Below are 56684 nucleotides of genomic sequence, written 5' to 3'. Positions count from 1 at the left end.
CGACCTGCTGCGCGGTCCCCGCGTCGCCGTGGTCCGCGGCCGACATGACCACGTCGACCGTCTCGGGCGAGTCGTTGGTCAGCGTGCCGACGAGCTTGACCGAGCCGTCCTGCCAGCGCGCGTCGACCGTCGCGGACCGGGCCCACTCGGGGCTGTACTCGAGGGCGCGGTACCGGGCCTCGACCGTCTCCCGGTCCGGACCCGACGGCGCCGCGCGCTCGACCGTGAACGTCGCCGTGCCGGCGGGGACGGACAGCGCCCTCGCGTCCACGGTGAAGGTCGCCACGGCTCCCGGCGCGACCTCGACCGGCGGGGCGTCGCCGTGCGGCGTCGACATCCCGACACGGAGCGCGGTCGCGGCGTACGGGTTGTGGAACGTGCCGGTCACGACGGACGTGCCGACGCCCGTCCCGGGAGCCACCACCCAGGACGTCTCCGCATCGGCCGCGCGATCGACACTCTTCCAGTCGAAGCAGTCGACGGGATCGACACCATGGCTCGCGAGCGGCGAGCCGTCGGCGAGCACCGCGAGCGGCAGCGGCTCCCGGCCCACGCCTCCGGGCACGTCGACGGTCACGGCCGCGCCGCCGTCGACGGTCCGGGTCAGGTCCTTGCGCCCCTCGACCGAGAAGACGACCGGGACGGTCGAGCGCGTGTTGTCGTACCGCAGCGAGACGGTCGCGGAGGACAGCTCGGTCCTCGGGTCGAGCACGCACTTCCCGACGACCGGCGAGCCGACGGCGGGCGCGTGCCGGACCGCGTCGTACGAGGCGGTCACGGAGTGCGACCGCCCGGAACCGTCGAGCCGCGTCGCGTGGAAGACGACCTCACCGGCCGCGACGTCGCGCGATCCCGTGTCGAGCGAGACCGCCACGCTCTCGCCCGGGGCGACGTCCACGGCCTTGGTCGCACCGAGCTCGTCGCCGTCCATGGTCACGCGAAGCGCCGTCGTCGCGTGGCCGTTGCGGAACTCACCCTGCACGACGACCGACCGGGTCTCCGCGGACCAGCGCGTCGTCGCGCTGCCCGTCACCGACCACCGGAAGCAGTCGACGGCGCCCACCGCACGTGCGCCCAGATCGCGGCCGTCGGCGCGGACCGTGTAGGCGGCGGCCTGCGCCCCGGCGCGCGGCAGGTCCACGACCTGCGTGGCCCCGCCCGCGACCGTCGCCGTCAGGTCCGGGCGGCCGTCGACGGAGAACGCGACCGGAAGGGTCGACGCCGAGTTGTCGTAGGTCAGGCTCACGGGCGCGGACGACGTGTCCGTCGCGGGGTCGAACACGCACTGCCCGACCGACGGCGCCGGAACGGCGGGCGCGATCGCTTGCGGCGCGAGCGTGAGAGCGAGGTCGCTCGCGGGCCGGGCGGGAACCGGGTCGCCGGCGAGGAGCCGTTCCTGGGTGAGGACGATCATGCTCTCGGGGACGGCGGCCGCGTTCACGTCGACCGTCAGCCCGGCCTTCTCGTCCACGCTCGTGCGCCCCGGCACCTCGGCGTCCGACCAGGCAGGGGTGCCCGGGACGACGACGCCGACCGTGACCGGGGCCCCGGTCGTGTTCACGACGTCCGCGACGTACCGCACCTCCCCGCCGACGTTCTCCGCACGGACGCGGACGTCCTCGGCGCCGAGCCACGCGAGCGGCACGGCAGCGCTCATCGTCCGCTCCGCGGTGACGCCCGCGCTCGCGCTGCCGGCGCGCACCTGCACGGGGAACGAGGCGGCCTCCACACGGATCGACCCGTCCGCCTCCTGCCGCGCGGACGGCACGTAGCTCCCGTCCGCCCTGAGCTCGAGGTCGAGGCTCACCTCGGGGCCCGCTCCCGCACCGCGCGTGGGTTCCGGCAGGGGGACGTCGCGCTCGCACGTCAGCGAGCGGGACCAGTCCTGGGTGGTGCACGTCCACGCGTCGCTCGCCGGGCGGACGGACAAGCCCTCCGGCAACCGCGGAACCGTGAAGCTCACGCCCCGGGCAGCCCGGTCGCCCGTGTTGGTCGCCGTCAGCGTGAGCGGCGTGACCCCCGGGTTCGCCGGTACCGAGACACGCTCCTCGTCCAGCCGGACCTCCGTGCCGACGTACTCGAGCGGCGGCGGCTTCAGGCTGGTCCTGACCGTCGGTAGCCCGTCCGCCGTCACGCGCGCGGGGAACTCGTAGGCGCCACCGCCCCGGGCCGTGACCGTGACGACCAGGTCCCGGACCTCTCCGGGCGCGAGCGCGCCGATGGCGCACGTGAGCGTGCCGTCGACGGCCGTCGACCCGCAGGGCAGCGCCGCCGTCCGGAGCGCCGGCACGACCGAGGTACCCCGGGGGACGAGGGCCGAGCTGACGGTCTCGACGCCCGGTGGTAGGTCGACCTCGACGGCGACGTTCTGCGCCGCGCGTCCTCCGGAGTTCGAGACCGTCATGCGGACGTCGGCGGGCTGTCGGGCGACGAGGACGACGTCCGCCCCGAGCGCGAGGTCCAGGGCCGCCGGGGCGGGCTCGGGGGTTCCCGGGTCCGTCGGCCCGGGCGTCCCGGTCCCCGGGTCGGTGGGCGTCGGCGTGCCGGTGCCCGGGTCGGTGGGACCGCCCGGCGTCGACCCGACGGGCGTGGTGCCGTCCGTGGGCGACCCGCCGCCGGTCCCGGTCGTGTCTCCCGTCCCGGCGGCGGTCTCGTCGGTCGGGGCGGGCGGGATGTTCGTGGGCGACGTCGGGTCGGTGGTCGGGTCCGGCGTCGTCGTGGTCCCCGTGGACGGCGTCGGGGACTCGGACGGCGACGGTGAGGTCTGCGCGGTCGGGGTGGGCGCGGGGTCCGGCGAGAACGCCCCGAGGGCACCCGCGACGCCGAGCCCGGCGACCGCCAGCACGCCGACCGTGACGGCTGCCGCCGCGAGCGGCGCCGACGTGACGAGGGCGACGAGGCCGCCGGCACCGGCCGCGGCGAGCGCGCCGCCGCCGGCCGCCGCACCGCCGGCCGCGGCCGCTGCGCCGCCGACGGACGCCGCGCCGGCCCCGACAGCACCGCCGGAACCACCCGCCGCGCCCGCGGCAGCTCCCGCGCCGCCCACGGCACCGGTCCCGGCCGTGCTCGTCCCGGCAGCACCGGCGCCCGCACCCCCGCCGGCCCCGGCACCGCCGGAGCCACCCGCCGCACCGGACCCGCCCGCCGATCCTCCTCCGCTCGACGAACCCTGGAGGGCGGCGCCGACACCGCCGGCGACGGCCGCGCCGCCGAACGTCGGGAGGGCCGTCCCGACGAGGCCGAGCGCGGCGACACCGAGGACCAGCGGGGCGATGACGGCGCGCATGCCGTGCGACACGTCGCCCAGCTCGAGCACGAGCGCGCGACACTCGCCGCAGCCCTCGAGGTGGGACTCCACGCGCGCCGTCTCGCGCTTGGCGAGCCCGCCGCGCACGTACGAGCCGAGGAGCGCGTTGACCGTGCGGCACTCCTCGGCGGGGACGGACGTCAGGTGCTGCTGGAGGTACGCCTGGCGCAGCCCCTCGCGCGCCCGGTAGGCGAGCGCGGAGACGCCGTTCGCGGTGAGACCGAGGATGGGCGCGATGTCCGCCGGCGAGAGGTTCTCGACCTCCGTGTACCAGAGCACGGCGCGCCACCGCTCGGGGAGGTCCTGGTAGGCGCGCGTCACCGTCGAGCGCTCGAACCCTTCGAGCGTCGGGTCCTCCGTGGACGCCATGGGTCCGAACGCGGACTCGAACGTGCGCTCGTCGTCGGTCGGCTGGGTGCGTCGGGCGCCGTTGACGAGGTCGTAGGAGAGGCGCCGGACGACCGTGAAGAGATAGGCGCGGAAGGTGACGTCGGGCCCGCCTCCGCCCTGGAGCACGGACAGCGTGCGGGCGAACGCGTCGGAGACGACGTCGTCGGCGTCGGCCGTGGACCGGACGTACTGCCGCGCGACCGTGCGGGCCGCGGCGGCGTGGCGCTCGTACAGCGCGCCGTAGGCGCTCGTGTCGCCCTCGCGCACGGCCGTGATGAGCTCGGCGTCGCTGAACGCCTCGCTCCACACCCGTTCCTGCGCCTGCGTCATGTCACCCGCCCCGGAGACCGCCCCGCTCCGAGGCGTACAGCGGCCATAGTAGACGTCCGTCCAACTTCAGGGCAGAGGGCTTCCGACGACGGAACGGTAACGGCCGGAGTCGTCCCCGTTCGCCCGATTTCACCCCGGACTCTGCGTCCCGGAAACTTCCTCGTCGATCCGCGTCATGGATCGCCCGCTCGCCCGTCTCATCTACATGGACCACCTCCACGGGTACACCGTGCCCGCTCGCGACGCCGTGCGCGAGCGCTGGCGTCGCGCGAGCGCCGAGAGCGTCTGGCTGCGACCGGGCGACTGGTACCACCCTGCCGTCGACGCCATCGTCGAGGCGCTGTGCGAGGAGCGGGACGGGACACCGGCCGCCGAGCGGCTCGGCCGCGTGCGGGCCGAGGCGGGCGTCGGGATCGGCGAGGCCATCGACGACGTGGTGTGCCTGTACCGGGCGCACGACCGCGAGCCCGGGACCGAGCTGCTCCGCGCGGTCGCGGTCGGGTGGTCCGACGGCTACGAGGCGACTCCCGTGACGCCCGAGGTCATGGACCCCGAGTCCGGTCTCGCGACCTCCCAGTACCTGGTCCATCGGCTCCGGGAGACGTACGGCGTCGCACAGCGCGCGGGGGTCGACGCCGCGGCGTCGCACGGTCTGCTCGTCGTGGACGTCGCGCTCGACCACCTGACCGGGTGGCAGCGCTTCGCCCGGTCGGCGGCGATGGGCCGCGCGCTCACGCACACCTTCGGTGACGGCCATCCCATGGCCTCCCTCGGCAACGGGCTCTTCGTCGTGCTCGGGGAACGCGGCGCCGACGACGACACGCTGCGCACCGTGCTCCGCCACAACATCGAGCGCACGGGCCTCGCGCTGGGGGTCACGGCGATCCTGCGCCGACCGCCGCGCGTCTGGCTCGAACCGCTCCCCCGCACCCACTCGGCCGCCGTCCAGCTCCTCGACGCGCTCCAGCGCTGACCGCCCACGACGACGCCCCGGCCACGCGGGCGAGCGCGTGGTCCGGGGCGTGTCGTGTCGTGGGCGCCTGCGGTCGGTGTCAGCGCGGGGTGAAGGTGAGGCAGTCGGCCTTGTCCTCGCCGGACGCACCGGCGCCCACGCGGATCGACGGGGCCGAGCACTCGAGCGAGGAGTTGTGGATGCACTCGGTGCGCTGGCAGGCCCCGACGTGCGCGAGCACCTTCTCGAGGCCGCCCTTGGTCCCGAGCGGGATGAAGGTCGCGCACTCGGCGTCTCCCGTGTGACCGGCGATCGTCACGGCGCCGGCGTGGCACCCGTGGTCGTGGTTGTACCCGCAGCCGTCGATGGAACACTCGACGACCTGGGGCATCTCCGTGAGGCTGCTCATCGCGATCTCCTGTTCTCCGAGGACCCTTGGGGGCCGGGCTTCCGTGTCCACGGTATTCCCGGAATTCCGCGATGTATAGCAAGGAAGGCCTTGCTAAGAAATGCAGGAATGGCACGGTATTAGCGCACGACATTCTTGCGGAAATGCGTGACCAGGAACGATGCCCGGCCCGGGCGGAGCTGCCCGGGTCAGGACCCGGCGTCGTCGGCCCGGGGTCGCCAGATGACGAGCGCGCGCGCCTCGCCGTGCTCGACGAGCGTCTCGCGCAGCGCCTCCTCGACCCCGCGGCGCACGCTGCGCCCGCGCGGCACGACGACGACGTCCCCGCTCGCCGCGGCCGCGAACACCCGGCCGCCCGGCTCGACGCGCGCGGAGAGCGCCTCGATGCGGCGCTCCAGCCGCTCCACCTGCGACTCGAGCGCGAGGATGCGCTGGATGCCCGCGAGGTTGATGCCCTCGTCGTGGCTGAGCCGCTGCACCTCGAGCAGCTTCGCGACGTCGCGCAGCGAGTAGCGCCGCCCCCGGCCCGCGGTGCGGCGCGGCACCACGAGACCGAGGCGGTCGTACTGACGCAGCGTCTGCGGGTGCATGCCCGCGAGCGCCGCCGCCTGGGAGATGACGAGGACGGGCGCGTCCTGGTCGACGTCGCTCCCCCGGCCCGGGCCGGCACCCTCCGCGGTCATCGTCGAGGACCTCCTCACGCCGCTGCTCAGACGGCCGCGTCGCGCACGAGGTCGGCGCGCACGTCCTGGCCGTCCGTCTCGGCGGCGAACGTCTCGACCGCCTCGCGCGCGGCCTTCGAGAGCTTCTGCGGCACCGCGACCTGGACCGTGACGAGCAGGTCGCCGGTCGCCTTCGCGGTCTTCACGCCCCGGCCCTTGACCCGCAGCGTGCGCCCCGAGGGGGTCCCGGCCGGCACCTTGACCTTGACGGTCGAGCCGTCGAGCGTCGGCACGCTGATGGTCGCCCCGAGCGCGGCCTCGGCGAACGTCACGGGGACGGTCGCGCGGAGGTTCGTGCCGTCGAGGGAGAACACGGGGTGCGGGGTGACGTGCACGGTGACGACGAGGTCGCCGTCGGGACCGCCGGCCATGCCCGGGCGGCCCTTGCCGCGGAGCCGGATCTTCTGGCCGTCGCGCACGCCCGGGGGGATGCGGGTGGTGACGTTGCGGCCGTCGACCGTGAACGTCACGGTCGAGCCCTCGACCGCCTGACGGAACGGGAGGGTCGTGGCCGCGGCGACGTCCGCACCGGCCCGCGGGCGGGGGCCGCCGCCGAACTGCTGCGCGCCCGCCCCGCCGAACATCGAGCCGAGGATGTCCTCGAAACCGCCGCCCTGGCCACCGGTCGAGTACCGGACCCGGGTGCCGCCCGGGCCGCCGCCGCCGAACATGCCGCCGAACACGTCCTCGAAGCCCGCGCCCCCGGCGCCGCCGGGACCCGCGGAGAAGCGGGCGCCGCCGCCGGCCATCGCCCGGATCGCGTCGTACTGCTCGCGCTCCTTGGCGTCCGACAGCACGGCGTACGCCTCGCCGATCTCCTTGAACTTGGCCTCGGCGCCCGCGTCACCCTGGTTCTGGTCGGGGTGGTACTTGCGCGCGAGCTTGCGGTAGGCCTTCTTGATCGTGGCGTCGTCGGCGTCCTTGGGGACGCCGAGCGCGGCGTAGAAGTCCTTCTCCATCCAGTCCTGTCCGGTCACGGCGCCTCCCTCCTGTCGGTGGTCGTGGTCCTGGTCCTTCGCGTCATGGCTGCTGTCGATCTGCTGCTGCTGGTGATCCTCGCGTGCCCGACGGCGGAGCGCACCTCCGCGCGGGAGGTGGGCCCGCGCCGTCGGGCACGAGGGCGAGGTGGCTACTGGGGGCCGACGACCGAGACGCGCGCGGCGCGCACGACCCTGTCCCCGATCCGGTAGCCCGGCTCGATGACGAGGTTCACCGTGGTGGCGGCGGCCTCGGGGTCGGGCTGGTGCATGAGCGCCTCGTGGACGGTGGGGTCGAACTCGTCCCCGACCGCGCCGTAGCGCTCGATCCCGAACTTCTCGAGCGATCCGTCGAGCTTGTCGGAGATGGCCGCGAACGGCCCCGTCAGCTCGCCGTGCTGCCGCGCGCGGTCGATGTCGTCGAGCACCGGGAGGAGCGCGGTGAGCACGTCCTCGATCCCCTTCGTGCGCGCGGCCTCCTGGTCGCGCAGCGACCGGTTGCGGTAGTTCGTGAAGCTCGCCCGCTCACGCTGGAGCGCGTCGAGGTGCTCGGCGGCCTCGGCCTTCGCGGCCAGGACCGCCGCGTCGACCTCGGCCTCGTCGGACGGCTCGAAGTCGAGGCCGGCGAGCGGGTCCGACTCCGTGCTCTCACCCGCCGGGCCACCGGCCGAGCCGGCGTCCGCGCCCTCGCGCGGGCGGCCGGTCTCCGGGTCGACCTTGCGCTTGTCGGTGAAGTGGAACGGCTTGTCCTCGGGGCCCTGGCCGGGCTCGCGCCCGGCCTGCTCCTCGGGGCCCCGGTCCTCGGGGGACGTCACTTCTTGTCGTCCTCGTCGTCCACGATCTCGGCGTCGACGACGTCCTCGTCCGGAGCGGACGTCGCACCCGCAGCGGCGGTGGCGTCGTCCTGCGCGGCGCCGGGGTTGCCGGCGGCCTGCTCCTGCTCGGCCGAGGCGTAGAGCGCCTGGCCGATCTTCTGCGAGGACGCGACGAGCTTCTCGTGCGCGGTCTTCACGGCGTCGGCGTCCTCGCCCTCGAGCGCGGACTTGACCGACGCGATGTCGGCCTCGACCTCGGTGACGACGTCGGCGGGGAGCTTCTCCTTGTTCTCGGAGACGAGCTTCTCGGTCGAGTACACGAACGCCTCGGCCTGGTTGCGGGTCTCCGCCTCCTCGCGACGCTTCTTGTCCTCGGCCGCGTGCTCCTCGGCCTCCTTGACCATGCGGTCGATGTCCTCCTTGGGCAGCGCCGAGCCGCCCGTGATGGTCATCTTCTGCTCCTTGCCGGTGCCGCGGTCCTTGGCGCCGACGTGGACGATGCCGTTCGCGTCGATGTCGAACGTGACCTCGATCTGCGGCACGCCGCGCGGGGCCGGCGCGATGCCGGTGAGCTCGAACGTGCCGAGCGGCTTGTTGTCGCGCGCGAACTCGCGCTCGCCCTGGAACACCTGGATGAGCACCGACGGCTGGTTGTCCTCGGCCGTCGAGAAGATCTCGCTGCGCTTGGTCGGGATGGCCGTGTTGCGCTCGATGAGCTTGGTCATCACGCCACCCTTGGTCTCGATGCCGAGGGACAGCGGGGTCACGTCGATGAGCAGGACGTCCTTGCGGTCACCGGAGATGACGCCGGCCTGCAGGGCCGCGCCGACGGCGACGACCTCGTCCGGGTTGACGCCCTTGTTGGGCTCCTTGCCGCCCGTGAGCTCCTTGACGACGTCGGTCACGGCCGGCATGCGGGTGGAGCCACCCACGAGCACGACGTGGTCGATGTCGGAGACGGAGACGCCCGCGTCGGAGATGACCTTGTGGAACGGGGCCTTCGTCCGGTCGAGCAGGTCCTGCGTCATCTGCTGGAACTGGGCGCGCGTGAGCTTCTCGTCCAGGTGGATGGGGCCGTTCTCGCTCATCGAGAGGTACTGCATCGAGATGGTGGTGCTCGTCGCGGACGAGAGCTCCTTCTTCGCCTGCTCGGCGGCCTCGCGCAGACGCTGGAGCGCGATCTTGTCCTTCGACAGGTCGACGCCCGAGCTGTTCTTCACCTGCTTGATGAGGTGCTCGACGATGCGCTGGTCCCAGTCGTCGCCGCCGAGTCGGTTGTCGCCCGAGGTCGCGCGGACCTGGATCGTGGAGAAGTCGTCCTCGTCCTTGCCGACCTCGAGGAGCGAGACGTCGAACGTGCCGCCACCCAGGTCGAAGACGAGGATGAGCTCGTCCTCCTTGCCCTTCTCCAGGCCGTACGCGAGCGCGGCCGCGGTGGGCTCGTTGACGATGCGCGTCACGTTGAGGCCCGCGATCTGCCCGGCGTCCTTGGTCGCCTGGCGCTCGGCGTCGTTGAAGTACGCCGGGACGGTGACGACCGCGTCCGTGACGGGCTCGCCCAGGTACTCCTCGGCGTCGCGCTTGAGCTTGCCCAGGATGCGCGCGGAGATCTCCTGCGCGGTGTACTTCTTGTCGTCGATCTCCACCGACCAGTCGGTGCCCATGTGGCGCTTCACCGAGCTGATGGTGCGGTCGACGTTCGTGACCGCCTGACGCTTGGCGACCTCGCCGACGAGGACCTCGCCGGTCTTGGAGAAGGCGACCACCGACGGCGTCGTGCGCGACCCCTCGGCGTTCGCGATGACGGTGGGCTCTCCGCCCTCGAGGACGGCGACCACCGAGTTGGTGGTGCCGAGGTCGATCCCGACTGCTCGTGCCATGTGTGCTGCCTCCGTTGTGGATGGGGTGCCCGACGGCGCACGCGCGCCCGGCACACCGGGTTGAGTCTGCTTCACTCAAGGTAGGCACGCGGTGCGCTCGCGCGCAAGCCCGCTCGCCAGAACTTGAGTCCATATGGCTCAACCTTCACCCTGGGCGAGCTATTCCCGGCCGGAGGCGGCTGCCCGTGACCGGGCCCGCTGGCGCTCGCGGTGGAGCGTGTACCCCTCCCGCCAGTCCGCGGCCAGAGCCATCTCGCGGCGGCGGACCTCGTCGACCGACAGCTCGACGGGGAAGCCCCAGGTGTCCGCGAGCACGAACAGGTCGTCCCCCGTGACGGTCGCGCCCCGGAGCTTCTCGAGCTCCCGGAGACCGCGGTGCACCGTGCGACGAAAACGCGACTCCTCCTCACGGAGGACCGTGCTCAGCTCCTCGCGCTGCTCGACCAGGCCCGGGTACGTGTCGCCGTACGCCTCGGCCACGACGGCGACGAGGTCGTCGACGAACCGCTCCTCCAGCCCGAGCCGGAGGGCGTGCACCACGGCCCGGCGGACGAGCCGCCTCAGGACGTACCCGTGCGCCTTGTTGCCCGGGCGCACCCCGTCGGCGGCGAGGAACGTCGCGGCCCGGACGTGGTCGGCGACCACGCGGAACGGGCGCGGGTCGTCCTCGTACGGACGACCGCTGAGCGTCTCGAGCCGGTCTACCAGGGGGCGCAGGAGGCTCACGTCGAACACGTCGGGGGTCGCCAGGGCGGCCGCGGCGATGCGCTCGAGCCCGCCCCCGAAGTCGATGCTCGGCTCGTCGAGGGGGACGAACCCCTCGCTCGTGCGGCGGTAGCGCATGAACACCTGGTTGCCGATCTCGACGAACCGTCCGCCCTCGCTCGCGGGATGGGGCTCACCGGTCGACGGGTCATGGTGCTCGGGGCCGAGGTCGTAGAAGACCTCCGAGTCCGGCCCGCAGGGGTCGCCGACGGGCGTGCCGTCCAGGCCGCCTCCCCGGCTCCACCAGTTCTCCTCGGCGTCGTAGAGGAACACGCGACCGCCGCGCATCCCGTCACGGTCGCCGTCGGCACGGGACCCCACGTCCACGAGCGGTGCCGCGATCCCGTGCTCCGCGAGCACCGCGACCCAGGCTCGTGCCGCCTCGTCGTCACGAGGGATCCCGTGCTCGGGCGACCCACGGAAGCACGTGACGTACAGTCGCTCGAGGTCGACGCCGACGTGCGCGAGGAACTCGACGAACCACCGGACCTGCTGCTCCACGTCGGCGGACCCCAGGCTCCAGTTGCCCAGCATCTCGAAGAAGGTCGTGTGCCGCCGGTCCCCGACCTCGTCGATGTCCTGGGCTCGCACGCACGGCTGCGAGTCGACCAGGAGGGGCCCGGCGTCGTGCCCCCGGACGCCCAGCAGGTAGGGCATCAGCGGCTGCATCCCGGCACCCGTGAACAGCGTCGTCGGATCCTCGCGCAGCACCAGGGGCGCTCGCTCGATCACGGCGTGCCCTCGTGCGGCGAAGAACTCGAGGTAGGCCGAGCGGATCTCCTGGGCGTTCATCTCATCGACCCTAGGGACGGCGCCCGCCACCTTCCAGGGCAATACACCGCCCCGGAGGGCCCCGTTCCTACAGCAGCTCGACGTCGTCGGCCTGCGGCCCGCGGTCGCTCTGGCGGATCCTGAACCGGACCCGGTCGCCCTCCTCCAGGAACGACTCGTCCCGCAGGACGGAGACGTGCACGAACAGGTCCTCGCCCCCGGCGTCGGGGGTGATGAAGCCGAAGCCACGGTCCTCGTCGTAGCGCGCGACGGTCCCCTCCCCTGCGCGGGCGGGCCTGCCCGACGCGGGACGACCGGCGCTCGCCGGGCGGCCCGGACGACCGCGGTCCGCTCCGGCCCGTGCACCCCCCGAGCCGCGCACGAGCTGCACGTTGCGGGCGTTCGGCCCCTTGTCGCCCGCGACGACGTCGTAGGTCACGCGGGCCCCCTCGGAGAGCTCGGTCAGCCCACGGCCGAGCGCGCTGACGTGGACGAAGACGTCGTCGCCGCCGCCGTCGGGGACGACGAAGCCGAAGCCCTTGACGTCGTCGTACCAGGACACGGTCCCGTCGGCGCCGTCGGCCGCGGGCTGCGCGGCCTGCGCCCCGAGCGGGAGGAGGTGGTCCGCCTGCGGCCCCTTCTCGCCCTCGACGACGAGGAACGCGACCCGCTGCCCCTCGGAGACCACGCCGCCCCCGACGATCGCGGAGCTGTGCAGGAAGATCTGGTCGCCGCCGCCGTCGGGCGTGACGAAGCCGTACCCCTTGGTCGGCTCGTACCAGGCGACGGTGCCGAGCACGCCCAGCGGTGCGTCAGCGGCCCGGTCGCCCGTGACGCGGACGCGGCGCGCCTGCGGGCCGCGGTCACCCTCGCCCACCTCGAACTCGACGACCTGCCCCTCACGGAGCTGCTTCGGCCCGTCGTCGCCGACGATCTCGGACGCGTGGACGAACAGGTCCTCCGCCTCGTTCCCGAGGTCGATGAAGCCGAACCCTCGGTCGGCGTCGAACCATCGGACAGTTCCCTGGGGCACCTAGGACTCCTCGTCTCGGCAGACAGTGCTGTCGTCCATTGTCCCCCGTCCCGAGCCGTCGGCCCTCCCGGCGGCATCCCGCCGAGCCGAACCCGCTGCTCACGGCCGGTGCCGCCGACGGGTCAGGGCGACGCCTCGACGGGCTCCGGCTCCTCGTCCGCGGCGGACTCGGTGTCCGAGGTCGGCTCCTCGTCCGCGGCCGGCTCGGTGTCCGTGGTCGGCTCCTCGTCCGCGGCCGGCTCGGTGCCCGTGGCCGCCTCCGCCTGACGACCCGTCGCGCCGTCCGGCCCGTCGTCCGCTCCGGCGGCCGCGCCCTCGGAGGCCGGAGGGCGTGCGCGGCGCCGGACGAGCAGCACGACCACACCGGCGAGCGCCACGACGACGAGGAGGACGCTGCCGGTCCCGAGCCAGGGCGCCGCGGCCGCACGGGACGACGTGTCGCCGGCCGCGGCCGCGGCGTCGTCCAGCCGACCGTCGTCGAGCGCGGCGCGGGCGTCCGCCGCGGAGCCGTCGACGTCCAGGAGCAGCTGGCCGAGGTCCGCGAGCGGGCCGCCGGACGAGGCGGCGGCGACCGCGTCGCCCACCGACCCGACGACCTCGACCGCGCGCGGCAGCGCGGTCGCGAGCGCCGCGTACTCCTCGGCGCTCTGGGCGCCTTCGTACTGCTCGCGCACGGCGGCCGGGTCGGGCAGCCCCGCGGCGCGGGCGGCCTCCTGCACCTGCCCGGCGGCCGCGGCGGCGTCGGGACCGATCGCGGTGCGGGCCGCCTCGGCGTCCTCGAACGCCCAGTCCGTCATCGCGGCGCGCAGGCCGGCGGGCGGCGACCACGCGCCGTCCGCCGCGTCGAGCACGGCGTACGCCTCGCGGGCCGGGGCCCGCGCGTCGAGCAGGGCGGTCTCGTCCGCGTCGGCGACCCACGTCCGGTAGCTCGCCTCGGCTCCGGCCACGCCGCCGCGCACCTCGACGAGGTCGAGGAGACGACGGCCGTCCGTCAGGCCCGGGTGGTCGAGAGTGCCGGGCGCGTCGTAGGCGCTCTCGCCCGCGTACGCCGCCGCGACCAACGGTCCGAGGGCGTCGTCGTCCAGGCCCCCGACGAGCTCCGACATCGCGGTCCACGCGGCGGCGTAGGCGTACTCCTCGGCGGCGTCCGCGCCGCCGTCGAGGTCGAGGTCCTCCCAGGCGACGAGCGGCAGGGCGTCCTTCGCGTCGCGCGCGGGCGCGGGCCGCTGCTCCGCCGGGCCGCCGGTCTCGGCCGCGACGCGCTGCCCGACCACCTCGGCCAGCCCCTCGTACACCCACCGGTCCGCGAACCGGTCCCCGGCGAGCCACGCGTGCGAGAGCTCGTGGAACAGGAGCCCGGCGTCGAGGTCCTCGGGGATGACGATCTCCCAGGAGGCCGAGTCGAACCACGCGTACCCGAGCACCCCGGGCGACACGTCCTCACGGATCCGCTCCAGGCTGCCCGGCCACGGCATCCCGACCGCGCGCTCCAGCACGGGCATGCCGGCCACCACCTGCTCCTCGACGAAGCCGCTCCACTCGGTGTCGCCCGGGAAGCTCTCCAGCACGAGCTCGTTGCCGCCGACGTCGACGCTCGTCTCGTCGGCCTGCGCGGGGTCGCGCAGCGAGACGAAGGCCCAGGTCCCGTAGTCGTCCGTGCTCTCGGTCGCGCGGTGGGTGCGGGTCTCCCCCTCGAGGATCGGCTCGAAGCCGTCCCACGTGCTGTCGAAGTCCATCGACGTCGGGGTGGCGATCTCGACGGTGACCTGCCCCGGGTCGCCCGCCGCGTGCACGGCGAACGTCGCGTAGCCGGGCCCGACGCGCGTGTACCCCTCCGAGCGGATCGGCTCGCCCGGGATCGTGTAGGCCCACTCGACGGTCCGCTCGCGACCGTAGTTCAGCGGGGCGAACGACACCCCGGCGATCCGGGTCGACGGGTCCTCGGTCGTCTCGAACGTGACCGGGAGCGACGCCCCGCCGCTCGTGGCGGTGACGTCGGTCGCGCCCGCCGGCACGGGGATCCCGTACGCGTCCCAGTAGTAGACGTACATCCCGCTGGAGGGCTGCTCGTTGCGGATCGTCGTCGTGACCGACACGCGGACGGGGCCCGACCCGTCGACCTCGTACCGCGTCCGAGAGGTCTCCGACAGCCCGTCGCCCGTGTCCGCGGACGCGGCCGTCGGCGCGCCGAGGAGGACGGCGCACACGAGCGCGACCCCCGACCCGGCACGCAGCGTCCGTCCTGCGTGACGCACCCGTCCTGCGACCACCCTGCACCGCCGTCCTCGCCGTAGCGGACAGCCCGTCTCCCCGTGCGGCGGGTCCGGTCGACGACGACCGGGAACGGGACACCGGCGGGAACTGTACCCGCTCCCGGAGGGCGCGCCGACCACTCCCCGGGACGGGCGTCGACACCTTCCGGACACCTTGTCCTGGCACGCTGTCCGGGTGACCACCACCCCGGGCCGGCCCTCGCTCGTGCGACGCCTCGGCACGACGGACGCCGTCGTCGTCGGGCTCGCGTCGATGATCGGCGCGGGCGTCTTCTCCGCGTTCGCCCCGGCGGCGGCCGCCGCGGGCACGGGACTGCTCGTCGGGCTCGGCCTGGCGGCGGTCGTCGCGTACGCGAACGCGACGTCGTCGGCCCAGCTCGCGGCGCAGCACCCCACGTCGGGCGGCACGTACGTGTACGGGCGCGAGCACCTCGGCCCCTGGTGGGGGTACGTCGCCGGGTGGGGGTTCGTCGTCGGGAAGACGGCGAGCTGCGCGGCCATGGCGCTCGTGCTCGCGGCCTACGCCGCCCCGCCCGGGTGGGAGCGCCCCGTCGCCGCCGGGGCGGTCGTGCTGCTCACGGCCGTGGGCTACCGGGGCATGACGCGCACGGCGCGGCTCGCGCGCGCGATCGTCGCGGTGGCGCTCCTCGCGATCGCGACGGCCGTCGTCGCGAGCCTCGCGGGCACGGCACCCGCGTGGTCCGGGGTGCTCGACCCCGACGGCGCGCACGGCGAGTGGTACGGCGTCCTCCAGTCCGCCGGGCTGCTGTTCTTCGCGTTCGCGGGGTACGCGCGCGTCGCGACGCTGGGCGAGGAGGTGCGCGACCCGCGCCGCACGATCCCGCGCGCGGTCCTCGTGTCGCTCGGGGCCGTCGTCGTGCTCTACGCGGTCGTCGCGGTGGCCCTGCTCGCGGTGCTGGGACCGGACGGGCTCGCGGCGTCCGGGGCGCCGCTCGCCGACGCGGTCGCGGCAGGGTCGTGGGCGTGGGCCGGCCCGGTCGTGACCGTCGGTGCCGTCGCCGCGAGCGCCGGCGCCCTCCTCGCCCTGCTCGCGGGCGTGAGCAGGACGGGCCTCGCGATGGCGCGCACGGGCGACCTGCCCGGGTGGTTCGCGGCCGTGCACCCCGTGCACCGGGTGCCGCACCGGGCCGAGCTCGCGGTCGGAGCCGTCGTCGTGGTGCTCGTGCTCACGACGGACCTGCGGGGGGCGATCGGGTTCTCCTCGTTCGGGGTGCTCGTCTACTACCTCGTGGCGAACCTGTCGGCGCTGCGCCAGTCCGCCCCGCACCGGCTGTACCCGCGTGCGCTGCCGGTGCTCGGCGTGGTCGGCTGCGCCGCGCTCGTCGTCACGCTCCCGCTCGCGAGCGTCGCCGCGGGGACGGCGGTGCTGGCGGTAGGCGTCGTCCTCCGGGCCGTCCGCGTCCGGTCCTGAGCGTGCACCGGGGAGCCCCCCACGCCGCGCGGTCGAACCAGTCGAGCGCGAGCGCTGCGACGGCCTCGGGCGCGTCGTCGGTGATGAAGTGCGCGGCGCCCTCCACCCACGCGAACTCGATGCGGTCGGCGTAGCGCTCCGGACGGCGGCAGATGCGCCCCATGAGGTCCTCGGTGGTGGGGTGGTCGAGCCTGCCGTAGACGACGAGGGTCGGCACCGTGAGCCGCCGACGCCGGTAGGCGCCCCGCATGATCCGCAGCGCCTCGGGCAGGATCATCCGGCGCGTGAGCGGCCGCACCGCGGCGTCGACCTCGGGCCGGCGCAACGGGGCGAGGTGCGCGTCGACCGTCGCCGCGGACATCGGCCGGGCGGCGTACCGCGCGGAGAACGTCCCGTGCAGCGAGGCGCCCGGCCGGTGCCAGATGAACGGCGGCAGGTGCTGGAAGGCGGGCAGCAGCCGCGGGCTGAAGGTGAAGAAGCCCGGTGGGACGGACAGCTGCACGGCGGTGCGGACGCGCTCGGGGTGGTCGTAGCAGAGCTGCATCGCGGTGATGACGCCCATGTCGTGGGAGACGAGGTCGGCGCGCTCGACGCCGAGGGCGTCGAGCAGGGCGAGCAGGTCGTGGAGCCGGGTCTCGCGCTCGATCCGCGGGTCGTCCGCGGCGGTCCACCCGGCGCCGCGCAGGTCCGGGCACAGGACGCGGTGTCCGGCGGCGGCGAGGACGGGGGCGACGTCGTGCCACTGCCACCAGTGCTCGGGGAAGCCGTGCAGCAGCACGACCGGGTCGCCCGTGCCGATGGTCGCGACGTGCGTGCGCAGGCCGGGTGTCTCGACCATGAGGTGGTCGAATCCCGGCGCGTCCGGGAGAGGGGGCGACCAGGCCCGGGCGTCGGCGGGGCGGGTGGTACGGGGCTGGGGCGTAGCCATGGCGACTCCTTCGTGCGGCCGGACTACTATGTTCATAGTAGACCCGTCGAGAGAGGGAGTCCATGACCGCAGCGACCCGAGAACGCGCGCTGGACGCGGCCGTGGAGGTGCTCGGAGCGGACGGCGTGCGTGCCCTGAGCCACGCACGGGTCGACCAGCGCGCAGGCCTCCCCCCGGGGTCGACGTCGAACTGGTTCCGCACGCGCCGAGCCCTCCTCGCCGGCGTCGTCGACTGGATCGCCGAGCGCGAGCGCGCCGACTTCGACCCCGGATCGATGCCGGAGATCACCGGCGTCGACGCGCTGGTCGACGGCCTGTGCGCCATGACCGAGGTGCAGGCGGGCCCGTTCGCCACGCGCACCCGGGCGCGCTACGCGCTCTTCCTCGAGCTCGCGGGCGACGCCGAGCTCGGCGAGCCTCTGCGGCAGCAGCGTCGCGCGTTCGAGCGGTGGACCGAGCGGATCGTGACCGCCGTCGGCATCGTCGACCCGGTGCCCGCGACCCGGGCGCTCATGGGGCTCTGCGACGGGCTGCTCCTGCACCGGCTCACCGTCGACCCCGGCCTCGACCTGCGCCCCGCCGTCGAGCGCGCGGTGCGTGCCTTCGCGGCGTCGTGAGCCGACGGACCGGTCTCGCGGTCAGGCGTTCTCCGGCTCGGGCTCGGGCGGCGCGCCCGTGGCGTCGTCGGACTCCACGACGCGTGACGAGTCGCCCTCGTCCCCACCGTCGGGGAGGCCGCGCTCGTCGACGTCGTAGTAGCGGCCCGTGTAGCGCGGGCGCAGGAAGTTCTCGGTCGTCAGCACCGCGTCCACCTGCTCGGGCGTGAGCAGGCCGTGCGCCACGACGATGTCGCGCACCGAGGCTCCGGTGCGCGCGGCCTCGGCGCCCACGAGGTCGCCGTTGCGGTGCCCGATGATCTCGTTGAGGTACGTGACGATGCCGATCGAGTCGAGCACGTGACGGCGGCACACCTCGACGTTCGCCGTGATGCCCATGACGCACTTGGTGCGCAGCGCGACGCACGCGTTGGTGAGCAGGCGCAGCGACTCGAACATGGCCTGAGCGAGCCCCGGCTCCATGACGTTGAGCTGGAGCTGGCCGGCCTCGGCCGCGTGGGTGATGGTCACGTCGTTGCCCATGACCTTGAAGCACACCTGGTTGACGACCTCGGGGATCACCGGGTTCACCTTGGCGGGCATGATCGACGACCCGGCCTGGAGCTCGGGCAGGTTGATCTCCCCCAGCCCCGCGCGCGGCCCGGACGCGAGCAGGCGCAGGTCGTTGCAGATCTTCGAGAGCTTCGCCGCGAGCCGCTTGAGGGCGGAGTGCACCGCGAGGTAGGCGCCGTTGTCGTACGTCGCCTCCACGAGGTTCTCGGCCGGGACCGTCGGGAGCCCGCTCACCTCGGCGAGGCGTCGCGTCGCGACCTTCGGGTACCCCGGCGGCGTGTTCAGCCCGGTGCCGATCGCCGTCGCGCCGAGGTTGACCTCGAGCAGCAGCTCGCCCGCGACCTCGAGCCGGCGGATCTCCTCCCCGACGTTCACGGCGAACCCCGCGAACTCCTGGCCGAGGCTCATGGGGACCGCGTCCTGGAGCTGGGTGCGCCCCATCTTCAGGACGTCGGCGAACTCCGACGCCTTCTCGTCGAACGCGCGCTCGAGCCGCCGCACCTCGTGCTGGAGCCGCACGACGAGCTCGTGGACCGCGAGCCGGAAGCCCGTGGGGTAGGCGTCGTTGGTCGACTGCGAGCGGTTGACGTGGTCGTTGGGGTTGATGACGTCGTAGCGTCCCTTCTCGAACCCGGCGAGCTCGAGCGCCAGGTTCGCCACGACCTCGTTGGTGTTCATGTTGACGCTCGTGCCCGCGCCGCCCTGGAACACGTCCACGGGGAACTGGTCCAGGCACCGCCCGTGGTCGAGGATCTGGTCGCACGCGGTGACGATCGCGTCGGCGATGTCGCGCTGGATCGTCCGCAGCTCGCGGTTCGCGAGCGCCGACGCCTTCTTGACCATGACCATGCCCCGGACCATCTCGGGGACGTCGCTCACCGTCGTCCCCGAGATCCGGAAGTTCTCCATCGCCCGCACCGTGTGGACGCCGTAGTACGCGTCCGCCGGGACCTCCTTCGGCCCCAGCAGGTCCACCTCGGTGCGCGTCCGTTCGCTCGACATGCCCCGACCGTAGCCCCGCCGGACCGTCCCGCACGCGGGAGCGTCGAGTCAGACCACGGGCTCGTAGGCGAACCGCTCCACGCGCACGACGGACGCCGTCGGCCGACCCTCGCTCGTCGCGTGCACCCCGAGCCAGAGCCCGAGGAACCCGCCCGCCGCTGCGCTGTCGAGCGTGCGGCCGTCCACCGTCGCGACGAGCTCGAGCGAGCCCCGGGACTCGTCCCCCGCCGGACCGGCGACGAGCCCGTACTCCTGCCCGCGCACGCGCAGCCCGACGACGACCGGCTCCCCGGGCGCGGCGCTCACCGCGGCCTCCCCGACCACCTCGTCCGTGCCGCCACGTCGGTGCACGGCCACGACGCGCCGCGAGTCCCCAGGCCCGCCGTCGACGAGCAGGCGCACGTGGTCCCGCTCCGACTGGCGCACGACGACGCCCGCCCGCTCCCCCGCGACCTCCGGCACGCGCAGCGTGACCGTCACGTCGACGTCGCGGTGCTGCTGGCGCACCCCGAGGAACGCGGGCGCGCCTCGCTCGGCGAGCGTCGTCGGGCGCACGGGCAGGTCCCAGCCCTCGCCTGCCGGTGTCGCGACGTCCCGCGGGAGGGCGCGCACCGCCGTCCAGCGCGGGTCGTCGGGGCGGACGACGCCGCTCGCCCCGCCCTGGACCTCCGTCCGGGGCGCCGCGCTCGCGAACGGGACCTCGACGGCGTCGGGCACGCGGCCCTCACCGGGCGCGAGGACGGGCCAGCCGTCCTCCCACACGACGGGGACGAGGAACGTCTCGCGCCCGAGCGGGTAGTGGTAGCCGCCGTAGACGCGCATGGCGAGCAGCACGGCCCACCACGAGCCGTCGGGCGCCTCGACCAGGTCGGCGTGGCCCACGCCGACGACGTCCACGCCGCGCCCGAGGTGGCGGTGCGTCAGCACGGGGTTGGCCTTGTCGCCCTCGTACGGCCCGGTGACCGAGGAGGCGCGCGCGACGGACACGGCGTGGTGGAAGTCCGTGCCGCCCTCGGCGGCGAGCAGGTAGTACGTGCCGTCGACCTTGTACAGGTGCGGCCCCTCGGCCCACACCGCGCCGCGCACGGCGCCCGTCCACACCACGTGCTCCGGGCCGACCAGCGTGAGCGTCGCGAGGTCGAGCTCGCGCACCCACACCTCGGTCTGGTGGAACCACTCCGGCTCGGCCGCGAGCCGGGTCCCGTGCAGCCACGCGCGGCCGTCGTCGTCGAAGAAGACCGACGGGTCGATCCCGGCCACCCGCTCGCCGTCCTCGTCGCGCAGCCACACCGGGTCGGACCACGGCCCGGCCGGGTCGGTCGCGGTCATGACGAAGTTGCCGCCGCGGGAGTCGTCCTCCGGGTCCACGAGCGTGCACACGAGCCAGAACGTGCCGTCGTGGTGGCGCAGCGTCGGCGCGTACAGGCCGCCCGACGACCGGATGCCGTCGTAGTCGAGCTGGCCGGACCGGTCCACGACGTCCCCGACGTGCTCCCACGTCGCGAGGTCGCGGCTGCGCAGCACCGGTAGGCCGGGCAGGTACTCGAACGTCGAGGTGACGAGGTAGAAGTCGTCGCCGACGCGGCAGACCGACGGGTCGGGGAAGCAGCCGGGCAGGATCGGGTTCGGGACGAGGGTCATGCGCGCTCCCCCGCCTCGACCCGCTCGGAGACCTCGACCGCGACGAGCCGCTCGTCCGCGGCCGTGACCCGGTGCACCGACCCGGTGACGGCGAGCGTCGCGCGCGCCGTCGCAGCACCGGGCACGACCCGGCGCTCGGCCGGCACCGACTCGTTGACGATCGCGCCGCCGGTCGTCGACCCGAGGTCGCCGGTGCCGGGCGCGGCGTCGACCGCGCCGGCGTGCGCCCCGACCCACACCTCGACGTCGCCCGGCTCGACCACGCGCACGAGGCGACGGTCGGAGAACGCGAGGCGCGTCGTCGGGACGCGGAAGGTCACGCGGCGCGACGCGCCCGCAGCCAGGTCGACGCGCGCGTACCCGAGGAGCTGGGCGACGGGGCGCGGCACGGATCCCACGACGTCGCGCGCGTAGAGCTGCACGACGTCCGTCCCCGCGACGTCACCCGTGTTGGTCACGGTCACCGAGGCAGCGAACGTGCCGCCCGCGGCGACGCTCGTGTCGACCGCCAGGTCCGCGTACGCGAACCGCGTGTAGGAGAGCCCGAACCCGAACGGCCGCACCGGCGTCGGGTCGGTGGACGTCACGTCGGACGGCCCGCCGAGCACCGGGTGGAGGTACGTGTAGGGCTGCGCGCCGCCCGCGCGGGGCAGCGAGACGGGCAGGCGGCCCGAGGGGTTCACCGCGCCGACGAGCACGTCGGCCACCGCGCGGCCGCCCTCCTCGCCGGGGAAGAAGCCCTGCACGACGGCGGCCGGGCGACCGGGCGCCGCACCGTCCGTCCCCGCGTGGTCCTCGAACGCCCAGCCGATCGCGTACGGGCGGCCCGTGAGCAGCACGAGCACGACGGGCGTCCCGGAGGCGACGACCTCCTCGACGAGCCGCCGCTGCACGCCCGGGAGCTCGAGCGACTCCACGTCGTTGCCCTCGCCGACCGTGCCGCGCCCGAACAGGCCCGCCTCGTCGCCGACGACGACCACGGCGACGTCCGCGGCGCGCGCGGCGTCCACGGCCCCGGGGATCCCCGACACGTCGTCGCCGTCGACCGCGCAGCCGACGACGTGCGTCACCTCGGCGCCGGTCGGGGCGAGCGCGTCGCGCAGCGACTCCAGGACGGTCGGCAGCGCGATGCCCGCCGGGGTGCCGGGGTGGTGCGCGAGCACGTGGTTGACGAACGAGTAGCAGCCCATGAGCGCCTCGGACGAGTCCGCGTTGGGCCCGACGACGGCGACGCGCCGCGGGGCGGACGCCGCACCGTCAGCGCTGTCGCGCCGTCCGCGCAGGAGCGGCAGCACGCCGTCGTTCGCGAGGAGCACGAGCGACTCCTGCGCGAGGCGGCGCGCGGTCGCGCGCTGCCGCGGGGTGTCGAGGTCGACCGCGGTCGGCGGCTCGTCGGCGTAGGCCGCCGGGTCGAGCAGGCCGAGCTCCTCCTTCTGGTTGAGGAGTCGCAGGACGGCGCGGTCGACCCACGCCTCGTCCAGCGCGCCGGAGCGGACGCGCTCCGCGAGCGGCGCGAGGTAGGCGTCGCCCGTGGGCAGCTCGACGTCGAGGCCGGCCTCGAGCGCCTGCGCCGCGGCCTCCCCGCGGTCGGCCGCGACACGGTGCATGACCTCGAGGAACGCGACGCCGAAGTAGTCGGCGACCACGACGCCGTCGAACCCCCAGCGCTCGCGCAGGATCTCGGTGAGGTACTCCGTGCTGCCGTGCAGCGGCACGCCGTCGATGTCGACGTACGACGCCATGACCGACCGGGCGCCGCCGTCGCGCACGGCCATCTCGAACGGCGGGAGGTAGACGTCCGCGAGCTCGCGCGGCCCCGCGCTCACGGGCGCGTGGTTGCGGCCGGCGCGCGAGCCCGAGTACCCGACGAAGTGCTTGAGCGTCGCGTGCACGCCCGCGTCCTGGAGGCCGCGCACGTACGCCGTGCCGATCGTGCCCACGAGGTACGGGTCCTCGCCCACGCACTCGTCGACGCGGCCCCAGCGCGGGTCGCGCACGACGTCGAGCACGGGCGCGAGGCCCTGGTGCACGCCGAGCGCGCGCATCGACTCCCCGACCTCGCGCGCCATCTCCTCGACCAGCGCCGGGTCGAACGACGCGCCCCACGCGAGCGGCGTCGGGTACGTCGCTGCCTGCCACGCGGCGAGGCCCGTGAGGCACTCCTCGTGCACGATCGCGGGGATCCCGAGGCGCGTCTCCGCCTTCAGGCGGCGCTGCTCCGCCCACAGCCACGCGGCGCGCTCCGCGGGCTCGACGGGCCGCGTGCCGTACACGCGCGTGTAGTGCCCCATGCCGTGCCGCGTGATCTCGGCGAGCCGGCCGCCGTCCTGCTGGCCCGCCGTCATCTCCGACTGCATCGGGGCGACGGTGCCGTTCTGGTCGAGCCAGTAGCCCACGAGCTGGGCGAGCTTCTCGTCGAGCGTCATGCGGGCGTGCAGCGCGCGCACGCGCTCCGAGACCGTGGGCGGCTGCGGGGGTGCCGGGCGCGCGCTGCGCGGTGCCTGGGCCGCGGGCTTCGAGGTGGCCGGCTCCGGGGAGCCGGTGGGTGCCGTCGGGACGGCAGGGACGACGTCGGTCACGGGACCGTTCTCCTTCGATGGGTGGCCCTGCCCCGCGCGCGGCGCGGGGCAGGGACGGGGTGCGCGGACGGGCGGGCGGTCAGCCCTTCACGGCTCCGGAGAGACCGCCGACGATGCGCCGCTCGAACAGCGAGAAGAAGACGAGCGCGGGGATCATCGACAAGGAGGTGAAGGCGAGCACGCGGGCGGTGTCCACGGAGTACTGCGACGCGAACGCCTGCACGCCCAGCGGGAGCGTGTACGACGTCTCGTCGTTGAGGATGAAGAGCGGGAGCATGTAGCTGTTCCAGCTCGCGACGAACGCGAGGATCCCCACGGTGATGACGCCCGGCAGGGACAGCGGCACGACCATGCGGAAGAAGAACCCGAGCCGGCTCGCCCCGTCGATCGACGCCGCCTCCTCGATCTCGCGCGGGATGGCGCGCAGGAACGGGACGAGGATGATGACGGTCGTCGGGAGGGCGAACGCGATCTGGGGCAGCACCAGGCCGCCCACCGAGTTCATCAGCCCGAGCGAGCGGATCATGATGTACAGCGGGGTGATCGCGACGGTCATGGGGAACATGAGGCCCGCGGCGAACAGCGCGTACAGCGCCCCGCGCCCGGCGAACGAGTAGCGCGCGATGACGTAGCTCGCCATGAGGCCGAGGACGACGACCCCGAGGGTCGTGAGGAGCCCGGCCACGAGCGAGTTCCCGAGCTGCTGCCAGAACAGGGAGCTCGTCAGGACGCTGACGTAGTTCTCGATCTGCCACGGGTCGGGCAGGCCCGACGGGTCGGCCGTGATCTGCGCGTTCGTGCGGAACCCGCCGACCACGATGTACGCGATCGGGGCGAGGCACACGCCCACGAGCAGCCACGCGACGACGTACGTCAGCGGGCCGCCCCGGCCGATGCCGGACCCGCGGGGCTCCTTCGGGGTCTGGACGCCGGCGGCACGCTCGGACGCGGGTGCGGCGGTGACGGTGGCCATCACTTCTTCCCTTCCGTGATCGCGCCCTCGGTGTCACGGCGCAGGACGTACCGCTGGTAGACGAGCGCCACCGCGAGCGAGATGAGGAACAGCACCACGGCGACCGCGCTGCCGTACCCGTAGTTCCCCGCGTTGCGGCCGTTCGCCACCATGTAGGTCGCCATGGTCGACGTCCCCGCCGTCGAGGCCACGTACTGGCCCCAGATGATGTAGACGAGGTCGAAGAGCTGGAGCGAGCCGATGATCGACAGGAACGCCCAGATGCGGACGGTCGGGCCGAGCAGCGGGAGCGTCACGTAGCGCTGCGTCTTCCAGTACGACGCGCCGTCGATCGCGGCCGCCTCGCCCAGCTCGTCGGGGATGCCCTGGAGGCCCGCGAGGAAGAGGATCACGGCGAAGCCGATGTACTTCCACGTGATGATGAGCAGCAGGGTCCAGATCGCGACGTCCGGGTCGGCGAGCCAGTCGACCGTGAGGAACCCGAGACCGATGCGCTCCAGCAGGTCGTTCACGGCACCCGTCGTCGCGAGCATGAGGCTGAAGCCCGTCCCGACGATCACCTCGGACACCACGTACGGCACGAACACGAGCACCCGGATCACCGAGCGGCCGCGGATGCGCCGGTTGAGCATGAGCGCCACGACCACGGCGACCGGGCCCTGGAGCACCAGCGACATGATGACGATGAACGCGTTGTGCCCCAGCGCCGCGAGGAACTCGGGGTCGCGGAAGATGATGAGGTAGTTGTCGAACCCGACGAACTCCGTCGGCGGCCCGAAGCCCTTCCACTTGAAGAACCCGTAGTACGCCGCCATCACCACGGGGACGATGACGAAGGTCAGGAAGACGACGAGCGCGGGCCCGGCGAGCACCGCGATCTCGGCTCGCTGCGCCCACCGGCCGCCGCGCGGGGGGCGCCGCGCGGCGACCGGGGCGACCGGGGGCGGCGTGACGCCGCCCCCGGCCCTGTCCTCGGGCGTCGTCGTGCTCGGCGAGATCTCGCCCTGGGACACGTTCATGGAAGGGGTTACTCCTTGGCGGCCGCGTCGTTGACAGCGGTGACGATGTCCTCGGGCGTGCCCTGGCCGGCGAGCAGGTTGACGACGGCCGTGTTCAGGGCGTTGCCGATGTTCTGGCCGTAGAGCGTGTCGAGCCAGACGGAGACGTACGGCGCCTCGTTGTACGCCTCGAGGATCGAGACGAGGGCCGGGTCGACGACCGCGCCCTGCGCCTCCTTGCTCGCGGGCAGCGTCTGGAACGCGGTGGCGTAGGCCTCCTGCGACTCCTTCGACATGGCGAAGTTGAGGAAGTCGGCGCACGCGTCCGGGGCGTCCACGTAGCACGAGTAGCCGTCGACGCCGCCCATCATCGCGCCGGGCTCGCCGTCACCGTCCTCGACCTCGGGGAACGGGAACCACTGGAGGTCGGGCAGGGGCTGCTCGTCCGGCGTGAGGGACGCGATGACGCCCGGGTCCCACGCGCCCATGAGCTCCATCGACGCCTGGTGGTTCGCCAGCAGACCGGCCGACGAGCCGGCCCCCTGCTGCGCGGACGTGGTGAGGAAGCCCTCGTTGAACGGCTCCGTCGCCGCGAAGTCCGCGAGCGCGTTGCCGGCGTCGAGCCAGCACGGGTCGTCGAACGTCCGCGTGTCGGCGGCCTCGTTCATCGCGTCCTGCGAGCAGTACCGGAGCGCGAAGAAGTAGTACCAGTGCGCGGCGGGCCACGCGTCCTTGGCACCGAGCGCGATGGGCGCGATGCCCGCGGCCTTGAGCTGCTCGGTCGTCGCCTCGAGGTCCGAGATCGTCCCCGGGGTCTCGGTGATGCCGGCCTGGTCGAACAGGTCGGTGCTGTAGAACATGCCACCGGGCAGGATCGACACCGGCATGCCGTAGACCTTGCCGTCGACCGAGAGTGCGCTCAGCGACCCGCCGACCGCCTCCTCGACCGCCGGGTCGATGAGGTCGGTCAGGTCCTTGACCTGACCGGCCTCGACGACGTCCGCGAGCTTGCCGCCACCGCGCGCCATGAAGATGTCGGGCGCGTCGCCCGAGTTCAGGGCGGTCTGGAGCTTGCCGTCCATGTCCTCGTTCTGGATGGACTGGATCGTGATCTTGACGCCGGGGTTCTCGTCCTCGAACGCCGCCGCCGTCTCCTTCCAGTAGTCCATGCCGGGGCCGGTCGTGGAGTTGTGCCAGAAGGTCATCGAGACCGAGCCGTCGTCCGAGCCGGAGTCGCCTCCGCCTCCGCAGGCCGAGAGCACGAGCGTGCCCGCCATCGCGACGGCGGTCGCCGCCAGGAGCTTCCGAGACTTCATCGTTCCGTCCTCTTCGTCGAGTCGCACAGGGCGCACGCTGCCTCGAGCGCGCCGGGCTGCCGCCGCGTCGGGGCCGCCACGGCGACTCTCGCAAACGGACGGGCCGCGTGTCAATCGTTATCGATAACGTTTTACACACGATGCGTCGCGGTGGGCCGACCGGCACGGGCGCGAGAGCCCGCACCCGAGCCCGAGACGCGGCCACAGCCCAGCACGAGCGTTCCGGGTGCGCCGCCGAGGGACCGCGGCACGGGCTACTGTCTCCCCATGCGCTCCACCGGAAGAGTCACGATCGGCGACGTCGCGCGCACCGCCGGCGTCTCGGTCGCGACGGTCTCCAAGGTGATCAACGGCCGCTACGGCGTCGCCCTCGAGACCTCCCGGCACGTCCAGGAGGTCATCGACCAGCTCGGGTACGAGTCGTCGATCGTCGCGCGCAGCCTGCGCAGCAGCCGCACCAACGTCATCGGCATCCTCGTCGCCGAGTTCGAGCCGTTCTCGACCGAGCTGCTCAAGGGCATCTCCGAGGCCGTCGACGGCACCGGCTACGAGCTGCTCGCCTACTCCGGCGGGCTGCGCCGCGACGACCGCGTCGGCTGGGAGCAGCGCTACCTCTCGCGGCTCGGCGGCACCCTGATCGACGGCGCCATCCTCGTCACGCCGACCGTCGTCGCGCCGGGCAACTCGATCCCCGTCGTCGCGGTCGACCCGCACCGCGGCCCCTCCGGCCCTCCGACGGTCGACTCCGACAACCTCGCCGGCGCGCGCGCCGCGACCGAGCACCTGCTCTCCCTCGGGCACCGCCGCATCGGGTTCCTCGCCGGCCGCCCCGACCTCGAGTCCGCGCGCCTGCGCGAGCAGGGCTACCGCGAGGCGCTCGCCGACGCGGGCGTCCCGTTCGACCCCGACCTCGTCCGCGTCGGCGGCTACCGCCCCGACCTCGCCGACTCCCCCGCGCACGAGCTGCTCTCGCTCCCCGAGCGCCCCACCGCGATCTTCGCCGCGAACGACCTGTCGGCGATCCGCACCATGGAGGTCGCCGCGGAGCTCGGCCTGCGCGTGCCCGACGACGTCTCCGTCGTCGGGTTCGACAACGTCCCCGAGTCCGCGCTCACCACCCCGCCCCTCACGACCGTCGACCAGCCGATCCACCGCATGGGCGCCGAGGCCCTGCGCCTCATCGTCGACCTCGTCGAGGGCAACACCCGAGAACCCCACGTCCGCCTCCCCACGACCCTCGTCGTCCGCGGCAGCACCCGCCCCCTCTGACGCCCCGGCCTCCGGGTCGCCGGCCACCTCGACACGCGAGGCCGCCGGGGAAGGACACCGTTCCCGCGAGGTAGGCACTGCTGGAATCCTGGGCACCGCTCCGACGTTATGTCAGCAGTACCACTGCCGACAGACCTTGAGGAGGTCGCATGGCCCGCCTCGCACGCCGCGTCCAGGTCGAGAACGACTACGGCGAGATCCTGCACTACGAGCGCCACACCGGTGGCGGCCTCGTGTCGCCGCACGCCCGTGTCCCCGAGTCCGTCCCCGTCGGGTCGGGCACGTACGTCGAGAAGGGGGCCGTCGTCGGGCACGGCTGCCAGCTCGGCGACGGGAGCTGGATCGACCGGGACGTCGTCCTCGGCCGCGACGTCCGCATCGGCGACAACGTGCGCCTCGCCCCCGAGACCCGGGTCGGCGACCGTGCCCGCGTGGGCAGCGGCGCGCGCGTCGGGCGTCGCGTGCTCGTGGAGCCGGGTGCCGTCGTCTCGCCGGACGAGATCGTGCCCGACGACGCCACGGTGCGCCGTCGGGGCGGGATCCGGTCCGGGTACGACGTCGCCGCCTAGCAGCGAGCACGGCCCTCCGCCGCGCCCACGACCGGCCGAACCCGGGGACCGCGGTTCCCGTGAGCCCAGGTTCGGCTCCGTCGCCGGTGGACGCCTTTTCCCCGCGGCGGTCGGGTGCGTAGCCTTACCGCCCGTGACCTTCCCGCCGCACGGCCCCGCCGTCCCACCGCCGCACCCGCAGCCGACGTCGGTGCCCCCGCACCCGCAGGGCCCGGCGGGCGCCACGGTGCCTCTCGACCCGCGTGCGGTCCTGGAGGGTCGCCCGCCGGGCCGGGCGCGCGTCGGCGTCATCGTGACGATCGCGATCGCGAGCCTGTGCCTGCTCGTCGGTCTCGTGCTCGCGGCGCTGTCCGGGGTCGGGACGTTCACGGTCGGCCTCCTGCTGGCTCTCGTGCCGCTCGGCATCTGGCTGCCGGTCGTGCTCGCGCTCGACCGCCTCGAGCCGGAGCCGCCGAGCGCGCTCGTGGTGGCGTTCCTGTGGGGCGCGGGCATCGCGACCCTCGTCGCGGGCATCCTCAACACGCTCGGGCTCGAGCTGCTCACCGCGCCGCTGTTCGGCGAGGAGGTCGGCTGGTACGTCGTGGCGTCGTTCGGGGCCCCGTTCGTCGAGGAGATCCTCAAGGGCGCCGTGCTGTTCGGGATGCTGTGGTTCCGCCGGCACGAGATCGACGGCTGGACCGACGGCGTCATCTACGCGGCGATGGTCGCGCTCGGCTTCGCGGCGGTCGAGAACGTCACGTACTTCATCATGGCCGCGCAGGACGGCACGCTCGGCCCGACGTTCGTGCTCCGCGCGCTGGTCACGCCCCTGCTGCACCCGCTGTGCACGGCGCTCACGGGCCTCGGCGTCGCGAGCGCGGCCACGAGCCCGCCGGGTCCGCGACGCGTCCTCGCGCCCATCGGCGGCCTCGCGGCGGCGATCGCGCTCCACATGCTCTGGAACGCCTCGACCGGTTTCGGGACGCTCGCGCTCGGGGTCGCGTACCTCGCGGGGCTCGGTGTCCTGATCACGCTGATCGTGCTGCTCGTCCGGGACCGGCGCCGCACGGTCGCGACGATCCAGCGCCAGCTCGTCCCGTACGTCCCGACGGGCCTGGTCACGCCCGCGGACCTCACGATGCTCTCGACGCTCGCGACGCGCCGCCAGGCGCGCGACTGGGCCCGCCGCACGGGCGGCGCCGGCGCCGCCCACGCCATGCGCGACTACCAGCAGGCGGCGACGGAGCTCGCGCTGCTCCACGACCGCGTCGCGCGCGGTGCGGTCGAGGCGTGGCGCGTCGAGGGGCAGCGCCGCGCGCTGCTCCAGCTCATGCTCACGGCGCGCCAGGCGTTCCTCGTCCGGACGCCGCAGCCGCCGCCCGCGCCGTGGTCGCCGGGCACGCCGTCCGGCTTCACGTCCGACGCGTGGGTGCCCGGCCAGGGCGCGTACTAGCCCGGCACCCTCCGCCGACGCTCACCCGGCGCCGCCCCGGGGCGGCGTCCGGATCACGAGCACCGCGTCGACCGGAGCACCGTCGAGCGCCCGGTAGGAGTGGTCGACGTCGGAGACCCAGCGCAGCTCGTCGCCCTCCTCGACGACGGCCTCCGCGCCGTGACGACCGGCCCTCAGGCGGCCGCGGGTGAGGAGCAGGTGCTCGACGACGCCCGGCCCGTGGGGCGGCGACGTCCTGTCCGCGTGGGCCTCGAGGTGCAGGTGGTAGACCTCGACGGCGGTGCCCCCGGGCAGGTGGTGCGCGTCGAGCAGGCGTGCGGTGACGCCCTCGGACGAGACCTCCGTTCCGGCCCGCTCGGCGAGCAGCGTCGCGAGCGGGACGCCGAGCGCCCCGGCCAGGGCGTAGAGGGTCGCGAGCGTCGGGTTGCGCGCGCCGTGCTCGATCTCGGAGAGCGAGCCCTTGCCGATGCCCGCCGCGGCGGCGAGCGCAGACAACGAGAGTCCGCGCTCGGCACGCAGCGCACGGAGCTGAGCGGCGACCGCCGCCAGCGTCCCGTCCCCGGCCCGTTCCGGCGGGCGCCCGGGCGCTCCCCCGACGTCCCGGTCCGTCCGACCTTCCGCGCGCCCTGCCCCGTCGCTCACGAGCCGCAGCCTACCGGCGTGAGTTTCGCGAAGCCTCTGATAGCGTTCCGCGAACAGAACGCTCTCGCCTCTCGCCAGGAGCAGCATGGACACCGCCTCTGACCCCCTGCGCCCCGTCCTCGCCGGGCTCGTGACCGCCCTCGTCGGCTTCACGAGCTCGTTCGCCGTCGTGCTCGCCGGGCTGCGTGCCGTCGGCGCGACACCTGACCAGGCCGCGTCCGGGCTCCTGGCGCTCTGCGCCACGCAGGCTGTCGGCATCCTCTGGCTCACCACCCGGCACCACACCCCGCTCACGCTCGCGTGGTCCACGCCCGGCGCCGCGCTGCTCGTGAGCACCGGTGCCGTCGCGGGCGGGTGGCCCGCCGCGGTCGGGGCGTTCTGCGTCGTCGGTGGGCTCGTCCTGCTCACCGCCCTCTGGCCGCGCCTCGGCGACCTCGTCGCCGCCATCCCGACCCCGATCGCCCAGGCGATGCTCGCCGGCGTCCTCCTCACGCTGTGCCTCGCGCCCGTGCGGGCGGTCGTCGCGACGCCGCTGCTCGTCGCGCCGGTGATCCTCACGTGGCTCGTGCTGCTGCGGGTCGCGCCGCGCTGGGCGGCGCCCGCCGCGCTCGCTGCGACGCTCGCGATCGTCGGGTACGAGGCCGTGCAGGGCGGCACGCTCGCGTGGTCCGACGCCGTCCCGCGCCTCGACCTCACGGCGCCCACGCTCTCATGGCAGGCCGTCGTCGGGCTCGCCGTCCCGCTCTACGTCGTGACGATGGCGTCGCAGAACGTGCCGGGCGTCGCCGTCATGGCGTCGTTCGGCTATCGGGTGCCGTGGCGCGAGGCGATGACCGTCACCGGGCTCGCGACCCTCGCCGGAGCGACCGCGGGCGGCCACGCGATCAACCTCGCGGCGATCTCCGCCGCGCTCGCCGCGGGGCCCGAGGCGCACCCCGACCCCCGGCGCCGGTGGCTCGCCGCCCACACCGCCGGGTGGGCGTACCTCGTGCTCGCCGTCGGGTCCGCGGGTCTCGCCGCGCTCGTCGCCGCCGCGCCCGCGGGGCTCGTCGAGGCGGCGGCGGGGCTCGCGCTCGTCGGCACGCTCGGTGCCGCCGTCGCGGGCGCGGTCGCCGAGCCGCGCGGGCGCGAGGCCGCTGTCGTGACCTTCCTCGTCGCCGCGAGCGGCGTCGTCGTGGCGGGCATCGCCGCCGCGTTCTGGGCGATCCTCGCCGGGCTCGCCGTCCACGCGACGCTCACCGTCCGCCGTCGGGCACCGGGCCCCACGAGCGAGACCGAGACGAAGACCACGGCCGCGACCGCGGCCAAGACCGAGACCGAGACACCTGCCGGCACCCCGCCGCGCGAGGTAAAGGCCCGGTAGCGCGAGATAGAGGCGTGGTAGCGCGAGGTAGAGGCGTGGTCATGACCAGGGCTCTACCTCGCGCTACCAGGGCTCTACCTCGCGGGAGCCGGCTCCAGGTCGAGCGGGTCCGGGCCGAGGACGGGGAGGTTGTCGCGGAACACGTTCGTCGGGTCGACGCGGCGCTTGACCTCCCGCAGCCGCTCCAGCGTCGCGGGCGGGAACGCGTCCGTCACCCGCTCGGTGCGCTGGTCGGTGTCGAAGCTCAGGTACATGCCCTCGAACACGTCGGCGAGCGCGTCCCACCGCGCGTCGAGCCGGGAGCGGCTCGCCCCCATCGCCACGACCGAGAAGTTCGCCGACCGGTGCGCGTACGCCGTCGCGTCCGCCGGGACGTCGGACGCCGCGCCGCCCGTCGAGCGGATCTGGAAGAAATACGTGTCCCCGCTCGCGACGAGCCCCGCCAGCCGGGCGGACGCCTCGGGCGTGAGGTGCTCCAGCAGGCCGGACCGCGACACGGGCTCGCCCTGCCCGCCGTGCGGCCCGGGCGCGGGCGCGGAGACGACGGCGTCGTACGGCACGATCTGCGCCGTCGCCTGCGCGAGCAGCGGGGAGATCGCCGCGAACGGCTGCAGGCGCGCGAGGACCGTGTCGGGGTCGTCGGAGTCGACCATGGTCATGGACTGCGCGACGACCGGCTGCCCCGGTCGCGGGCGCCCGACGATGAGGAAGCTCGTCGTGTCCCGCGGCGAGGTCTCGACCGTCGCGCCCCAGCGCTCGAGAAAGCCTGCGACGTCGGACGCGTCGTGCACCATCTGCGCGAACCCGACCGCGGACACCTCGTCCGCGACGAGCTCGAACGACGTCACGATGCCGACCTGCGACCCCGCACCCCGCACGGCCCAGAACAGGTCCGGGTTCTCCTCGTCGCTCGCACGCACGACCGAGCCGTCCGCGAGCACGACCTCGACCGCCCGGATGTGGTCGATCGTCAGGCCGTGCGCGCGGCCGAGGAACCCGATGCCGCCCGCGGTCGCGAGTCCGCCCACGCCCACGCCGCCGTAGTCGCCCGACGTGATCGCCCACCCGCGCGGCGCGAGCGCCGCCGCGACCTCGCCCCAGCGCGCACCGGGCCCGACGCGCACGAGGCGCGCGGCGTCGTCGAGCACCTCGACGGCGTCGAGCGCGCCCAGGTCGAGGACGATCCCGCCGTCGTTCGTCGAGCGCCCGCTGATCCCGTGGCCGCCGGAGCGGACGGAGAGCGGCACCACCTGCGTGACCGGCTGGGCGCGCGCGAACGCGAGCGCCTCGACGACCTCGGCGGTGTCGCGCGGACGGAGCACGAGCCCTGGCGAGCCGCCGCGCAGGTAGTTCGAGCGCACGCCCGCGTACGCGGCGTCGCCCGGCTCGACCGCGCGCTCCGCGAGCGAGGCGGGGACGTCGTCGTAGGCGATGCCGTCGCGGCGCGCGGCGCGGACCGCGAGCGGCACGACGCGCGACGTGTCGGTGCCGTGCGCCGCGCGCCCGGCGGCGACGGCCTCGCGCAGCGCGGGCGCGACCTCCTCGGCGAACCGACGGGTCGTGCGCTCGTCGTCGGTCGCGAGGATCAGCGTCGAGACGCCCTCCTCCAGGACGAGCGGCAGGAGCCGCTCGACCCAGGCCTCGGGCGGTCCGGCGAGGTCGGGCGCGCCACCGAGACCCGACGCCGTGGCGGCCGCGTCGAACGTGCCCGACACGTTGAGCAGGCGCGTCACCTCGCGCGGGTCTCGCCCGACGGCGGTCGCGGCCTCGTCGATGCGCGCGTTGCCCGCGCGCAGCCCGTCGAGGCCGACGCGGCCCAGCGACGGGAGCCAGCCGTCGGCCTTCTCGCCGACGAGGCGCAGCATGCGCGGGCCGAGCGCGCCCAGCCACACGGGGATGCGCCGCGTGGTCCCCGGTCCGGCGGTCGCGCCGTCGAGCCGGTGGTGGCGCCCGGGGACGAATAGCTCGCCGTCGCCGTCCTCGCCCCAGATCGCCCGGATCACCTCGATCGCCTCGGCGAGCGCGTCGACCGACTCGCCCGGCGTCAGGCGCTCGACGCCCATCGACACCATGGCGTCCCAGAAGGCGCCCGCGCCCAGCGCGAGGTCGACGCGCCCGTCGGACAGCAGGTCGAGGCTCGCCGCGGAGCGTGCGAGCACGGCGGGCCGGCGCATCGGGACGTTGACGACGTCGGGTGCGACGTGGATGCGCTCCGTCGCGGACGCGACGTACGACAGCAGGGTCCACGTGTCGAGGAAGCGCGGCTGGTACGGGTGGTCCTGGAACGTCACGAGGTCGTAGCCGAGGTCCTCCGCGAGACGCGCGAGCCCGACCGTCGCCTCCGCGTCCTGCGCCGAGGGCGTGACGAACGTGCCGAACCGGAGCGGGTGGCCGTAGTCGGTCATGCGCGGGCCTCGCCGTCGGTCGTGGTGGTCGACACCGGGCCGTCAGGCGCGGTGCCGCGCGCGGCCGCGACGAGCTCGCGCGCCGCGGGGGCGACCTCCTGGCCGACGACGGCGAGCGTCGTCGGGTCGTCGCCCGCGACGATCCACGTGGACACGCCGTGCTCGAGCGTCACCTCGGCGACCTGCTCGGCCCACTGGCGCGGCGATCCCTGGAGGAAGCCCGCGCCGCCGTCGGCGGTGAAGCGTCCGCCGACGTTGAGCAGACGACGCACGGCGCGCGGGTCGCGACCCGCGCCCTCGGCGGCGGTGTCGATCGTCGCGTTGCCCTTCGCCAGCGCCTCGAAGCTCTGGAGGTACGCGAGCGACGGGAGCCAGCCGTCGGCCTGCGCGCCGACGAGGCGCAGCATCCTCGGCTTGAGCGCGCCGACCCAGATCTCCACGTCGTGCGCGGGAGCCGGCCCGCGCTTAGGGCCGTCGACGCGGTGGTGCGCCCCGCCCGCGACGAGGCGGTCGCGCGTGGACGTGTCCCACAGCCCGCGGATGACGTCGATGCCCTCGGAGAGCGCGTCGACCGACTCCCCCGGAGTCAGACGCTCGCCGCCCATGGCGACGATCGGGTCCCAGAACCCGCCCGCGCCGAGCCCCAGCTCGACGCGTCCGCCCGAGAGCCGGTCGAGGCTCGCGACGGCCCGAGCGAGCACGGCCGGCGGGCGCAGCGGCAGGTTGAGCACGTTGCCCGCGATCCGGACCCGCTCTGTGCGCGCGGCGACCCAGGACATCAGCGTCCACGTGTCGAGGAACGCCGCCTGGTACGGGTGGTCCTGGAACGTGACGAGGTCCAGACCCACCTCCTCGGAGAGCTGAGCCAACGCGACGGCCTGGTGCGGCGCCGCGGCGGTGGGTGTGACGAAGGACCCGAAGCGCAGGTCGTGGCCGTAGTCGGGCATGGCTCCTCGCGATCTGGAGATACGTTGCTGTGCAGAACATATCTGTAACAGATAGGTGGATCAACCGCATTCCCGGCGGTAGGGTGGGCGGATGAGCACGACCACGACGTCCGCCGCACCCACCGGCCCGGCCGAGCTCCCCGGCCGCCTCGAGGACCTCGGCTGGCACCTCGGCGTGCTCCTGCGCGCCTACCGCGCGACGGTCGAGCAGGCGCTCGACGACGTCCCCCACGGGACCCGCGGCTACCAGGTGCTCGTCACCGTGGCGCAAGGCGACCACCCCACCCAGCTCGCCCTCGCCGAGCACCACGGCATCGACCGGACCGTCATGACCTACCTCGTCGACGACCTCGTCGCCGCGGGCCTCGTCGAGCGGCAGCAGAACCCCGCCGACCGTCGCGCGCGCCGCGTCGTCGCGACGCCCGGGGGCCGCCGTCGCCTCGCCGGATGGGCCACCGCCGTGCACGACGCCGAGGAGCAGCTCCTCGGCATGCTCTCGCCCGACGAGCGCAGCGCCTTCCGCACGCTCATGCGCCGCGTCGCGTGCGACCTGCGCGACGTCGACGCCACCACCGACCCCTGCACCGTCGCCGAGCACACCCTCGGCGTCACCACCCCGCCCGGGAAGAGCCCCGTTCGGCCGGAGGAGAACCCCGGTCCGCCGAGGTAGAACCCCGGTCCACCGCTGCCGTACACGCGCCCGACATCGCCGGCAGTCGCCCGGGTGAGCGGAGACCACGGTGAGACGACGCCGGGCGGGGTGGGTGGTGGTGCCGCGTCGTGGCGGGCCTGGCGGGAGCCGCGAGGAACGAGCGGCGGATGGTAGACGCGGCACCACCACCCACCCCGACCACCCAGGCCAACCACACGCCGTCGAACCCAAGAAACACAGCTCTACCTCGCGCAACCACGGCTCTACCTCGCGCGACCACGGCTCTACCTCGCGCGACCACGGCTCTACCTCGACAGACCACGGCTCTACCTCGGCAGGGGGTCCGCCGCGGTGGGTGAGGCGTCCGCCTCCGTGAGGGCGGTGTCGGTGTCCTCGGGGTCACGGCCGGGGAGGGGGTAGAACCAGAAGCACACGAACGCGAGCGCGGCGAGGACCACGGGGACTCCGCCGAGGAGGAGGCGCACGCCGGTCGCGACGCTGTCCGGCTGCGCGACGTCGCCCGCTCCCTCGACGTACCCGCTCGCCGAGAGCGCGCCGGCGACGAGCACGGCCTGGACGATGACCGACCCGCGCACGACGAACCCGTTGGCGCCGAAGTACATGCCCTCGCGGCGCAGGCCGGTGCGGCGCTCGTCGTCGTCGATGACCTGCGCGAGCGCGACCTCGAGCACCTGCATGAGCCCCGCGACGCCGACGCCCACGGCGAGCCCTGCGAGCGCGGCGCCCAGGACGGTCGACGGGACGAGGTAGAGGCAGGTCGCGAGGCCGTACACCGCGACGACCCACAGCATTGCCGAGCGCGGCCCGATCTTCCGCACGACCCACGACCACCCGACGATCGACGGGATCGCGGCGACGAAGATCGGCGCGAGCAGCAGCGTCGCGTCGGCCTCGGCGCCGCCGAGCGTGTAGCGGACGTAGAACGGGACCGCGGCGAGCACGATCGCGGTCGTGCTCTGGAGCAGGAGCGACCCGAGCACGTAGGTGACGAACGCGCGGTTCGCGAACGTGTACCGGAGCTGGTCCCCCAGCCCGACGGCGGCCTCGCGCGAGCGCACCGCCGCGACGTCGACGGGACGCTCGACCATGCCGGCGAGCGACCACGCGAAGAACGCGAGGCTCACGACGGCGAGGAGGAGCGCCATCCAGGTCCACCCGAGCGTGCCGTACAGCAGCGGCGCACCTGCGGTGCCGAGGATCATCCCGACCAGGCCGAAGATCTGGCGCGGCGTGTTGCCGCGGGCGCGCTCCGCCGTCGTGCGGAAGATCTCGGGGAAGAGCGCCGAGATGTTGAGCGCGACGACGACGTACGCGACGTCGAACAGCGCGACCACGACGAGGAACCACACGACGAGGCCGGTCGGGCTCAGCGCGGGCGGCATCCACACGAGCGCGAACGCGACGACGAGCGGCACGATCCCGAGCCCGATCCACGGGACGCGCCGGCCCCACCGCGTGCGGCGACGGTCGGAGACCGCGCCGACGAGCGGGTTGAGCAGGGCGTTGACGATGCCGTGCGCGACCATCGCCCCCGCGACCCAGCCGGCGCGCACGCCGAGGTGGTCGACGTAGAAGTAGACGACGAACGCGGAGAACGTCTGCATGAGCAGGTTCGAGGGGAACGCGGACGCGCCGTAGGCGACCGTCTGCGCGCGCGAGGGCGTGCCGACGAGCCGGCGGTCCCGGACACGACCGAGCAGCCCCCCGCCCGTGGTCGTCGCGCCCGGCGCCCCGTAGGGGGCGCTCACCGCTCGCCCCGCTGCACCGCGCGCAGGTCCCGCCAGCCGACGCGGACGATCCCCTCCTCGGCGATCACGGCCGCCACGACCGGGTCGGCGAGCAGGCGGTGCTCGAAGCCGCGCTTCGCGACGCCGTAGTCGGCGACGTCGCCGAGCTCGTCGTCGTCGAGCATCGGGTGGAGGAAGATCTCCGTCACGCCGGACGGGACGCGGCGCAGCAGGTCGAGGAAGTCGGCCCGGACGTCCTCGTAGTCCTCCTCCTCGACCGTCCCGGCGCCGTCGAGCTCGAACGGGTGCGTCCAGAGCCGGTCGACCAGGACGACGCCGAGCGCGTCCGCGGCGGCCGTCGCCTCGTCGAGCAGGGGCTGGAAGTCGCCGGGGGGAAGCACCATCCCGTCGGTCGTCCGGGGCAGCCGGAACGGCAGGCGGTACCGGGCGGCGAGCTCGAAGACCTGCGGCAGGAACGACCGTCCCGTCTCGAGCCCGTAGACGGAGCCCATGTGGTTGTCGAGGTGGGAGACGTCGACGCCGGCCGCGAGCGCCGCGTCGAGCTGCGCCGTGAGCTCGGCGACGACGTCCTCGACGCGCGCCTGGCGCTCGACGGACAGGACGTCGCGCGGGAAGTAGCCCGCGTCGTCGACCAGCGACGTGCCCGTCCCGGTGAGCGGCCGCCACCGGTACCGCGTCCACTCGCTCGTCAGCACGAGGTGCACGCCGACGTCGACGGGGTGCGCGGCCGCGAAGGCGAGCGCGTCCGGGGCCCACCCGCACGGGACCATGACGGTCGCGGAGTCGATGTGCCCCGCGAGGAGGAGATCGGAGACGGCACGGTTGGCGGCGCGGCACATGCCGTAGTCGTCGGCGTTGAGGATGATCGCGCGCGCGCCGGCGGCGAGGCCGAGCCGGGAGACGAGGTCCGACGGCGGTGCGCCCGCCCCGTCCGGTGCGGCCGCGGTCACGACGCCGCCTCCTCGCGCTCGTCGGCGGCGTCGCCCTCGGCCGACGCGGGGTGGGCCGCCGCGGAGCGGAACACCTCGTCGCGCAGCGCGTCGCTGGCCGAGCGCGCGGCCCCCACCACGACGGCGTCGCACGTGAGCTGCGACGGCACGACCTGGATGGGGAGCACGGCGATCTTCTCCGCGAGGAAGCGCTGGACGCGGTCCGCGATCGGCGCGCGAGCGGCCTGGTTCGTGAGGACGAACAGCTCGGGCTCGACGACGAGAGCGACCGACGCCGCGACGACCCCGATGCGCTCGGCGACCTCGTCGAGCGCGTCGTTCGAGGCGCCGTCACCGTGCTCCGCGCGGTCCACGAGCTCCTTGACCGTCACGTCGTCGGGCAGGCCGTGCTCCTTCGCGAGCACGGCGAGCGACGACGCGCCCAGCGCCTCGGAGCCCAGCGCCCTGGCGGGGTGCGGCAGGAACGAGACCTCGCCCGCGCCGCCCGCGAACCCGCGGTGCAGCTTCCCGTCGAGCACCAGCCCTGCGCCGAACCCGTCGCCGAGACCGAGCACCGCGAACGAGCGCACGCCCGCGGCGACCCCGTCGCGCTGCTCCGCGAGCGCCGCGAGGTTGAGGTCGTTCTCGAGCGTGACCGGGCAGCCCAGCGAGTCCTCGAGGGCCTCGACCAGGTCCGTCCCACCCTTCTCGTAGCCGGGGACGCGCCGGATGGTCCGCTGGTCCGATCCGACGATCAGCGGGACCGCCGCGACGGCGCGCGTCACCTCGACCGCGGTGCCCTCGGGGAGCCGGGCGGCGACGTCGCTCACGCACGCGCGGGCGAGCTCCGCGGCAGCACGCGCGCGGGCCGTCGTCGTCGGCTTGACGTCCCGACGCTCCGCGCGGGCGCGGATCGCACCCGTGACGTCGACGAGCGCGACCCGCACCCGGTCGCGCGCGACGTCGATCCCCAGCCCGAACGCGTAGTCGGGGTCCACGCGGTACAGCGTCGCGGCCGGCCCCCGCCGGTCGTGGTCGAGCCCGGCCTCCGTGACGACGCCCGTCGCCTCGAGCGCGCGCAGCGTCTGCGCCACGGTCGTCTTGGACAGCCCGGTCGCCGAGACGACGTCGGGCCGCGCGACCTGCGCGCCCGTGCCGAGCACGTCGAGCACGGCGCGCGCGTTGAGCGTGCGCAGGAGGGCGGGTGTACCGGCGGGAGTGGTGTCCATCTGGTCTCCGTCGAGCAGTGGGTGGGTCGAGCCGACATGTCCGAGCCGTGCAGGTAGGGCGGGAAGTTCCCTACCCGCCCGGAGACTAGCCGGGCTCCCTGTGGTTGTCGACGGCAACCGGTCTCCCGGTGGACGGCCCTGTACCGTGGCGTCGTGATCCGCCGAGCCCTCGCCCGCGCCTACTGGGCGACCAGCCGGTGGTCCCTGCGCTCCGAGCCGTACGACACGGGCCGCCCGACGCTCCTCGTCGGTGCCCCGCACACGTCGAACTGGGACTTCGTCCTCATGCTCGCCATCGCCTGGAGCACGGGGATCCACGTGCGCTGGCTGGGCAAGCACACGCTGTTCGCCGGCCCGGCCGGGCCGCTCATGCGCGCGCTCGGCGGCATCCCCGTCGACCGCCGCGACCCGAGCCGGGTCGTGGCCGACGTCGTCGCGCGCCTCCAGGCCGGCGAGGTGTTCTCGCTCGTCGTGACGCCGGAGGGCACGCGCGGCGCAGGCTCGTACTGGAAGTCGGGCTTCTACCGCATCGCGCGCGAGGCACACCTGCCGGTGACCCTCGGGTACGTCGACCGCACCACCATGACCACCGGCCTCGGCCCGACGATCGAGCTCACGGGCGACGTGCGCGCCGACATGGACGTCGTGCGCGCGTTCTACGCCGACAAGTCCGGCCTCCGCCCGGCGCTGCGCACCGAGCCCCGGCTCCGCGAGGAGGACGCGGCCGCCTGAGGCGGTGCGCGACCTCCCCGACCCGTCTGCTGACCGGCCCACCGAGAGATGCGTCCGCGGTCGACGGATGCGTCCCGGAACGCATCTGTCGACCGTTGACGCATCTCTCGCCCGGGCTGACCGTCGGACCACCCCGGAGATACGTGGTCCCCACATGGTTTCCACCCGCCACGCCGCTCGGCGGGGCACGACGACGCAGCGAGCCCGACCGTGCAGGCGCACGATCCCGGCGAATCGACCCGCCGGGTACGGGACTTCCCGTACCCGACGCCGGTCGTGCGTAGTCGTTGAGCGGACGTCACCCGGCTGCCTACGGTCCACCCGTCACGGCCGACGGTGCGGGCTCCGCACGGCGTCGGCCCTCCCCGACACAGGAAGCGAGTCCCCCATGAAGCGACTCCGCGCGGCGCTCCTCGCCGCCGTCGTGGGCGCGACCGCGATCATCGCCCCGATCGCGATCGCCCCCAGCGCCTCGGCGCACGGCTGGATCACCTCCCCGCCCTCCCGGCAGGACCACTGCGCGAAGGGCACCACGTCCTTCGACTGCGGGTCCATCAAGTACGAGCCGCAGTCCGTCGAGGCCCCCAAGGGCTCGATGAAGTGCTCCGGCGGCAGCGGCTACGCGATCCTCGACGACGCGAGCAAGCCCTGGCCCCGCACGACCACCGGTCGCGACGTGACGTTCCAGTGGAACCTCACCGCGAACCACGCCACGAGCGTGTGGGAGTACTTCGTCGACGGCCAGCTCTTCGCGACGTTCGACGGCGGCGGCGTCCAGCCCCCCAAGGACATCTCGCACACGCTCGAGGGGCTGCCGCTGGGCGACCACACGATCCTCGCGCGCTGGAACGTCTCGAACACGGTGAACGCGTTCTACAACTGCGTCGACCTGACCGTGACCGCCGACGGCACCAACCCCGGCGGGGGCGAGAACCCCGGCGGCGACGAGGGCGAGAACCCGGGCGGCGGCGAGCCGGGCACCTGCACGGACGCGGCGTGGTCCGCGACGGCGACCTACACGGGCGGCGCGAAGGTGTCGCACGACGGGAACGTCTACGAGGCCAAGTGGTGGACGCTGAACAACGTCCCGGGCTCCGAGGCGTGGGGCCCGTGGAAGCTGGTCGGCGCCTGCTGACCGGCTGAACCCCGCGACGGCGGGTGTCCTCGTCCGTACGGGCGAGGCACCCGCCGTCGTGCGTGCCGGGCGTGAGCGGCGCACCGGGTACGCGGAAGCACGTACGGGCTTTGCCCAATTGTCCGCACTCCTCACGTTTCGTAGCGTCGAGAGCGCCCGATCCGAGAGCGGCCCGCGACGAAGCGCGCCGCAGGACCCTGCACCACCGGATGGAGAGCGAGACATCTCATGCGAAGACTGAGAGCGGTACTCCTGGCGGCCGTCGTCGGCGCGGTCGCGATCATCGCCCCCGTGGCGATCGCCCCGAGCGCGAGCGCGCACGGCTGGATCACGTCCCCGCCGAGCCGGCAGGACCACTGCGCGAAGGGCACCACGTCCTTCGACTGCGGCGGCATCAAGTACGAGCCGCAGTCCGTCGAGGCCCCCAAGGGCTCGATGAAGTGCTCCGGCGGCAGCGGGTTCAGCATCCTCGACGACGCGAGCAAGCCGTGGCCGCGCACGCAGACCGGCACGTCGGTGACGTTCCAGTGGAAGCTCACCGCGGCGCACAACACGAGCACGTGGGAGTACTTCGTCGACGGCGTGCTGTTCAAGACGTTCAACCAGGGCGGCGCGCAGCCTCCGAGCAACATCTCCCACACGCTGACTGGCCTGCCCGAGGGCAACCACACGATCCTCGCGCGCTGGAACGTGTCGAACACGGTGAACGCGTTCTACAACTGCGTCGACCTGAAGATCGGCAGCGGCGGCACGGACCCGGGCGACCCGGACCCCGAGCCCACCGACCCGGAGCCCGGCGACTGCACGGCGCCGGCGTGGACCGCCGGCGGGGTGTACCTCGGCGGTGCGAACGTGTCCCACGACGGCCGCAACTACCAGGCCAAGTGGTGGACGACGGGCGAGAACCCCGCCCAGAGCGGCCAGTGGGGCGTCTGGAAGGACCTCGGCGCCTGCTGACCTGACCCACCGAACGCTGCGTCAGCGGTCGACGGATGCGTCCCTGAACGCCTCCGTCGGCCGCTGACGCATCTCTCGACGACCGGGCTCGAACCCGCCCATCTCCCGCCGCCTGGTTCGACCACAGGATCGTTCTGTCCACAGATGTCTGCGCCAAGACCCCGCCCGACACGGCGACGCTGCCATCGTTCCGCGCGTGACCACATCCGAGCCGCTCCCGCGCACGGTCCTCGCCGCAGAGGTTCCGCGCCCTCAGGTCCTCGCCGCGCTCGACGCGGGCACCGCGCTGCGGCTTCGCCGCGGTGCGTACCTGCTCGGTGCCGACCGGAACCGGTCCCTTCCACCCGCCCGAGCGGAGCGTCGGATCGCCGAGGCCCGCATCCAGGCCGTCGCGCGCCAGCTCGAGGGCCGCTTCTGCTTCTACGGGCCCACCGCGGCGCTCGTGTGGGGGCTGCCGCTCTGGCGCGCACCGGCGCAGGTGCACGTGGTGCAGCGCAACGTCCCGGGCCGCGGTGCGGCGTCCGACCTGGTACGCCACCGCGTCGCCGTCGCGCCGGAAGACCTCACCCAGGTCTCCGGCCTGCCCGTGACCACGCTCGAGCGCACCGTGCTCGACTGCGCGAGGGCCCTGCCGGCGCGGGAGGGGCTCGTCGTCGCCGACGCGGCGCTACGACGAGGAGCAGACCCCGAGGAGCTCAGACACAGGTCGCACGAAGCACGCAGCCGTGGCGCGGTGCGAGCCCGGGCGGTGCTCGCCGTCGCCGATGCCGGGGCGGAGAGTCCCGGGGAGTCGGTCACGCGGTACGCGATCCTGCGCCACGGCCTCCCGGCGCCCCGGACCCAGCTCGTCGTCCCCACGCGCCTCGGCACGTTCCGGGCCGACATGGGCTGGGACGAGTGGCGCCTCCTCGTCGAGTTCGACGGGTTCGTCAAGTACGGCGAGCTCGCCGGTGGCGACCCGGCGAGAGTCCTCTACCGGGAGAAGCGTCGGCAGGAGGCCATCGAGGAGGAGGGCTGGCGGATCCTGCGGGTCACCACACCGGACCTGCGCAGCGAGCAGCAGGTCGCCGACCGCGTCCGGCGGATGGTCCCCGCCCTGAGCAAGGTGCCGCGCGTCGCACGCCCCGGCCTGCTCTGAGGGCGACGCCGAGTGCTGCGTCTGCGTGCAAGCGCTGCGTCTGCGAACGCATCTCTCGCGCACGGACGCAGCCGTCGGCGGCGGGCGTCAGCCGCGGCCCCGGAGGCGGTCGAGGTCGCGACGCTCGCGCTTCGTCGGGCGCCCGGCGCCGCGGTCGCGGACGGCGACGCGGACGGTGAGCTCCTGGGGCGGTGGGGGCGGGCTCTGGTCGATCACGGCCTGCGCGGCGAGGGGCGCCGAGACACGCTTCACCAGGATCCTCTCGACGACGAGGATTCTCTCGGCGGGGCCGCCGCGCACGACGACGCGGTCGCCGACCTTGACGCCCGTCGCCGGCTTCGCACGCTCTCCGTTGACCCGCACGTGCCCGGCCTTGACCGCCGCGGTCGCCTGCGACCGGCTCTTGAACACCCGGACGGCCCACAGCCAGCTGTCGACACGCGCGCTCGTCGCCTCGGTCGTCGCCATCCCCCGAGCGTAACGACCGCGCGCACCACGCCCGGCGTGCGAACCGGCTCGCACCGTGCCACCGTGAAGGCAGGCATACGGGGTGGTTGCCCCCTATGACTGTTTCGTCCCCCCAAAGGAACGGAGACAGGGATGAGCTTCATCGGATGGATCCTCATCGGCCTCATCATGGGCGCGATCGCGCGCGCGATCCTGCCGGGCAAGGCAGCAGGTGGCTGGATCGTCACGCTGATCGTGGGTGTGCTCGGCGCCCTCCTCGGCGGATGGATCGGCGGCGCGCTGTTCGGCGCGGACGCCAACGACGAGTTCTTCTCGCTCACCACGTGGTTCTGGGCCTTCGTCGGCTCGCTGCTCGTGCTGCTCATCTGGGGCGCGATCTCGCGCCGCTCGGCACGCAAGTAGGGCATCGACGACCGCCGCGACCGGCGGCGCACCCGGCCCGGGCTCCTGCGGGAGCCCGGGCCGTCGTCGTACCAAAAGACGTGGACATCGTCCGCCGGCGCGGGAACGCTGGACGGCATGAGCAGCGTCGCCCGCACCACCCCCGAGGTGTCCCTCCCGCCGGGGTACACGCTCGTCGAGGCTCCGCACCCCGCGTCGCTCGACGACCCCGACGCGTGGGCGTACCACGCCGTCGCGGACCTCGAGCGCGAGCACGAGCTCGAGGTCCACGGCTACGACGACCTCGCGCTCCGACCCCGGGACGTGCTCTCGGGCATGAACCACCAGGAGTACGCGACCAAGCGCCGGTTCGTCGTGGTGCGCTCCGCGGCCGTCCGCGCCCTGATCGCCGACGGCGTGCCGCCCACGGTGCCCGACGTCGTCGCGCACCTGTTCGTGCTCCACCCCACCACGAGCAACGAGCGGCTGAGCGAGACCTTCGTGCTCGTCCGGCCGTCCGCGCGTCGGCACGGCATCGGGACTCCCCTGCTCGCGCTCGCCGAGCGTCTGGGCGCGGACGCCGGGCGCACCGTGCTCCTCTCGAACACCTCGCACGGCGAGGAGCCTCCCCCGGGCCCGGGCGCGCTCGCTGCCACGACCGGCGCCGGCCGCGTCCCCGCCGAGGCCCCCGGCCCGCGCTTCCTCAGCGCGCGCGGGTACGCCCTGGAGCAGGTCGAACGCCACTCGGTGCTCGACCTCCCGCTGGCCCCCGACGCCCTCGGCGCGCACCTCGACGACGCCCGGGAGCACGCCGGCTCCGACTACCGGGTGCACACCTGGACCGACGAGGTCCCCGACGTCTGGCTCGATCAGGTGGGCGTGCTCTTCACCCGCATGAGCACCGACCCGCCCACGGGAGGCGTCGACTACGGCGAGGACCCGTGGGACGCGCGCCGCGTGCGCACGTGGGTGGGTGAGCAGGCCGAGAAGCGGAACGGCTTCCTCCTGAGCGCCGCGGAGCACGTGCCGACCGGCACGCTCGCCGCGTTCACGGTCTTCCTGTACCCGCTCGACCGCGACGACGTCGCGTTCCAGGAGGACACCCTCGTGCTCCGCGAGCACCGCGGGCGCCGGCTCGGGATGCTCGTCAAGGTGGCCAACCTCGACGCGCTCGCCCGCGAGCGTCCCGCGACCGCGCGTGTCCACACCTGGAACGCGCAGGAGAACGACCACATGCTCGCGATCAACGTCGCTCTGGGGTTCCGGCCCGCGGGCGTGTGGGCGGCGTGGCAGCGCCGGACGACCCCGGAGGACGGCGAGTGACCGCACCGCAGGCAGGACCGACCACCACCACCGCGCGCGACGTGCGCGTGCGCATCGAGCCCGTCCCGCCGAGCCTCGACGCACCGGACGCCTGGGCCGTCCACGGCACGGTCCGGGTCGGCGACGCGATCGACCGCGCGATCTACGGACACACGGACCTCGCCCTGGACGCGGCGACCGTCGCGGGCACGGTGGCGAGCACCGGATACCGCCGCGTGCTGCGGTGGGTCGCGGTGCTCGACGACGCCCCTGACGGCACGACGCCCCGGCCCGAGGACGTCGTCGGACGCTCGATGGTGGCGCTCCCGCAGCAGGGCAACACGCACGTCGCGGTCGTCTACGTGGGCGTGGACCCCGCGCGCCGGCGCCGGGGCGTCGGCACCGCGCTGTGGGACGCGGCGCTGGAGGTCGCGCGCGCGGAGGGACGGCGCGTGATCCAGTCCGACTCGTCGTTCGCGCCCGAGCCGCCGCCCGGCCCGGACGCGCTCGAGGCGCCGACGGGCAGCGGCCGCGTCCCGGCGCACGACGACGGGACCACCTTCGCGCTGCACCGCGGGTTCACGCTCGAGCAGGTCATGCGCCACTCGGTGCTCGACCTCCCGGTCGCGCCCGCGGTGCTCGACCCGCTGCGCACGGCAGCGACGGAACGGTCCGACGGCTACCGCGTGCACGTGTGGACGGACGAGGTCCCCGAGGAGTGGATCGACCAGTTCGCGGTGCTCGAGACGCGGATGAGCACCGACGCCCCGAGCGGCGGGCTCGACCTCGAGGAGGACCCGTGGGACGCCCAGCGGGTCCGCGCGGCGTCCCGGGAGATCCACGACCGCGGTCAGGGCTACGTCATCGCCGCGGCCGAGCACGCGGCGTCGGGCACGCTCGCGGCGTTCTCGATGGTCGCGTACCCGCACGACCGCCCGGAGGTCGTGTTCCAGGAGGACACGCTCGCGCTCCGGGAGCACCGCGGCCGCAGCCTCGGGATGCTCGTCAAGGTCGCCGTGCTCGACGAGCTCGCGCGGGCGCGGCCGTCGTCGCGCCGGGTGCACACGTGGAACGCGCAGGAGAACGCGCACATGCTCGCGATCAACGTCGCGCTCGGCTTCGCGCCCGCGAGCGTCGACGCCGAGTGGCAGCTCGTGCTCGACGCGGCACCCGACGGGAAGCCCGAGAGGGAGCCCGACACGACCTCCTGAACCCCGGAGGCCGCCGCGACGTCGGCCGCTCAGCGGATGCCGTCGAGGAAGCGGATCATCCGCTCGGTGACGAGCGCGGCGGCCTCCGGCTCGTACGACGGCAGGCTCGGGTCGGTGAACAGGTGGCGGTCCCCGGGGTAGACGTACAGCTCGGCGTCCGGCGTGGAGTCCACGAGCTCGCGCGCGGCGTCGAGGTCGCCCTCCCCCGCGAACGACGGGTCGGCGTCCATGCCGTGCACCTGCACGGGGACGGCGTCCGGCCAGGCCTCGCCGAACTCCGAGACCGGCACGCACGCCTCGAGCAGCACCGCGCCCTTCGCGCCGGCGCGCGTCTGCGCGAGCATCTGCGCGGGCAGCACGCCGAGCGAGATCCCTGCGTAGACGACGCCGGCGTCGTACCCGTCCGCGACGGACCGCCCGCGCTCCAGGACCGTCCCGAACCCCAGCTCCTGCACGTGCGCCATGCCCTCGTCGAGGGTCGCGAACGTGCGCCCCTCGAACAGGTCCGGCGTGTGCACGACGTTCCCGGCTCCCCGCAGCGTCTCCGCGATCGTCCGCACGCCCTCGGTCAGCCCGTGCACGTGGTGGAACAGCACGACCTCGGCCATGGTCCCCTCCTCGGTGTCCGCTCCTGTCCGACCGGCGCCGTCGCCGACCGGCGTGCGCCCGACGGCCGCACGCCCACCATCGTCGCGCGGACCGCCCACGTTCGCCGGGCCCGGGGGTCCAGGGACCTGCGACGGCCGTTCGTGAGGCCACCGGACCATCGACCGCGGGACGGTCGGGGTGGGCGAGGGCCGACGTCGGTCAGTAGTTTGGTGGTCATGACCTCGCAGCCCGTGCCGCCGCCGATCGACCCCACCACCACGCCGTCCTGGACCGCGCTGACCGTGCACCGCGACACCGTGGAGCCGGACCTGCGCACCTGGTTCGCGGCCGACCCGGACCGTGCGCGCCGCCTCACGCACCAGGCCGCCGACCTCACGGTCGACCTGTCGAAGAACCTCGTCACGGACGAGACGCTCGAGCTGCTCGTGCGGCTCGCCGAGGAGGTCCGCCTCGACGACCGCCTCGAGGCGATGTTCACGGGCGAGCACATCAACGTCACGGAGGACCGCGCCGTCCTGCACACGGCCCTGCGCCGGCCGACCCCGCTGGGCGACGACGAGCACCTCGTCGTCGACGGCCAGGACGTCGACGCGGACGTGCACGGCGAGCTCGCGAAGGTCTACGCGTTCGCGGACACGGTCCGCTCGGGCGAGTGGACGGGCGTCACGGGCGAGCGCGTGCGCACGGTCGTGAACATCGGCATCGGCGGCTCCGACCTGGGCCCGGTCATGGCGTACGAGGCGCTGCTGCCGTACAAGCACCAGGACATCGAGGTGCGGTTCGTCTCGAACATCGACCCGACGGACGTCGCGGAGAAGACGGCGGGCCTCGACCCGCGCACGACGCTGTTCATCGTCGCGTCCAAGACGTTCGGCACGCTCGAGACCCTGACGAACGCGCGCCTCGCGCGCGACTGGCTGTGGACGGAGCTCGCGGCGGTCGGCGCGATCGAGGACACGGACGAGTCCCGGCAGGCCGCCGTCGCGCAGCACTTCGTCGCCGTCTCGACCGCGCTCGACAAGGTCGCGGCCTTCGGCATCGACCCGGCGAACGCGTTCGGGTTCTGGGACTGGGTGGGCGGGCGCTACTCCGTCGACTCCGCGATCGGCACGTCGCTCGCGATCGCGATCGGCCCCGACCGCTTCGCCGAGCTGCTCGCCGGTTTCCACGCGATCGACGAGCACGTGCGCCGCACGCCGTTCGAGCGCAACGTGCCGGTCCTCATGGGCCTGCTCAACGTCTGGTACGTGAACTTCCTCGACGCCCACACGCACGCGGTGCTCCCCTACGCGCAGTACCTGCACCGCTTCCCGGCCTACCTCCAGCAGCTCACGATGGAGTCCAACGGCAAGCGCGTGCGCTGGGACGGCTCGCCCGTGACCACGGAGACGGGCGAGATCTTCTGGGGCGAGCCGGGCACCAACGGCCAGCACGCGTTCTACCAGCTCATCCACCAGGGCACGCGCCTCATCCCGGCGGACTTCATCGCCGTCGCGAACCCTGCGCACCCGCTCACGGACGAGGTCGGCGACGGCGGCGCCGTCCAGCCCGGCGCGGACGTCCACGGGCTGTTCCTCGCGAACTTCTTCGCGCAGACCAAGGCGCTCGCCTTCGGCAAGACCGCGGACGAGGTCCGCGCGGAGGGGACGGCGGAAGAGCTCGTGTCCGCGCGGACGTTCCCGGGCAACCGCCCGACGACGTCGATCCTCGCTCCCGCGCTCACGCCGTCGGTCCTGGGCCAGCTCATCGCGCTCTACGAGCACATCACGTTCGTGCAGGGCGTCGTGTGGGGCATCGACAGCTTCGACCAGTGGGGCGTCGAGCTCGGCAAGAAGCTCGCGCTCGAGATCGCGCCCGCCGTCGCGGGCGACGAGGACGCCCTCGCCGCGCAGGACCCGTCCACCGCGGCCCTCATCGACCGCTACCTCGACCTGCGCAGCTGACCTGCATCTCGACGACCACGGCAGGAGGGCCGCCGTCCCGTGGACAGCGGCCCTCGTGTCGTTCTCGTGGACCCTCCCCTTCCTCGGCCCGGCTGCGAGCCCGCGCGCGCTGCGTACACTGACGGCGCGACAGCCGCGAGCCCGTTCGGCGTCGTTCAACCCGGAAGGACACCGATGGCCGACGCCGCCACACCCGAGACCCTTGCCCGCACACTGACGGAGCACGCCGACGTCGTGCGCAGCGCCTGGCTCGAGGCCGCCGCGCACGAGCTGCACGGCCGCACCTCGCGAGGAGAGCTCGAGCGCGAGCAGGGCGAGATCCTCGACGCGCTCCTCGACGGCCTGCGCTCGGGCGGGGTGTCGCTGTCCGACGCCGCGTTCGACCAGCTCCGCGGCATCCTCGCCGACGTCTCCTCCGCGCGCGCCCGCCTCGGGTTCACCCCGCGCGAGACGGCGATCGGCGTGTTCGCGCTCAAGGAGGGCCTGTACCGGCTCGCCACGGCGACGGACGCCGGCACCGACGTCACCCCGCTCCTGCGCCTGGTCGACCAGCTCGGCCTCTTCACGTTCGAGACGTTCGCCGCGGCGCGCGAGGCGATCATCGCCGAGCAGTCCGAGCAGCTCCTCGAGCTCTCGACCCCCGTCGTGAAGCTCTGGGAGGGCATCGTCGCGGTGCCGCTCGTCGGGACGCTCGACTCGGCGCGCACCCAGGTCGTCATGGAGAAGCTGCTCAACACGCTCGTCGACACGGGCAGCGAGCACGCGATCATCGACATCACAGGCGTGCCCGCGGTGGACACCCAGGTCGCGCAGCACCTGCTCAAGACGGTCGTCGCGGCGCGCCTCATGGGCGCCGAGTGCACGATCAGCGGCATCCGCCCGCAGATCGCCCAGACGATCGTCGCGCTCGGCATCGAGTTCGGCGACATCCGAACGCGCGCGAGCCTCGCGGACGCGCTCGTCGACGCGCTGCGCGCGGGCCGCGACTCCCGGCGGACCGGGCTCCCGGCATGACCGACGCCGTCCCCATCCTCAAGATCGGCTCGACGCTCCTCGTCTCGATCCAGGTCGACCTCCAGGACGACACCGCGCTGCGGCTCCAGGAGGACCTGGCCGAGCGCATCACCGAGACCGGCGCGCGCGGAGTGATCATCGACATCTCCGGGCTGGAGATCGTCGACTCCTTCATCGGGCGCATGCTCGCGTCCGTCGCGGGCATCTCCCACGTGCTCGACGCGACGACCGTCGTCGTCGGGATGCGACCCGCCGTCGCGATCACGATGGTCGAGCTCGGGCTGTCGCTCGGCGACGTCCGCACGGCGCTCGACGTCGAGCGCGGCCTCGCGCTCCTCGCGCCCGAGGAGCGGTCCGCCGAGGACGTGCTCCTCGCGGCCGCCGAGCGCGAGGAGAGATGACGACGACCACGACCCCGCCGTCGACGGCCGAGCGCGTCCCCGTGCGCACCGACTCCGACGTCGTCCGGGTCCGTCAGCTCGTCCGGACGCTCGCGCAGCAGGCGCGCCTGTCGCTCGTCGACCAGACCAAGCTCGTCACCGCGGCGAGCGAGCTCGCGCGCAACACGCTCGTCTACGGCGGCGGCGGCGAGGCCGAGGTCCAGCTGGTCACCGAGGGTCTGCGGACCGGCGTCCGCGCCGTCTTCTCGGACGAGGGACCGGGCATCCCGGACCTCGACCTCGCGCTCACCGACGGCTGGACCAGCGGGAGCGGGCTCGGCCTGGGACTGTCGGGCTCGCGGCGCCTCGTCCAGCACTTCGCGATCGACACGGCACCCGGCGCGGGCACCCGCGTCGAGATCGCGACCTGGTCCCGATGAGCCCGGACCTCGACCGCCCCGACGAGCGCCGCAGCCTCGTCGAGGGCGGCACCTGGTACACCGTCGACCACCCGTCGGCCGTCGGGACGGTGCGGCGGGGCGCGAGCACCGTCGCGCGGTCGCTCGGCCTCGACGACGACCGGGCGGCCGAGATCGGGCTCGTGGTCTCCGAGCTGGCGACGAACCAGTGCCGGCACGCCGGCTCGGGCACGGTGCTGGTCCGTGTGCGGCGCACCGGCGACGACACCGCGCTCGAGGTGCTCGCGGTGGACTCCGGTCCGGGCATGCGGGACATCGGCGCGGCGATGCGCGACGGCGTGTCGAGCAGGGGCACGCTCGGCATCGGCCTGGGCACCCTGCCGCGCCTGGCGACCTCGTGGGACGCGTGGACGTCCCCCGGCCGTGGGACGGTCATCGCGGCGACGTTCGCGGCGCACGGGACGGTGGCCGGTCTCGCGGAGCCGACGGGGATCACCCGGCCGATGACCGGCCAGACGGTGTGCGGCGACGCGCTCGCGGTCCGCCACGACGACGGCGTGCCGAGCCTCCTCGTCGCCGACGGCCTGGGGCACGGCCCGCTCGCGGCCGCGGCGTCGGGCGCCGCCGTGCGGGCGTTCCTCGACGCGCCCGCCGGTCCTCCCGTCGCGCTCCTCGAGCGCGTGCACGGGGCGCTCGGGGGCACGCGCGGCGCCGCCGTCGCCGTCGCCCAGGTGCCCGGCGACGGATCGCTGCGGTACGCGGGCCTGGGGAACATCTCCGGGACCGCCCAGGGCACGCGCTCGCGCGGCCTCATGAGCTACCCGGGCATCGCGGGCACGCGGGGACGGCCGCTGCGGGAGACGACGTACCCGGTCGAGGCCGGCGACGTCGTCGTGCTGCACAGCGACGGGCTCACCGACCGCTGGTCGCTCGCCGACTACCCGGGCCTCGCGACGCGCTCTCCGCTCGTCGTCGCAGGCGTCGTCCTGCGCGACCACGCGGTGCGCCGGGACGACTCGTGCGTGGCCGTGCTCCCGATCGGCCGGGAGGCGGCATGAGCACGACGCTGCTCGTCACCCAGCTCCGCTCCGACTCCGACGTCATCGCGCTGCGTCGGGCCGGCCGGGAGATCTGCCACCGGCTCGGGCTCGACACGCAGGACCAGGTGCGCGTCGCGACCGCGCTGTCCGAGATCGGCCGGTCCGCCGTCGCCTCCGGCACCGCCGACGTCGTCGTCGGGGTCCTGCCCGGTCTCCCCCAGGCGACGCTGCGCGCCGAGATCGTGGCGGGCACGCCGTTCCTCGTCGAGGGCGACTCGAGCGACGGCGGCATCCCCGCGGCGCGCCGGCTCGTCCGTGGCCTCGAGGTCGACCCGACCGGGACGCGCGTCCTGCTCACCAAGTCGCTCCCCGCGACCGCGCGCACCGACGAGGCGACGCTCGCGGCCGTGCGGCGGTCCACCGCGGCCGCGCACGTGGCCGACGCGGTCGACGAGCTGCGCGTCCAGAACGCGGAGCTGGTCCGCACCCTCGACGAGCTCACCCGCCAGCAGGAGGAGCAGCGGCGCCTCAACGTGGAGCTGGAGGAGACGAACCGGGGCGTCCTCGCGATGTACGACCAGCTCTCCTCCGAGCTCGAGGAGACCAACACCGGCGTCGTCGCGCTCTACGCCGAGCTCGACGAGCGGGGTCGCGAGCTCGCCGCGGCGAACGAGGCGAAGACGCGCTTCCTGCGCAACGTGAGCCACGAGCTCCGCTCGCCCGTGAACTCGATCCTCGGGCTGACCTCGTTGCTCGCCGACTCCCACCTCGACGGCGAGCAGACCCAGCAGGTGGGGTTCCTCCGGGAGAGCGCCGCGACGCTCCTCACCCTGGTCGACGAGCTGCTCGACCTCGCGCGCGCCGAGGCCGGGCACGAGGACGTCGCGCCCGGCCCGGTGGACGTGGCGGAGCTGCTCGACGAGCTGCGCGGCACGACCCTTCCCGTGGTGCGCCCCGGCGTCGCGCTGCGGACCGTCATCGCACCCGGCCTCACGCTCGTCACCGACCGCCGGCTCCTGTCCCGCGTGCTGCGCAACCTGCTCACGAACGCCGTGAAGTTCACGGACCACGGCGAGGTCGTGCTCCGGGCGGAGGCCGACGGGGAGGTCGTGCGGTTCGACGTCAGGGACACCGGTCTCGGCATCCCCGCGGACCAGCTCGACGCCGTGTTCGAGGAGTTCGTCCAGGTCCCCAACCGTCTCCAGCCGACCGTGCGCGGAACCGGCCTCGGGCTGCCCTACGCGCGCCGGACCTCCGAGGCGCTCGGCGGGGCGCTCGTCGCGACGTCACGCCCCGGGGAGGGAAGCGTGTTCACGCTCCGGCTCCCGTCGCTGTCCGTCGGCGAGGCGGTCCCGTCGGACCCGCGGCCCGAGCCCGAGGAGGCGGACCACGACCTCGGGCACGTGCTCGTCGTCGACGACGACCGGGCCTACGCCTCGGTCGTCTCCTCGATGCTCCGCGACGACGCGGCGCGGGTCAGCGTCGCGCACGACGCGTCGCACGCCCTGGCGCTCCTGCACGACGGCGCGGCCGACGTCGTGCTCCTGGACGTGTGCCTCCCGGGGACGGACGGGGTGACCCTCCGGTCGACGATCCAGGGCCTCTACCCCGCGACGGCGACGGTGCTCATGTCGAGCGCGCCTGCCCCCGCGGGGATCGGCGACGCCCCGTTCCTCGCGAAGTCGGGCATCGACCGCGACCGCCTCGTCGCGACCCTGCGCCGGGAGGTGAGCGCTCGATGAGCGCCGAGCGCACCGTGCTGGTGGTCGACGACACGCACGCGCACCGCTACGTCATGGCGAGCTGGCTCCGCCGCGCCGGGTTCGACGTCGTCGAGGCCGCGACCGGGAGCGAGGCGCTGGCCCAGGCGTCGGCGCACGTCGACGCGGTCGTCCTCGACGTCAACCTCCCGGACATCCCGGGCCGCGAGGTGTGCAGCCGGCTCAAGGCGGACCCGGCGACGGCCCACGTGCCGGTCCTGCACGTGTCTGCGACCGACGTCGACGCCGCGGCCCGCACCGCCGGTCTCGAGGGCGGGGCGGACGCCTACCTGCCGGAGCCGCTCGACCGCGACGAGTTCCTGGCGACCATCAGCGCCCTGTGCCGGCGCGTCGACGCCCAGCGGGGCGCGGGCCGGACGGCCCGACGGCTCGAGGCGCTCACCGACGCGCTCGTCCCGCTCCACGAGGCCCGGTCGCCGGAGGCCGTGGCCGACCACGCGGCGCGCGGCGCGTGCGCCGTCCTCGGTCGTGCGGTCGTCTCGATGGTCGTCGCCGAGGCCGGCGTGGTGCTGCGCTCGGTGTGCTCCACGGAAGGCGCCGTGCTCGTGCGCGGCCGCGGCCCGACCGCGGTGCTCCCCCCGACGGGAGCGATGACCGCGGAGTTCGGTCCCGACGACGTGCCGGCCCCATGGCGCCCGCTCCTCGCCGAGGCCGGGGTCGGCCCGTCGGCATGGTTCACCTTCTGGCTCGTCGACGGCACGGGCGCGCTCGTCGGCGGGCTCGGCATCGAGGTCGGCGACGAGCCGCTGTCCGACGAGGAGCGCGAGGCCGCCGGGCGCTTCGCCGAGGCCGCGACGGTCGCCCTGGCGAACCTCCGCACGTTCACCGAGGAGCACCGCATCGCGCTCGCGCTGCAGCGCGCGCTCCTCCCGGCCGACCTGCACGTGCGGGGCGGCGTCGAGGTCGCCGCGCGGTACGAGGCGTCGGACGCCCGCCTCGACGTCGGCGGCGACTTCTACGACGCGTTCGACCTCCCGGACGGGCGGGTGGCCGTCGTCATCGGCGACGTGCAGGGCCACTCCCTGCGCGCCGCGACCGTGATGGCGGAGGTGCGCATGACGCTGCGCGCCTATCTGCGCGAGGGCCACGACGCGGCCGCCGCGCTGGACCTCCTCAACGCGGCGCTGCGCGACGACCACACGGAGTTCGCGACGGTCTGCGTGTGCGTGCTCGACCCGGCGACGGGCGCCCTGGAGCTCACGGATGCCGGGCACCTGCCCGCGCTCCTCGTGCGCGCCGACGGGACGGTCGTCCGCGCGAAGTCGGGCTCCCGGATCCTCGGCGTGCCGAGCCCCGGCGCGCGCCTCGCCCACCACGAGGTCCTGGAGACCGGCGACCTCCTCGTGCTCGTGACCGACGGGCTCGTCGAGCGCCGGGGCGGGTCGCTGGTCGACGCGCTCGACCGCCTCGAGCGGGTGGCCGGCCAGCACGCGGGGCTCGACCCGGCGGCCATGTGCGAGCACCTCGTCGCCGCGTTCGACGACCCCGGCCGCGAGGACGACGTCGCCGTGGTGGCGGTCGGGCGTCAGGCGTCGCCGGACGGCACCTTGTCCGCGACGTCGTCGTAGGTGACCTCCGCCGGCACCTCGGCCGGGGCGTACACCAGGCGCACGACCCCCGTCGGATAGGTCTCGGACCGCAGGAGCGTGAGCGGGTAGTACGGCTCGCCCTCGTCGAAGAGCCGCTCGCCCGTGCGCGCCGCCACGGGGTGGACGAGGAGCCGCAGCTCGTCGAGCAGCCCGGCCGCGAGGAGCTGCCGGACGACCGAGATCGACCCGGCGACGAGCACCTTCCCCAGCCCCGGCTCCTCCTTGAGCGCGCGCACGGCCTCGACGAGGTCGCCGTCGAGCCGCTCGACGCGCCGCCAGCCGAGGTCCTGGTCGCCGCGCGTCGCGACGATCTTGCGCATGTCGCCGAGCCGCGCCGCGAACGACGCGTCCTCGCCCCCGGCGGTCTCCCGCTCGGGCCACGCGCCGGCGAAGCTGTCGTACGTGACCCGCCCGAGGAGCAGCGCGTCGACGTCCTGGTAGTCCTCGTCGACGGCCGCCGCCATGTTGTCGTCGAAGTACGGGAAGTGCCACGCCGGGTCGATCTCGGCGACGCCGTCGAGCGAGAGGAACAGGGTGGACACGAGCGTCGCGGTCATGGGTGGCCTTCCGGTCGGGTGCGGAGATGGTCGGTCGATGCCGGGGCAGACCGTCGCGCCGGCGCGAACTCATCGTCCCGTCGACCACGACGTGGCGCGCGGTCGAGCACGACATGGCGGTCGTCATCCGTGCGATAGCGACCGCCATGTCGTGCTCGGC

47 protein-coding genes (1 of these 47 running past the window's edge) are annotated in these 56684 nt (G+C 74.2%); 22 read left to right on the top strand and 25 right to left on the bottom strand.

What is annotated here, in order from left to right; all coding sequences use genetic code 11:
* Positions 1–4027 carry the 5' portion of a sigma-70 family RNA polymerase sigma factor gene (locus tag CCE02nite_RS07360; protein ID WP_141389018.1) on the bottom strand. It extends 890 nt beyond the left edge of the window, so 4027 of the gene's 4917 nt are visible here — the first part of the coding sequence; it begins with the start codon at positions 4025–4027; the stop codon falls past the left edge of the window.
* Positions 4028–4202: 175 nt separating this feature from the next.
* On the opposite strand from CCE02nite_RS07360, the gene CCE02nite_RS07355 reads away from it, so the two are divergent.
* The gene (locus CCE02nite_RS07355) at positions 4203–5000 is read left to right on the top strand and encodes a hypothetical protein (protein WP_255318703.1); all 798 of its coding nucleotides are present in this window, start codon (positions 4203–4205) and stop codon (positions 4998–5000) included.
* A gap of 79 nt (positions 5001–5079) precedes the next feature.
* On the opposite strand, the gene CCE02nite_RS07350 is transcribed toward CCE02nite_RS07355, so the two are convergent.
* The 8 genes from CCE02nite_RS07350 to CCE02nite_RS07315 form a co-directional block, all read right to left on the bottom strand.
* A complete protein-coding gene (locus CCE02nite_RS07350; RefSeq protein ID WP_141389017.1) occupies positions 5080–5388 on the bottom strand; it encodes a DUF1540 domain-containing protein in 309 nt (102 codons plus the stop codon).
* Between the two features lie 188 nt (positions 5389–5576).
* On the bottom strand, positions 5577–6071 hold the full coding sequence (locus tag CCE02nite_RS07345; RefSeq protein WP_141389016.1) for a heat shock protein transcriptional repressor HspR: 495 nt from the start codon (positions 6069–6071) through the stop codon (positions 5577–5579).
* A gap of 26 nt (positions 6072–6097) precedes the next feature.
* Complete coding sequence (locus CCE02nite_RS07340; RefSeq protein ID WP_141389015.1) at positions 6098–7087, bottom strand: DnaJ C-terminal domain-containing protein; 990 nt, start codon at positions 7085–7087, stop codon at positions 6098–6100.
* 152 nt (positions 7088–7239) lie between these two features.
* A complete protein-coding gene (gene grpE / locus CCE02nite_RS07335) occupies positions 7240–7902 on the bottom strand; it encodes a nucleotide exchange factor GrpE (protein WP_141389014.1) in 663 nt (220 codons plus the stop codon).
* On the bottom strand, positions 7899–9782 hold the full coding sequence (gene dnaK / locus CCE02nite_RS07330; RefSeq protein WP_047234439.1) for a molecular chaperone DnaK: 1884 nt from the start codon (positions 9780–9782) through the stop codon (positions 7899–7901). The genes grpE and dnaK overlap by 4 nt, the downstream gene beginning before the upstream one ends.
* A gap of 159 nt (positions 9783–9941) precedes the next feature.
* On the bottom strand, positions 9942–11339 hold the full coding sequence (locus tag CCE02nite_RS07325; RefSeq protein WP_141389013.1) for an alanine--tRNA ligase-related protein: 1398 nt from the start codon (positions 11337–11339) through the stop codon (positions 9942–9944).
* A 67-nt stretch (positions 11340–11406) separates the two neighbouring features.
* A complete protein-coding gene (locus tag CCE02nite_RS21165; RefSeq protein WP_141389012.1) occupies positions 11407–12351 on the bottom strand; it encodes a cold-shock protein in 945 nt (314 codons plus the stop codon).
* Between the two features lie 122 nt (positions 12352–12473).
* A complete protein-coding gene (locus CCE02nite_RS07315; protein WP_141389011.1) occupies positions 12474–14606 on the bottom strand; it encodes a hypothetical protein in 2133 nt (710 codons plus the stop codon).
* Positions 14607–14877: 271 nt separating this feature from the next.
* Between CCE02nite_RS07315 and CCE02nite_RS07310 the strand changes: the two genes are divergently transcribed.
* Positions 14878–16056: an APC family permease gene (locus CCE02nite_RS07310; RefSeq protein WP_141389137.1), complete on the top strand. Its 1179-nt coding sequence runs from the start codon at positions 14878–14880 to the stop codon at positions 16054–16056.
* On the opposite strand, the gene CCE02nite_RS07305 is transcribed toward CCE02nite_RS07310, so the two are convergent.
* Positions 15971–16984: an alpha/beta fold hydrolase gene (locus tag CCE02nite_RS07305; RefSeq protein WP_141389010.1), complete on the bottom strand. Its 1014-nt coding sequence runs from the start codon at positions 16982–16984 to the stop codon at positions 15971–15973. The two genes, CCE02nite_RS07310 and CCE02nite_RS07305, sit on opposite strands and share 86 nt — an antisense overlap.
* 62 nt (positions 16985–17046) lie before the next feature.
* Between CCE02nite_RS07305 and CCE02nite_RS07300 the strand changes: the two genes are divergently transcribed.
* A complete protein-coding gene (locus CCE02nite_RS07300; protein ID WP_141389009.1) occupies positions 17047–17601 on the top strand; it encodes a TetR/AcrR family transcriptional regulator in 555 nt (184 codons plus the stop codon).
* 21 nt (positions 17602–17622) lie between these two features.
* Here CCE02nite_RS07300 and aspA read toward each other — a convergent pair whose 3' ends face one another.
* From aspA to CCE02nite_RS07270, 6 genes are all read right to left on the bottom strand, one after another.
* Entirely contained in the window at positions 17623–19155 is a 1533-nt protein-coding gene (gene aspA, locus CCE02nite_RS07295) for an aspartate ammonia-lyase (RefSeq protein ID WP_141389008.1), read from the bottom strand.
* 48 nt (positions 19156–19203) lie between these two features.
* Entirely contained in the window at positions 19204–20796 is a 1593-nt protein-coding gene (locus CCE02nite_RS07290) for a glycoside hydrolase family 43 protein (RefSeq protein WP_141389007.1), read from the bottom strand.
* Positions 20793–23375, bottom strand: a complete 2583-nt coding sequence (locus CCE02nite_RS07285) for a beta-xylosidase/alpha-l-arabinosidase (protein WP_371861903.1) — start codon at positions 23373–23375, stop codon at positions 20793–20795. Before CCE02nite_RS07285 ends, CCE02nite_RS07290 begins: the two co-directional genes overlap by 4 nt.
* Positions 23376–23454: 79 nt before the next feature.
* Positions 23455–24348, bottom strand: a complete 894-nt coding sequence (locus tag CCE02nite_RS07280; protein WP_141389006.1) for a carbohydrate ABC transporter permease — start codon at positions 24346–24348, stop codon at positions 23455–23457.
* Positions 24348–25367 carry a carbohydrate ABC transporter permease gene (locus CCE02nite_RS07275; protein WP_047234430.1) on the bottom strand — a complete coding sequence of 340 codons (1020 nt, stop codon included), beginning with the start codon at positions 25365–25367 and terminating at the stop codon, positions 24348–24350. Before CCE02nite_RS07275 ends, CCE02nite_RS07280 begins: the two co-directional genes overlap by 1 nt.
* Before the next feature lie 8 nt (positions 25368–25375).
* Positions 25376–26662: an ABC transporter substrate-binding protein gene (locus tag CCE02nite_RS07270; protein ID WP_141389005.1), complete on the bottom strand. Its 1287-nt coding sequence runs from the start codon at positions 26660–26662 to the stop codon at positions 25376–25378.
* A gap of 267 nt (positions 26663–26929) precedes the next feature.
* Between CCE02nite_RS07270 and CCE02nite_RS07265 the strand changes: the two genes are divergently transcribed.
* The 3 genes from CCE02nite_RS07265 (at position 26930) to CCE02nite_RS07255 (ending at position 29932) form a co-directional block, all read left to right on the top strand.
* Positions 26930–27931, top strand: a complete 1002-nt coding sequence (locus CCE02nite_RS07265; protein ID WP_141389004.1) for a LacI family DNA-binding transcriptional regulator — start codon at positions 26930–26932, stop codon at positions 27929–27931.
* A 149-nt stretch (positions 27932–28080) separates the two neighbouring features.
* Positions 28081–28500 (top strand): transferase, encoded by a 420-nt coding sequence (locus CCE02nite_RS07260; RefSeq protein ID WP_141389003.1) that lies wholly within the window; start codon positions 28081–28083, stop codon positions 28498–28500.
* 133 nt (positions 28501–28633) lie between these two features.
* On the top strand, positions 28634–29932 hold the full coding sequence (locus tag CCE02nite_RS07255) for a PrsW family intramembrane metalloprotease (protein WP_255318702.1): 1299 nt from the start codon (positions 28634–28636) through the stop codon (positions 29930–29932).
* Between the two features lie 21 nt (positions 29933–29953).
* Here the strand turns inward: CCE02nite_RS07255 and CCE02nite_RS07250 are convergent, their stop codons facing one another.
* A complete protein-coding gene (locus tag CCE02nite_RS07250; RefSeq protein WP_255318701.1) occupies positions 29954–30574 on the bottom strand; it encodes a helix-turn-helix domain-containing protein in 621 nt (206 codons plus the stop codon).
* 85 nt (positions 30575–30659) lie between these two features.
* Here CCE02nite_RS07250 and CCE02nite_RS07245 point away from each other — a divergent pair, with 85 nt between their 5' ends.
* Positions 30660–31937, top strand: a complete 1278-nt coding sequence (locus tag CCE02nite_RS07245; RefSeq protein WP_141389001.1) for a benzoate/H(+) symporter BenE family transporter — start codon at positions 30660–30662, stop codon at positions 31935–31937.
* Positions 31938–32011: 74 nt separating this feature from the next.
* On the opposite strand, the gene CCE02nite_RS07240 is transcribed toward CCE02nite_RS07245, so the two are convergent.
* Together CCE02nite_RS07240 and CCE02nite_RS07235 are read right to left on the bottom strand one after the other, a co-directional pair.
* Complete coding sequence (locus CCE02nite_RS07240) at positions 32012–34342, bottom strand: LLM class flavin-dependent oxidoreductase (RefSeq protein WP_141389000.1); 2331 nt, start codon at positions 34340–34342, stop codon at positions 32012–32014.
* Positions 34339–35289 (bottom strand): LLM class flavin-dependent oxidoreductase, encoded by a 951-nt coding sequence (locus CCE02nite_RS07235; RefSeq protein ID WP_141388999.1) that lies wholly within the window; start codon positions 35287–35289, stop codon positions 34339–34341. The genes CCE02nite_RS07240 and CCE02nite_RS07235 overlap by 4 nt, the downstream gene beginning before the upstream one ends.
* Before the next feature lie 91 nt (positions 35290–35380).
* On the opposite strand from CCE02nite_RS07235, the gene CCE02nite_RS07230 reads away from it, so the two are divergent.
* Positions 35381–35959 (top strand): MarR family winged helix-turn-helix transcriptional regulator, encoded by a 579-nt coding sequence (locus CCE02nite_RS07230; RefSeq protein WP_141388998.1) that lies wholly within the window; start codon positions 35381–35383, stop codon positions 35957–35959.
* Between the two features lie 308 nt (positions 35960–36267).
* On the opposite strand, the gene CCE02nite_RS07225 is transcribed toward CCE02nite_RS07230, so the two are convergent.
* Genes CCE02nite_RS07225 through CCE02nite_RS07215 form a run of 3 tightly spaced genes read right to left on the bottom strand, consistent with a single transcriptional unit; the run spans position 36268 to position 39868 of the window.
* A complete protein-coding gene (locus CCE02nite_RS07225; protein ID WP_255318700.1) occupies positions 36268–37710 on the bottom strand; it encodes an MFS transporter in 1443 nt (480 codons plus the stop codon).
* Positions 37707–38660: a polysaccharide deacetylase family protein gene (locus CCE02nite_RS07220; RefSeq protein WP_255318699.1), complete on the bottom strand. Its 954-nt coding sequence runs from the start codon at positions 38658–38660 to the stop codon at positions 37707–37709. The genes CCE02nite_RS07225 and CCE02nite_RS07220 overlap by 4 nt, the downstream gene beginning before the upstream one ends.
* Positions 38657–39868, bottom strand: coding sequence for an ROK family transcriptional regulator (locus CCE02nite_RS07215; protein ID WP_141388997.1), 1212 nt, complete (start codon positions 39866–39868; stop codon positions 38657–38659). Before CCE02nite_RS07215 ends, CCE02nite_RS07220 begins: the two co-directional genes overlap by 4 nt.
* 153 nt (positions 39869–40021) lie before the next feature.
* On the opposite strand from CCE02nite_RS07215, the gene CCE02nite_RS07210 reads away from it, so the two are divergent.
* The 4 genes from CCE02nite_RS07210 (at position 40022) to CCE02nite_RS07195 (ending at position 43830) form a co-directional block, all read left to right on the top strand.
* Positions 40022–40600: a 1-acyl-sn-glycerol-3-phosphate acyltransferase gene (locus CCE02nite_RS07210; RefSeq protein WP_141388996.1), complete on the top strand. Its 579-nt coding sequence runs from the start codon at positions 40022–40024 to the stop codon at positions 40598–40600.
* Positions 40601–40988: 388 nt separating this feature from the next.
* Complete coding sequence (locus CCE02nite_RS07205) at positions 40989–41735, top strand: lytic polysaccharide monooxygenase (protein WP_141388995.1); 747 nt, start codon at positions 40989–40991, stop codon at positions 41733–41735.
* Positions 41736–41963: 228 nt separating this feature from the next.
* Complete coding sequence (locus tag CCE02nite_RS07200) at positions 41964–42692, top strand: lytic polysaccharide monooxygenase (RefSeq protein WP_141388994.1); 729 nt, start codon at positions 41964–41966, stop codon at positions 42690–42692.
* A 196-nt stretch (positions 42693–42888) separates the two neighbouring features.
* Complete coding sequence (locus tag CCE02nite_RS07195) at positions 42889–43830, top strand: type IV toxin-antitoxin system AbiEi family antitoxin (protein ID WP_141388993.1); 942 nt, start codon at positions 42889–42891, stop codon at positions 43828–43830.
* An 87-nt stretch (positions 43831–43917) separates the two neighbouring features.
* Here the strand turns inward: CCE02nite_RS07195 and CCE02nite_RS07190 are convergent, their stop codons facing one another.
* Positions 43918–44298 (bottom strand): RNA-binding S4 domain-containing protein, encoded by a 381-nt coding sequence (locus CCE02nite_RS07190; RefSeq protein ID WP_141388992.1) that lies wholly within the window; start codon positions 44296–44298, stop codon positions 43918–43920.
* 132 nt (positions 44299–44430) lie between these two features.
* On the opposite strand from CCE02nite_RS07190, the gene CCE02nite_RS07185 reads away from it, so the two are divergent.
* The 3 genes from CCE02nite_RS07185 to CCE02nite_RS07175 all read left to right on the top strand — a co-directional run bounded on the left by CCE02nite_RS07185 (position 44431) and on the right by CCE02nite_RS07175 (position 47192).
* Entirely contained in the window at positions 44431–44700 is a 270-nt protein-coding gene (locus CCE02nite_RS07185; protein ID WP_141388991.1) for a GlsB/YeaQ/YmgE family stress response membrane protein, read from the top strand.
* 117 nt (positions 44701–44817) lie between these two features.
* Positions 44818–46002 (top strand): GNAT family N-acetyltransferase, encoded by a 1185-nt coding sequence (locus tag CCE02nite_RS07180; RefSeq protein WP_141388990.1) that lies wholly within the window; start codon positions 44818–44820, stop codon positions 46000–46002.
* Positions 45999–47192, top strand: a complete 1194-nt coding sequence (locus tag CCE02nite_RS07175) for a GNAT family N-acetyltransferase (protein ID WP_141388989.1) — start codon at positions 45999–46001, stop codon at positions 47190–47192. Before CCE02nite_RS07180 ends, CCE02nite_RS07175 begins: the two co-directional genes overlap by 4 nt.
* A 29-nt stretch (positions 47193–47221) precedes the next feature.
* On the opposite strand, the gene CCE02nite_RS07170 is transcribed toward CCE02nite_RS07175, so the two are convergent.
* Positions 47222–47800 carry a dienelactone hydrolase family protein gene (locus tag CCE02nite_RS07170; RefSeq protein WP_141388988.1) on the bottom strand — a complete coding sequence of 193 codons (579 nt, stop codon included), beginning with the start codon at positions 47798–47800 and terminating at the stop codon, positions 47222–47224.
* A 216-nt stretch (positions 47801–48016) separates the two neighbouring features.
* Between CCE02nite_RS07170 and pgi the strand changes: the two genes are divergently transcribed.
* From pgi to CCE02nite_RS07135, 7 genes are all read left to right on the top strand, one after another.
* Complete coding sequence (gene pgi / locus CCE02nite_RS07165) at positions 48017–49744, top strand: glucose-6-phosphate isomerase (protein WP_141388987.1); 1728 nt, start codon at positions 48017–48019, stop codon at positions 49742–49744.
* A gap of 174 nt (positions 49745–49918) precedes the next feature.
* The gene (locus tag CCE02nite_RS07160) at positions 49919–50758 is read left to right on the top strand and encodes an STAS domain-containing protein (protein WP_141388986.1); all 840 of its coding nucleotides are present in this window, start codon (positions 49919–49921) and stop codon (positions 50756–50758) included.
* Positions 50755–51159: an STAS domain-containing protein gene (locus tag CCE02nite_RS07155; protein ID WP_141388985.1), complete on the top strand. Its 405-nt coding sequence runs from the start codon at positions 50755–50757 to the stop codon at positions 51157–51159. The genes CCE02nite_RS07160 and CCE02nite_RS07155 overlap by 4 nt, the downstream gene beginning before the upstream one ends.
* On the top strand, positions 51156–51578 hold the full coding sequence (locus CCE02nite_RS07150; protein ID WP_141388984.1) for an ATP-binding protein: 423 nt from the start codon (positions 51156–51158) through the stop codon (positions 51576–51578). The genes CCE02nite_RS07155 and CCE02nite_RS07150 overlap by 4 nt, the downstream gene beginning before the upstream one ends.
* Positions 51575–52615: an ATP-binding SpoIIE family protein phosphatase gene (locus CCE02nite_RS07145; protein WP_141388983.1), complete on the top strand. Its 1041-nt coding sequence runs from the start codon at positions 51575–51577 to the stop codon at positions 52613–52615. The genes CCE02nite_RS07150 and CCE02nite_RS07145 overlap by 4 nt, the downstream gene beginning before the upstream one ends.
* Complete coding sequence (locus CCE02nite_RS07140; protein WP_141388982.1) at positions 52612–54339, top strand: ATP-binding protein; 1728 nt, start codon at positions 52612–52614, stop codon at positions 54337–54339. The genes CCE02nite_RS07145 and CCE02nite_RS07140 overlap by 4 nt, the downstream gene beginning before the upstream one ends.
* A complete protein-coding gene (locus tag CCE02nite_RS07135) occupies positions 54336–55946 on the top strand; it encodes a fused response regulator/phosphatase (RefSeq protein ID WP_141388981.1) in 1611 nt (536 codons plus the stop codon). Before CCE02nite_RS07140 ends, CCE02nite_RS07135 begins: the two co-directional genes overlap by 4 nt.
* On the opposite strand, the gene CCE02nite_RS07130 is transcribed toward CCE02nite_RS07135, so the two are convergent.
* Positions 55904–56524 carry a dihydrofolate reductase family protein gene (locus CCE02nite_RS07130; protein ID WP_141388980.1) on the bottom strand — a complete coding sequence of 207 codons (621 nt, stop codon included), beginning with the start codon at positions 56522–56524 and terminating at the stop codon, positions 55904–55906. The genes CCE02nite_RS07135 and CCE02nite_RS07130 overlap by 43 nt on opposite strands.
* Between the last annotated feature and the right edge of the window lie 160 nt (positions 56525–56684).

Origin of the sequence: Cellulosimicrobium cellulans (assembly GCF_006539945.1) — a bacterium.
Lineage (GTDB): Bacteria > Actinomycetota > Actinomycetes > Actinomycetales > Cellulomonadaceae > Cellulosimicrobium > Cellulosimicrobium cellulans.
This window is presented reverse-complemented; position numbering and strand designations above follow the sequence as displayed.

What these genes read in the sequence shown, in the direction of transcription:
- CCE02nite_RS07145 (WP_141388983.1), top strand. Translation starts at nt 51,575, where the DNA reads ATGAGCCCGGACCTCGACCGCCCCGACGAGCGCCGCAGCCTCGTCGAG.
- CCE02nite_RS07345 (WP_141389016.1), bottom strand. Translation starts at nt 6,071, where the DNA reads ATGACCGCGGAGGGTGCCGGCCCGGGCCGGGGGAGCGACGTCGACCAG.
- CCE02nite_RS07310 (WP_141389137.1), top strand. Translation starts at nt 14,878, where the DNA reads ATGATCGGCGCGGGCGTCTTCTCCGCGTTCGCCCCGGCGGCGGCCGCC.
- CCE02nite_RS07185 (WP_141388991.1), top strand. Translation starts at nt 44,431, where the DNA reads ATGAGCTTCATCGGATGGATCCTCATCGGCCTCATCATGGGCGCGATC.
- CCE02nite_RS07190 (WP_141388992.1), bottom strand. Translation starts at nt 44,298, where the DNA reads ATGGCGACGACCGAGGCGACGAGCGCGCGTGTCGACAGCTGGCTGTGG.
- CCE02nite_RS07215 (WP_141388997.1), bottom strand. Translation starts at nt 39,868, where the DNA reads ATGGACACCACTCCCGCCGGTACACCCGCCCTCCTGCGCACGCTCAAC.
- CCE02nite_RS07205 (WP_141388995.1), top strand. Translation starts at nt 40,989, where the DNA reads ATGAAGCGACTCCGCGCGGCGCTCCTCGCCGCCGTCGTGGGCGCGACC.
- CCE02nite_RS07325 (WP_141389013.1), bottom strand. Translation starts at nt 11,339, where the DNA reads ATGAACGCCCAGGAGATCCGCTCGGCCTACCTCGAGTTCTTCGCCGCA.
- CCE02nite_RS07245 (WP_141389001.1), top strand. Translation starts at nt 30,660, where the DNA reads ATGGACACCGCCTCTGACCCCCTGCGCCCCGTCCTCGCCGGGCTCGTG.
- CCE02nite_RS07140 (WP_141388982.1), top strand. Translation starts at nt 52,612, where the DNA reads ATGAGCACGACGCTGCTCGTCACCCAGCTCCGCTCCGACTCCGACGTC.
- CCE02nite_RS07170 (WP_141388988.1), bottom strand. Translation starts at nt 47,800, where the DNA reads ATGGCCGAGGTCGTGCTGTTCCACCACGTGCACGGGCTGACCGAGGGC.
- CCE02nite_RS07180 (WP_141388990.1), top strand. Translation starts at nt 44,818, where the DNA reads ATGAGCAGCGTCGCCCGCACCACCCCCGAGGTGTCCCTCCCGCCGGGG.
- CCE02nite_RS07230 (WP_141388998.1), top strand. Translation starts at nt 35,381, where the DNA reads ATGAGCACGACCACGACGTCCGCCGCACCCACCGGCCCGGCCGAGCTC.
- CCE02nite_RS07200 (WP_141388994.1), top strand. Translation starts at nt 41,964, where the DNA reads ATGCGAAGACTGAGAGCGGTACTCCTGGCGGCCGTCGTCGGCGCGGTC.
- CCE02nite_RS07300 (WP_141389009.1), top strand. Translation starts at nt 17,047, where the DNA reads ATGACCGCAGCGACCCGAGAACGCGCGCTGGACGCGGCCGTGGAGGTG.
- aspA (WP_141389008.1), bottom strand. Translation starts at nt 19,155, where the DNA reads ATGTCGAGCGAACGGACGCGCACCGAGGTGGACCTGCTGGGGCCGAAG.
- CCE02nite_RS07275 (WP_047234430.1), bottom strand. Translation starts at nt 25,367, where the DNA reads ATGAACGTGTCCCAGGGCGAGATCTCGCCGAGCACGACGACGCCCGAG.
- CCE02nite_RS07150 (WP_141388984.1), top strand. Translation starts at nt 51,156, where the DNA reads ATGACGACGACCACGACCCCGCCGTCGACGGCCGAGCGCGTCCCCGTG.
- CCE02nite_RS07160 (WP_141388986.1), top strand. Translation starts at nt 49,919, where the DNA reads ATGGCCGACGCCGCCACACCCGAGACCCTTGCCCGCACACTGACGGAG.
- CCE02nite_RS07290 (WP_141389007.1), bottom strand. Translation starts at nt 20,796, where the DNA reads ATGACCCTCGTCCCGAACCCGATCCTGCCCGGCTGCTTCCCCGACCCG.
- dnaK (WP_047234439.1), bottom strand. Translation starts at nt 9,782, where the DNA reads ATGGCACGAGCAGTCGGGATCGACCTCGGCACCACCAACTCGGTGGTC.
- pgi (WP_141388987.1), top strand. Translation starts at nt 48,017, where the DNA reads ATGACCTCGCAGCCCGTGCCGCCGCCGATCGACCCCACCACCACGCCG.
- CCE02nite_RS07270 (WP_141389005.1), bottom strand. Translation starts at nt 26,662, where the DNA reads ATGAAGTCTCGGAAGCTCCTGGCGGCGACCGCCGTCGCGATGGCGGGC.
- CCE02nite_RS07305 (WP_141389010.1), bottom strand. Translation starts at nt 16,984, where the DNA reads ATGGCTACGCCCCAGCCCCGTACCACCCGCCCCGCCGACGCCCGGGCC.
- CCE02nite_RS07155 (WP_141388985.1), top strand. Translation starts at nt 50,755, where the DNA reads ATGACCGACGCCGTCCCCATCCTCAAGATCGGCTCGACGCTCCTCGTC.
- CCE02nite_RS07260 (WP_141389003.1), top strand. Translation starts at nt 28,081, where the DNA reads ATGGCCCGCCTCGCACGCCGCGTCCAGGTCGAGAACGACTACGGCGAG.
- CCE02nite_RS07280 (WP_141389006.1), bottom strand. Translation starts at nt 24,348, where the DNA reads ATGGCCACCGTCACCGCCGCACCCGCGTCCGAGCGTGCCGCCGGCGTC.
- CCE02nite_RS07355 (WP_255318703.1), top strand. Translation starts at nt 4,203, where the DNA reads ATGGATCGCCCGCTCGCCCGTCTCATCTACATGGACCACCTCCACGGG.
- CCE02nite_RS07240 (WP_141389000.1), bottom strand. Translation starts at nt 34,342, where the DNA reads ATGACCGACTACGGCCACCCGCTCCGGTTCGGCACGTTCGTCACGCCC.
- CCE02nite_RS07130 (WP_141388980.1), bottom strand. Translation starts at nt 56,524, where the DNA reads ATGACCGCGACGCTCGTGTCCACCCTGTTCCTCTCGCTCGACGGCGTC.
- CCE02nite_RS07135 (WP_141388981.1), top strand. Translation starts at nt 54,336, where the DNA reads ATGAGCGCCGAGCGCACCGTGCTGGTGGTCGACGACACGCACGCGCAC.
- CCE02nite_RS07350 (WP_141389017.1), bottom strand. Translation starts at nt 5,388, where the DNA reads ATGAGCAGCCTCACGGAGATGCCCCAGGTCGTCGAGTGTTCCATCGAC.
- CCE02nite_RS07265 (WP_141389004.1), top strand. Translation starts at nt 26,930, where the DNA reads ATGCGCTCCACCGGAAGAGTCACGATCGGCGACGTCGCGCGCACCGCC.
- CCE02nite_RS07235 (WP_141388999.1), bottom strand. Translation starts at nt 35,289, where the DNA reads ATGCCCGACTACGGCCACGACCTGCGCTTCGGGTCCTTCGTCACACCC.